Annotated in this window: 57 protein-coding genes and 2 pseudogenes (1 of these 59 running past the window's edge); 45 read left to right on the top strand and 14 right to left on the bottom strand. The window is 40.7% G+C overall.

The window, feature by feature from the left end:
- The 31 genes from OCV77_RS05530 to OCV77_RS05380 form a co-directional block, all read left to right on the top strand.
- A protein-coding gene (locus OCV77_RS05530; RefSeq protein WP_262574155.1) for a D-alanyl-D-alanine carboxypeptidase family protein crosses the window boundary here: on the top strand, positions 1-33 show its 3' end. 1,089 nt of this gene lie to the left of the window's left edge; only the last 33 of its 1,122 coding nucleotides appear in the window; its start codon lies off the left edge, out of view; the stop codon is at positions 31-33.
- Between the two features lie 46 nt (positions 34-79).
- Complete coding sequence (locus OCV77_RS05525) at positions 80-937, top strand: metallophosphoesterase (protein WP_262573951.1); 858 nt, start codon at positions 80-82, stop codon at positions 935-937.
- A 71-nt stretch (positions 938-1,008) separates the two neighbouring features.
- Entirely contained in the window at positions 1,009-1,929 is a 921-nt protein-coding gene (locus OCV77_RS05520; RefSeq protein ID WP_118797875.1) for an aldo/keto reductase, read from the top strand.
- A 111-nt stretch (positions 1,930-2,040) separates the two neighbouring features.
- Positions 2,041-2,679, top strand: a complete 639-nt coding sequence (gene deoC / locus OCV77_RS05515; RefSeq protein WP_262573950.1) for a deoxyribose-phosphate aldolase — start codon at positions 2,041-2,043, stop codon at positions 2,677-2,679.
- Positions 2,680-2,690: 11 nt separating this feature from the next.
- The gene (locus tag OCV77_RS05510; RefSeq protein ID WP_118797877.1) at positions 2,691-3,437 is read left to right on the top strand and encodes a segregation and condensation protein A; all 747 of its coding nucleotides are present in this window, start codon (positions 2,691-2,693) and stop codon (positions 3,435-3,437) included.
- 12 nt (positions 3,438-3,449) lie between these two features.
- Positions 3,450-4,031 carry an SMC-Scp complex subunit ScpB gene (gene scpB / locus OCV77_RS05505; RefSeq protein ID WP_118797878.1) on the top strand — a complete coding sequence of 194 codons (582 nt, stop codon included), beginning with the start codon at positions 3,450-3,452 and terminating at the stop codon, positions 4,029-4,031.
- Positions 4,032-4,100: 69 nt separating this feature from the next.
- Positions 4,101-5,354 (top strand): D-alanyl-D-alanine carboxypeptidase family protein, encoded by a 1,254-nt coding sequence (locus OCV77_RS05500; RefSeq protein ID WP_416910351.1) that lies wholly within the window; start codon positions 4,101-4,103, stop codon positions 5,352-5,354.
- 54 nt (positions 5,355-5,408) lie between these two features.
- Positions 5,409-6,404, top strand: coding sequence for an asparaginase (locus tag OCV77_RS05495; RefSeq protein WP_262573948.1), 996 nt, complete (start codon positions 5,409-5,411; stop codon positions 6,402-6,404).
- A 157-nt stretch (positions 6,405-6,561) separates the two neighbouring features.
- Positions 6,562-7,989 carry an acyl-CoA carboxylase subunit beta gene (locus OCV77_RS05490; RefSeq protein WP_262573946.1) on the top strand — a complete coding sequence of 476 codons (1,428 nt, stop codon included), beginning with the start codon at positions 6,562-6,564 and terminating at the stop codon, positions 7,987-7,989.
- 18 nt (positions 7,990-8,007) lie between these two features.
- Positions 8,008-8,727, top strand: coding sequence for an OadG family protein (locus OCV77_RS05485; RefSeq protein ID WP_262573945.1), 720 nt, complete (start codon positions 8,008-8,010; stop codon positions 8,725-8,727).
- A gap of 36 nt (positions 8,728-8,763) precedes the next feature.
- On the top strand, positions 8,764-9,135 hold the full coding sequence (locus tag OCV77_RS05480; protein ID WP_118797883.1) for a biotin/lipoyl-containing protein: 372 nt from the start codon (positions 8,764-8,766) through the stop codon (positions 9,133-9,135).
- 57 nt (positions 9,136-9,192) lie between these two features.
- A complete protein-coding gene (locus OCV77_RS05475; RefSeq protein WP_262573943.1) occupies positions 9,193-10,344 on the top strand; it encodes a sodium ion-translocating decarboxylase subunit beta in 1,152 nt (383 codons plus the stop codon).
- A 21-nt stretch (positions 10,345-10,365) separates the two neighbouring features.
- Entirely contained in the window at positions 10,366-11,799 is a 1,434-nt protein-coding gene (locus tag OCV77_RS05470; protein WP_262573941.1) for a pyruvate carboxylase subunit B, read from the top strand.
- A gap of 219 nt (positions 11,800-12,018) precedes the next feature.
- Positions 12,019-12,834 carry a peptidoglycan recognition protein family protein gene (locus OCV77_RS05465; RefSeq protein WP_262573939.1) on the top strand — a complete coding sequence of 272 codons (816 nt, stop codon included), beginning with the start codon at positions 12,019-12,021 and terminating at the stop codon, positions 12,832-12,834.
- A gap of 59 nt (positions 12,835-12,893) precedes the next feature.
- Positions 12,894-13,439 (top strand): TetR/AcrR family transcriptional regulator, encoded by a 546-nt coding sequence (locus OCV77_RS05460; protein WP_118797887.1) that lies wholly within the window; start codon positions 12,894-12,896, stop codon positions 13,437-13,439.
- 14 nt (positions 13,440-13,453) lie between these two features.
- Positions 13,454-14,395: a MurR/RpiR family transcriptional regulator gene (locus OCV77_RS05455; RefSeq protein ID WP_118797888.1), complete on the top strand. Its 942-nt coding sequence runs from the start codon at positions 13,454-13,456 to the stop codon at positions 14,393-14,395.
- Positions 14,388-15,635, top strand: a complete 1,248-nt coding sequence (locus tag OCV77_RS05450; protein WP_262574153.1) for a BaiN/RdsA family NAD(P)/FAD-dependent oxidoreductase — start codon at positions 14,388-14,390, stop codon at positions 15,633-15,635. The genes OCV77_RS05455 and OCV77_RS05450 overlap by 8 nt, the downstream gene beginning before the upstream one ends.
- A 14-nt stretch (positions 15,636-15,649) precedes the next feature.
- Positions 15,650-16,324, top strand: a complete 675-nt coding sequence (locus OCV77_RS05445; RefSeq protein ID WP_118797889.1) for a hypothetical protein — start codon at positions 15,650-15,652, stop codon at positions 16,322-16,324.
- A 26-nt stretch (positions 16,325-16,350) separates the two neighbouring features.
- Positions 16,351-17,292: a gluconeogenesis factor YvcK family protein gene (locus OCV77_RS05440; RefSeq protein WP_262573936.1), complete on the top strand. Its 942-nt coding sequence runs from the start codon at positions 16,351-16,353 to the stop codon at positions 17,290-17,292.
- Between the two features lie 34 nt (positions 17,293-17,326).
- Positions 17,327-18,397, top strand: coding sequence for a GGDEF domain-containing protein (locus tag OCV77_RS05435; RefSeq protein WP_262573935.1), 1,071 nt, complete (start codon positions 17,327-17,329; stop codon positions 18,395-18,397).
- A gap of 825 nt (positions 18,398-19,222) precedes the next feature.
- Entirely contained in the window at positions 19,223-19,423 is a 201-nt protein-coding gene (locus tag OCV77_RS05430) for a helix-turn-helix domain-containing protein (protein ID WP_262573934.1), read from the top strand.
- 205 nt (positions 19,424-19,628) lie between these two features.
- Complete coding sequence (locus OCV77_RS05425) at positions 19,629-20,381, top strand: hypothetical protein (protein ID WP_262573932.1); 753 nt, start codon at positions 19,629-19,631, stop codon at positions 20,379-20,381.
- Between the two features lie 11 nt (positions 20,382-20,392).
- Complete coding sequence (locus tag OCV77_RS05420; protein WP_262573931.1) at positions 20,393-20,866, top strand: hypothetical protein; 474 nt, start codon at positions 20,393-20,395, stop codon at positions 20,864-20,866.
- 143 nt (positions 20,867-21,009) lie between these two features.
- Positions 21,010-22,038 (top strand): glycoside hydrolase family 172 protein, encoded by a 1,029-nt coding sequence (locus OCV77_RS05415; protein ID WP_262573930.1) that lies wholly within the window; start codon positions 21,010-21,012, stop codon positions 22,036-22,038.
- A gap of 106 nt (positions 22,039-22,144) precedes the next feature.
- Entirely contained in the window at positions 22,145-23,062 is a 918-nt protein-coding gene (locus OCV77_RS05410; RefSeq protein WP_055263063.1) for a serine hydrolase domain-containing protein, read from the top strand.
- Between the two features lie 407 nt (positions 23,063-23,469).
- Entirely contained in the window at positions 23,470-24,420 is a 951-nt protein-coding gene (locus OCV77_RS05405; protein WP_262573928.1) for a helix-turn-helix domain-containing protein, read from the top strand.
- The gene (locus OCV77_RS05400; RefSeq protein WP_262573926.1) at positions 24,417-25,148 is read left to right on the top strand and encodes a metallophosphoesterase; all 732 of its coding nucleotides are present in this window, start codon (positions 24,417-24,419) and stop codon (positions 25,146-25,148) included. Before OCV77_RS05405 ends, OCV77_RS05400 begins: the two co-directional genes overlap by 4 nt.
- Positions 25,149-25,153: 5 nt before the next feature.
- Positions 25,154-28,132, top strand: coding sequence for a TOTE conflict system archaeo-eukaryotic primase domain-containing protein (locus OCV77_RS05395; RefSeq protein WP_262573925.1), 2,979 nt, complete (start codon positions 25,154-25,156; stop codon positions 28,130-28,132).
- 650 nt (positions 28,133-28,782) lie between these two features.
- Positions 28,783-30,036, top strand: coding sequence for an RNA-binding domain-containing protein (locus OCV77_RS05390; RefSeq protein ID WP_262573924.1), 1,254 nt, complete (start codon positions 28,783-28,785; stop codon positions 30,034-30,036).
- A gap of 506 nt (positions 30,037-30,542) precedes the next feature.
- The gene (locus tag OCV77_RS05385) at positions 30,543-32,411 is read left to right on the top strand and encodes an ATP-binding protein (RefSeq protein WP_262573923.1); all 1,869 of its coding nucleotides are present in this window, start codon (positions 30,543-30,545) and stop codon (positions 32,409-32,411) included.
- A 31-nt stretch (positions 32,412-32,442) separates the two neighbouring features.
- Positions 32,443-32,760, top strand: coding sequence for a helix-turn-helix transcriptional regulator (locus OCV77_RS05380; protein ID WP_055274060.1), 318 nt, complete (start codon positions 32,443-32,445; stop codon positions 32,758-32,760).
- Here the strand turns inward: OCV77_RS05380 and OCV77_RS05375 are convergent.
- Positions 32,746-33,627, bottom strand: a complete 882-nt coding sequence (locus tag OCV77_RS05375; RefSeq protein WP_262573921.1) for an IS3 family transposase — start codon at positions 33,625-33,627, stop codon at positions 32,746-32,748. The genes OCV77_RS05380 and OCV77_RS05375 overlap by 15 nt on opposite strands.
- On the opposite strand from OCV77_RS05375, the gene OCV77_RS05370 reads away from it, so the two are divergent.
- Positions 33,570-34,454, top strand: a complete 885-nt coding sequence (locus OCV77_RS05370) for a helix-turn-helix domain-containing protein (RefSeq protein WP_262573920.1) — start codon at positions 33,570-33,572, stop codon at positions 34,452-34,454. The two genes, OCV77_RS05375 and OCV77_RS05370, sit on opposite strands and share 58 nt — an antisense overlap.
- On the opposite strand, the gene OCV77_RS05365 is transcribed toward OCV77_RS05370, so the two are convergent.
- A complete protein-coding gene (locus tag OCV77_RS05365) occupies positions 34,427-35,764 on the bottom strand; it encodes an MATE family efflux transporter (protein WP_262573918.1) in 1,338 nt (445 codons plus the stop codon). The genes OCV77_RS05370 and OCV77_RS05365 overlap by 28 nt on opposite strands.
- A 431-nt stretch (positions 35,765-36,195) precedes the next feature.
- On the opposite strand from OCV77_RS05365, the gene OCV77_RS05360 reads away from it, so the two are divergent.
- A complete protein-coding gene (locus OCV77_RS05360) occupies positions 36,196-36,459 on the top strand; it encodes a hypothetical protein (RefSeq protein WP_262573916.1) in 264 nt (87 codons plus the stop codon).
- A gap of 123 nt (positions 36,460-36,582) precedes the next feature.
- Positions 36,583-36,753: pseudogene (locus OCV77_RS16635) on the top strand (replication initiator protein A); the annotation flags it as partial.
- Positions 36,754-36,824: 71 nt separating this feature from the next.
- Here OCV77_RS16635 and OCV77_RS05350 read toward each other — a convergent pair.
- Positions 36,825-37,571 (bottom strand): ATP-binding protein, encoded by a 747-nt coding sequence (locus tag OCV77_RS05350; protein ID WP_262573914.1) that lies wholly within the window; start codon positions 37,569-37,571, stop codon positions 36,825-36,827.
- Positions 37,571-39,187 (bottom strand): IS21 family transposase, encoded by a 1,617-nt coding sequence (gene istA, locus OCV77_RS05345; RefSeq protein ID WP_262573913.1) that lies wholly within the window; start codon positions 39,185-39,187, stop codon positions 37,571-37,573. Before istA ends, OCV77_RS05350 begins: the two co-directional genes overlap by 1 nt.
- A 213-nt stretch (positions 39,188-39,400) precedes the next feature.
- Here istA and OCV77_RS05340 point away from each other — a divergent pair, with 213 nt between their 5' ends.
- On the top strand, positions 39,401-40,870 hold the full coding sequence (locus OCV77_RS05340) for a hypothetical protein (RefSeq protein ID WP_262573911.1): 1,470 nt from the start codon (positions 39,401-39,403) through the stop codon (positions 40,868-40,870).
- 393 nt (positions 40,871-41,263) lie between these two features.
- Here the strand turns inward: OCV77_RS05340 and OCV77_RS05335 are convergent, their stop codons facing one another.
- From OCV77_RS05335 to OCV77_RS05305, 7 genes are all read right to left on the bottom strand, one after another.
- Positions 41,264-42,085: a DUF3800 domain-containing protein gene (locus OCV77_RS05335; RefSeq protein WP_118489386.1), complete on the bottom strand. Its 822-nt coding sequence runs from the start codon at positions 42,083-42,085 to the stop codon at positions 41,264-41,266.
- Positions 42,086-42,155: 70 nt separating this feature from the next.
- Positions 42,156-43,517: a relaxase/mobilization nuclease domain-containing protein gene (locus OCV77_RS05330; protein WP_262573909.1), complete on the bottom strand. Its 1,362-nt coding sequence runs from the start codon at positions 43,515-43,517 to the stop codon at positions 42,156-42,158.
- A complete protein-coding gene (locus OCV77_RS05325; protein WP_262573907.1) occupies positions 43,466-43,807 on the bottom strand; it encodes a MobC family plasmid mobilization relaxosome protein in 342 nt (113 codons plus the stop codon). Before OCV77_RS05325 ends, OCV77_RS05330 begins: the two co-directional genes overlap by 52 nt.
- Positions 43,808-44,215: 408 nt before the next feature.
- Entirely contained in the window at positions 44,216-44,764 is a 549-nt protein-coding gene (locus OCV77_RS05320) for a response regulator transcription factor (protein ID WP_330370532.1), read from the bottom strand.
- Positions 44,765-44,798: 34 nt separating this feature from the next.
- A complete protein-coding gene (locus tag OCV77_RS05315) occupies positions 44,799-46,364 on the bottom strand; it encodes a sensor histidine kinase (protein ID WP_262573906.1) in 1,566 nt (521 codons plus the stop codon).
- Between the two features lie 106 nt (positions 46,365-46,470).
- Positions 46,471-48,477, bottom strand: coding sequence for an ABC transporter permease (locus OCV77_RS05310; protein WP_262573905.1), 2,007 nt, complete (start codon positions 48,475-48,477; stop codon positions 46,471-46,473).
- Between the two features lie 13 nt (positions 48,478-48,490).
- Positions 48,491-49,240 carry an ABC transporter ATP-binding protein gene (locus OCV77_RS05305; protein WP_262573904.1) on the bottom strand — a complete coding sequence of 250 codons (750 nt, stop codon included), beginning with the start codon at positions 49,238-49,240 and terminating at the stop codon, positions 48,491-48,493.
- A 203-nt stretch (positions 49,241-49,443) separates the two neighbouring features.
- On the opposite strand from OCV77_RS05305, the gene OCV77_RS16795 reads away from it, so the two are divergent.
- The 3 genes from OCV77_RS16795 (at position 49,444) to OCV77_RS05295 (ending at position 51,288) form a co-directional block, all read left to right on the top strand.
- Entirely contained in the window at positions 49,444-49,827 is a 384-nt protein-coding gene (locus tag OCV77_RS16795) for a GntR family transcriptional regulator (RefSeq protein ID WP_416910349.1), read from the top strand.
- Between the two features lie 22 nt (positions 49,828-49,849).
- A complete protein-coding gene (locus OCV77_RS05300) occupies positions 49,850-50,716 on the top strand; it encodes a metallophosphoesterase (RefSeq protein ID WP_015560856.1) in 867 nt (288 codons plus the stop codon).
- 152 nt (positions 50,717-50,868) lie between these two features.
- Positions 50,869-51,288 carry a winged helix-turn-helix domain-containing protein gene (locus OCV77_RS05295; protein ID WP_331488743.1) on the top strand — a complete coding sequence of 140 codons (420 nt, stop codon included), beginning with the start codon at positions 50,869-50,871 and terminating at the stop codon, positions 51,286-51,288.
- A gap of 21 nt (positions 51,289-51,309) precedes the next feature.
- Here the strand turns inward: OCV77_RS05295 and OCV77_RS05290 are convergent, their stop codons facing one another.
- Positions 51,310-51,567, bottom strand: coding sequence for a helix-turn-helix domain-containing protein (locus OCV77_RS05290; RefSeq protein ID WP_118599374.1), 258 nt, complete (start codon positions 51,565-51,567; stop codon positions 51,310-51,312).
- 171 nt (positions 51,568-51,738) lie between these two features.
- Between OCV77_RS05290 and OCV77_RS05285 the strand changes: the two genes are divergently transcribed.
- On the top strand, positions 51,739-52,074 hold the full coding sequence (locus tag OCV77_RS05285; RefSeq protein WP_118540992.1) for a hypothetical protein: 336 nt from the start codon (positions 51,739-51,741) through the stop codon (positions 52,072-52,074).
- A gap of 98 nt (positions 52,075-52,172) precedes the next feature.
- Here the strand turns inward: OCV77_RS05285 and OCV77_RS05280 are convergent, their stop codons facing one another.
- Positions 52,173-52,520: a helix-turn-helix domain-containing protein gene (locus OCV77_RS05280; RefSeq protein WP_117946806.1), complete on the bottom strand. Its 348-nt coding sequence runs from the start codon at positions 52,518-52,520 to the stop codon at positions 52,173-52,175.
- A gap of 529 nt (positions 52,521-53,049) precedes the next feature.
- On the opposite strand from OCV77_RS05280, the gene OCV77_RS05275 reads away from it, so the two are divergent.
- The 6 genes from OCV77_RS05275 to OCV77_RS05250 all read left to right on the top strand — a co-directional run bounded on the left by OCV77_RS05275 (position 53,050) and on the right by OCV77_RS05250 (position 57,197).
- On the top strand, positions 53,050-53,490 hold the full coding sequence (locus OCV77_RS05275) for an RNA polymerase sigma factor (RefSeq protein ID WP_262573901.1): 441 nt from the start codon (positions 53,050-53,052) through the stop codon (positions 53,488-53,490).
- Complete coding sequence (locus tag OCV77_RS05270; RefSeq protein ID WP_117946804.1) at positions 53,474-53,713, top strand: helix-turn-helix domain-containing protein; 240 nt, start codon at positions 53,474-53,476, stop codon at positions 53,711-53,713. Before OCV77_RS05275 ends, OCV77_RS05270 begins: the two co-directional genes overlap by 17 nt.
- 430 nt (positions 53,714-54,143) lie before the next feature.
- Positions 54,144-54,380 carry an excisionase gene (locus OCV77_RS05265; protein ID WP_262573900.1) on the top strand — a complete coding sequence of 79 codons (237 nt, stop codon included), beginning with the start codon at positions 54,144-54,146 and terminating at the stop codon, positions 54,378-54,380.
- A 107-nt stretch (positions 54,381-54,487) separates the two neighbouring features.
- Positions 54,488-55,702: a site-specific integrase gene (locus OCV77_RS05260; RefSeq protein ID WP_262573899.1), complete on the top strand. Its 1,215-nt coding sequence runs from the start codon at positions 54,488-54,490 to the stop codon at positions 55,700-55,702.
- A 414-nt stretch (positions 55,703-56,116) separates the two neighbouring features.
- The gene (locus tag OCV77_RS05255; RefSeq protein WP_173840541.1) at positions 56,117-56,494 is read left to right on the top strand and encodes a TnpV protein; all 378 of its coding nucleotides are present in this window, start codon (positions 56,117-56,119) and stop codon (positions 56,492-56,494) included.
- A gap of 46 nt (positions 56,495-56,540) precedes the next feature.
- Positions 56,541-57,197: a hypothetical protein gene (locus tag OCV77_RS05250; RefSeq protein WP_262573898.1), complete on the top strand. Its 657-nt coding sequence runs from the start codon at positions 56,541-56,543 to the stop codon at positions 57,195-57,197.
- Positions 57,198-57,292: 95 nt separating this feature from the next.
- On the opposite strand, the pseudogene OCV77_RS05245 reads toward OCV77_RS05250, so the two are convergent.
- Positions 57,293-57,671, bottom strand: a pseudogene (locus OCV77_RS05245) (helix-turn-helix domain-containing protein); the annotation flags it as partial.

The following is a 57,671-nucleotide window of genomic DNA, read 5'->3' as shown; positions in this document are numbered from 1 at the left end:
TTCAAGGTCTGCAAACTGTTTTGTAGTTTGTAAAAGAGAGTGGTAAGATGAAGCTGAATGACTGGAAAGGAATATGGCCGTGAACTGCCTGATAACTATTATCTGCGTGCTTGTACTGTTTTTTGTCATAGTAATGATCATTGACTGCAACCGCTTTGTAAAAAGAGAATATTGCTGTGAATCCGGCAAGCTGAAAAGGGAGGGGACTTTTGTTCTGCTTTCCGATCTTCATAATAAAAGCTTCGGAAAACAGAACGAAAGACTTTTTCGGGCAATAGAGCAGGAAAAACCGGATGCCATCCTGATTGCAGGGGATATGTATACTTCTTCAGCCAGGGAGGATAATCAGGAGATTGCTGCTTTTGTGCAAAGACTGGCAGAACGGTATCCGGTGTACTACGGAAATGGCAACCATGAGCAGAAGACGAGACTGTTTCCGGAGATCTTTGGTGACCGGTATACAGTCTTTGCAGATAGGATCTGCCAGGCAGGTGTGCGGCTTCTTGTGAATGATAAGTGGTATCTTCCCGATTATAATATGGAGATCTATGGATTGGAAGTGGGCAGGGAGTATTACCATAAGCCCACGAAAATGCTGATGAGTGAAGCTTATATGGAGGAGATGCTTGGCAAGGCGGATGAGAACAGATATAACCTGCTGATCGCCCATAATCCGGAGTATTTTGACAATTATGCTGCCTGGGGGGCAGATCTTACGGTTTCCGGACATATCCATGGTGGACTGATGAGACTGCCTGTGCTTGGTGGCGTGATTTCACCAAGGCTGTGCCTGTTCCCACATTATGATGGAGGACGCTTCACAAAGGCAGGCAGGGAGATGATCCTGTCGAGAGGACTTGGAACCCATACACTTCCGATCAGGATCTTTAATCCGGGAGAGCTTGTGGTGATCCATCTGAAACCAAAGAACCGATAACAGGAGCAGGGCAGCTTTCTTTGAAACAGGGAAAGGGATAGACTGTTGGTGTATCAGAAAGCGAGGAAAAAATGAAGTATCTTAAATTTAAAAATAGTCAATTAGAAGCATCTAATATTATTATGGGATGTATGCGTCTGAATTCATTAAGTGTAAAAGAGGCACAAAGGCATATTGAAACTGCTGTGGAGGCAGGAATTAATATGTTTGATCATGCGGATATATACGGAGGCGGAGAGTGTGAGGAGTTATTTGCCCGGGCTGTGGATATGCGGAGCTCCTTCAGAGATAAAATTATTCTGCAGAGCAAGTGCTCTATTCGAAATGGGTACTATGACTTTTCAAAGGAATATATTTTAGAGTCGGTTGATGGTATTTTAAAAAGACTTAATACAGAGTATTTGGATATACTTTTGTTACACAGACCGGATACTTTGATGGAACCGGAAGAAACTGCAGAAGCGATCTCTATATTGAAGAGAACAGGAAAGGTTCGTTATTTTGGTGTGTCTAATCAAAATGCAATGCAGATAGAATTGCTGCAAAAGTATTGTGAGGAGCGGATTATGTTTAATCAGATGCAGCTGAGTCTGGTTCATACACCTCTTATAGACAGTGGAATGACAGTGAATATGCAGGTAGATCAGGGAATTGACCGTGTGCTTGGAACATTAGAGTATTGCAGGCTTCGTGATATTACAATCCAGGCATGGTCGCCGTTTCAGAGAGGATTTTTTGAAGGGGCGTTTCTAGGCGACATGCAGCATTATGAGCGATTAAATCAGATGATTGACCGTTTGGCAGAAAAGTATCAGGTTACACCTGCAGCGATAGCGGTTTCATGGATTACAAGGCATCCGGCTGATATTCAGGTGATTTTAGGAACAACCAAAGACAGAAGGCTTCTAGAAAGTGCAGAGGGATCAGAGATTCCGCTTACCAGGGAAGAATGGTATGGTCTGTATCGTGAAGCCGGGAATATGATTCCATAAATAATGTGTTTTTGAGGCACGGAAGGGCGGGAAGGGAGATCATCCCGTTGACTGAAAATGACGGGCATGATAAAATAAACGCTGATATGCATAGAAAAAACACGGAGTGAAATGATGGATACGAAATTATTTGACCATACCATATTAAAGGCGGATGCTACCAGGGAAATGGTAGAGAGGGTCTGCAGAGAAGCAAGAGAGCATCACTTTATGTCCGTCTGTGTAAACAGCTATTATACTGGATTTGTGGCAGATGAGCTGCAGGGCAGTGACGTGAGAGTCTGTACAGTTGTTGGATTTCCGCTTGGACAGATGAGCACAAAGGCCAAGGCAGCAGAAGCCAGGATCGCAGTAGAGGATGGTGCAGACGAGATCGACATGGTGATCAATGTAGGAGCTTTGAAGGGTGGAGACGATGCTGTTGTCTTTGAGGATATCAGGGCAGTCAGAAAAGCCTGCGAGGGCAAGGTTCTGAAGGTGATCATTGAAACCTGTCTTCTGAATGAGGAAGAAAAGGTGAGGGCCTGCAGGCTTGCCATGGAAGCAAAGGCAGACTTTGTGAAGACCTCTACCGGATTTTCTACAGGAGGTGCAACGAAAGAGGATGTTGCACTGATGAGAAAGACAGTAGGCGATACCATGGGCGTGAAAGCATCCGGCGGGATCCGTGACAAGGAGAAAGCGGTGGAAATGCTTGAGGCTGGAGCGGACAGGCTTGGAACCAGTGCAACGATCGCAATCTGCAGTTAGGAAGGGTTTTTATGGCAATTCCTGTAAAGCTTGAAGTATTTGAAGGTCCTCTGGACCTTCTGCTTCATCTGATAGAAAAGAATAAAATAGATATTTACGATATTCCCATTGTGGAAATCACCGCACAGTATCTGGAATACATCAAAGCCATGCAGACTGAGGATATGAATGTGATGAGTGAATTCCTTGTGATGGCGGCCACTCTTCTTGATATCAAATGTCGGATGCTCCTTCCTAAGGAAGTGAATGAGGAGGGAGAAGAGGAAGACCCGAGAGCAGAGCTGGTACAGAAGCTGTTAGAGTACAAGATGTATAAGTATATCTCCTTTGAATTAAAGGACAGGCAGGTGGATGCAGCCTGTACCATGTACAAGGGGAGGACATTGCCAAAGGAAGTGGAGGAGTACCGCCCACCGGTGAATTACCAGGAGCTTCTTGGAGATGCTACCCTTGGCAGACTACAGGATCTGTTCAAGCTGGTCATGAGGAGGCAGGAAGAAAAGATTGATCCAGTCAGAAGTACCTTTGGAAATATTGAAAAGGATGAAATAGATATGGATGTCAAGACAGTTTATATCGAGGATTACATCCATACCCATAAGACCTTCAGCTTTAGGCAGCTTTTAGAGAAGCAGCATAGCAAGATGGAGGTGATCGTTACCTTTCTTGTGATGCTGGAGCTGATGAAGCTGGGAAAGGTTTCTATTGTTCAGGAGGATACGTTCGAAGATATTATGATAACTTCGAATGTGGCATAGGAGGATTGACAGTTGGAGAGGGAGAAGGCAAAGGCAGTGCTGGAGGCCGTATTGTTTTCCATGGGAGAGTCTGTGGAGCTGGAGCGGCTTGCAGAGGTGATCGAAGAGGATAAGAAGACCACAAAGGCATTGCTTCTTGAGATGAAACAGGCATATGAGGAAAGAGAAGGCGGCATTACACTGACAGAGTTTGAAGGCTCTTTCCAGATGTGTACCAAAAGCGATATGTATGATTATCTGATCAAGATCGTAGGGACACCAAGGAAATATGTTCTTTCAGATACCATTCTGGAAACACTGTCTATTGTCGCCTACAAGCAGCCGATCACCAGGCTGGAGATTGAAAAGATCAGAGGGGTGAGCTGTGATCATGCAGTAAACAGACTGCTTGAGTTTGGCCTGATCATGGAGGTGGGAAGAATGGATGCCCCGGGGCGTCCCCTGCTTTTTGGAACGACAGAGGAATTTTTAAGAAGCTTTGGTGTGAAATCCCTGGAGGAATTGCCGGAGCTGTCCCAGGTGCAGATCGAAGAATTCAAGGAACAGGCTGAAGAGGAGATCAAGCTTGCAACAACGGCTGATGAACAGGCATAGCAGAGCTCAGGGTGACATAGACTGTTAAAAAAGAAAGCGGGATGGAATATGATTTCTTACCTGCGATACATAAAAAGAGCTGTTGTGTTTTTTGTCCTCTTTGTTCTTTTGCTGACGGTGCAGAAGCTGCCGGTATCTGCAGAGGAAGAGGATGAAGGAAAAGACATGCAGTTATACGCCCAGTCGGCTGTTCTGATGGATGCCGGATCCGGGCGTATTTTATTTGAAAAAAATGGCAGACAGGTGCGGCCCATGGCAAGCACGACCAAGATCATGACCTGTATACTGGCTCTGGAAAAAGGGAATCCGGATGATTATGTGACAGTGTCCGCAAAGGCAGCATCCATGCCAAAGGTAAAGCTTTCCATGCTGCCCGGGGAAAGATACAGACTGAAGGATCTGCTGTACTCCCTGATGCTGGAATCCCATAATGATTCGGCAGTTGCCATTGCAGAGCATATCGGCGGCAGTGTGGAAGGCTTTGCAGACATGATGAATGAAAAGGCACAGGAGCTTGGCTGCAGGGATACTTATTTTGTGACACCGAATGGTCTTGACGGTACTGTGACAGAGGAATCCGGAAAAGTAAAAACACATTCCACAACAGCCTGTGATCTGGCAGGAATCATGGCCTATTGCATTACAGAGTCCCCAAGGAGGGAGGAATTTCTGACAATCACCAGAACAGAAAGCTACAGCTTTCCGGCTTATCAGGAAAAGGACGGTGTGATCACAGAAAACGGACGGGTATTTTCCTGTCAGAACCACAATGCCTTTCTGCATATGATGGAGGGAGCTCTTTCCGGGAAAACAGGCTTTACCGGAAATGCAGGATACTGTTATGTGGGAAGCCTCCGTCAGGGAGACCGTACATTTGTGGCAGCACTGCTCGCCTGTGGCTGGCCCTCCCATAAGGAATACAAGTGGAGTGATACAAAAAAGCTGATGCAGTATGGTCTGTCCCATTATGAGATCCATTTTCCGAAGGAAGAAGGGGCAGTGGAGGAACTGCCACAGCTCCCCGTGAAGAATGGGGCAGGAAGGTGGATCGGGGATATCTGCAAGGCAGAGCTTACTATACTTTCACAGGAACCGGCAGATGAAAAGGGTGTCCTGATGAAGGAGGGAGAAGCCTTTACGGTGGAGAAGAAGCTGCCTGATGAGCTGACAGCACCGGTCATGCCGGGGAATGTGGTGGGAGAGATCCGCTATCTTCTGGAAGGGGAAGAATATCTGGTAGAATATATAGGCACAGCAGAGGAAATTCCGGCAGTCACAGTCAGGTGGTGCGTCAGTCAGGTGCTGCAGCTTTACATGGTGTGAGAATAAAGCATAAAAGTACATATAATATAGAAGAAAGAAAAAGAGGAAGAAGCCATGAAAAAAATACTTGTACTGCTTACCGGTGGAACTATTGGAAGCAAAGTGGAAAACGGAGTGATAGATGTGGGAGAAAATTCGGTTTATCTGCTCACCAGTCTGTACGAGGAGAAGTTTGGGAAAGAGGACTTTGAGGTACGGGTACCTCTGCAGATCTTAAGTGAAAATATGACAATGGACAGTCTTCTTGTACTGCTTAAGGCGGTCAGGGATGTGAAGACAGAAGAGTATGCGGGTGTGATCATTGCGCATGGCTCTGACACACTGTCCTTTACTTCAGCTTTTATGGGACTCCTTTTTGACCATTACAAAATTCCCATTGTCCTGGTGGCAAGCAATCTTCCACTGTCAAAGCCGGAAGGAAACGGTCTTGCCAACTTTGCGGCTGCTGTTTCCTTTATCCGGAACAGTGCGCAGAAAGGAGCCTATGTGATCTACCGGGATCACAAAAGCTGCATGAAGGTATACCATGCCCTGACTATCTGCGAGGCAGATCCGGTACTGGACGATTACCATGACTTTAGCGGGGAAGCCTTTGGATATATGGAGGATGGAAGGTTTATTCCCTTCAGAAAAAATGAAAAACAGAAGGGGCAGACGGGACGAAGTGCAGTTTCTGATGGCACGGAAACACATCGTTACATTGTGCCAGACAGCTTTGACAATTCTGTTCTGGTGATCCGTCCTTACCCAGGAATGGATTATTCCTTCTTTAATCTGAAGGGAGAGAAAAAGCCTGTGGCAGTGCTGCATTATCTGTATCATTCCGCAACGGCCTGCGTAGTGGGAGAGCACACCGGCTTCCCGGAGTTTGCAAAAAGATGCCGGGAAAAGGCCATCCCACTATATACGGCTTCTTATAAGCAGACACAAGGGGATCTGTATGCCAGTGCAGACCAGCTCCTTAAGGAAGGAGCCATTCCACTGCTGAACCAGTCGGTAGAAGCAGCGTATGCAAGGCTCATGCTTCACTTTAATGGAGGCGAAATATAAGGAAAAAAAGAAGATGTTAAAATTTTGTGTAAAATCTGAAACTTTTTCTATGCGAATTTAGGCTTTTGTGTTATACTACCATAGACGCGTTTATGGGGATTCTATGCCCCTGCGAATTAAGTTATTATTTTTTTAATATAAAATGGAGGGCTGAAAAATGAGTACTACTTCACAGGCGAGTCAAAGAATTGCAGCTTTACTCGACGAAAACAGTTTCGTTGAAATCGGCGGTCTTGTTACAGCAAGAAGCACAGATTTCAATCTGAAACAGACAGAAACTCCTTCTGACGGTGTTATCACCGGCTATGGAGTGATTGATGGCAACCTTGTGTATGTTTACAGCCAGGACGCTTCCGTATTAAACGGTACTGTCGGCGAGATGCATGCAAAGAAGATTGTCAACCTTTACAATCTTGCACTGAAAATGGGCGCACCGGTAATCGGACTGATCGACTCAGCAGGACTGAGACTTCAGGAGGCTACTGATGCACTGAATGCTTTTGGCGAGATTTATATGAGCCAGGTTAAGGCTTCCGGCGTGATCCCCCAGATCACAGCAGTGTTCGGAACCTGTGGCGGCGGTCTTGCACTGATCCCCACTCTGACAGACTTTACCTTTATGGAAGGCTCCAAGGCAAAGCTGTTTGTTAACGCTCCCAATGCACTGGATGGCAATGTGATCACCAAGTGTGATACCTCTGCTGCTGATTTCCAGAGCAAGGAAGCAGGAATTGTTGATGTTGTTGCTGATGAGGCAGGAATCCTTGCACAGATCCGTGAGCTGGTTTCCCTTCTTCCTGCAAACAATGAGGATGGTTCCTATGAAGAGTGCAGCGATGATCTGAACAGAGCATGTGCAGAGATCGCAAACTGTGTTGGAGATACTTCCATCGCACTTTCCCAGATCGCTGACAACGGTGCAGTATTTGAAGTAAAGCGTGAGTACGCTAAGGATATGGTAACTGCTTTCATCAAGCTGAATGGCGCTACTGTTGGTGCTGTTGCTAACAGAACCGAGGTTTATGGAGAGGATGGAACCGTAACAGAGAAATATGATGCAGTTCTTTCCGCAGCTGGCTGCTACAAGGCTGCAGAATTCATTAACTTCTGTGATGCATTTGAAATCCCTGTACTGTCACTTACTAATGTAAAGGGCTTCAAGGCAGACAAGCAGAACGAGAAGGGCATTGCGAATGCAGCAGCAAAGCTTACATACGCATTTGCAAACGCAACTGTACCCAAGGTAAACGTGATCATCGGACAGGCTTACGGAAGCGCATATGTGACCATGAACTCCAAGGCAATCGGTGCTGATATCACCATGGCATGGCCGGATGCAAAGATCGGTACAATGGATGCAAAGCTTGCAGCCAAGATCATCTGCGACGGACAGGGAGCAGATGCGATTGATGCCTGTGCAAAGGAATATGAAGCACTTCAGACCAGCGCAGCAAGTGCAGCAAAGAGAGGATATGTTGACCAGATCGTTGAACCCGTTGATACACGTAAGTATGTGATCGGCGCATTTGAGATGCTTTTCTCAAAGAGTGAAGACCTTCCGGCCAAGAAGCATGGTACAGTTTAGAAAGGAAGATTACTTAATATGAAAAAATGGTTATTGATATTAGGTATGATTACCTGTATGGCAGGTCTGACAGCGTGCGGTGGGAAAGAAGCAGTTGAAGGCTTTATGACCCCGGAAACAGCAGAAACCTATGCGACAGAGAATATTGCCGCTATGAACCAGGTTGTAATGCAGGGCGCACAGGCTCAGGTTACTGATCCTGTATGGACAGCCGCTTTGGACAGCTGGGAAACAGCTTCTGAAGAAATGGGTAGTTATGTGGAAGTCATCAGTGTTACCAGCAGCTTTGATGACAAAGATGGTACGATCGATGCCGTGATTAAGGGAACTGACAGAAATGCAGTAGTTGAGTTTGTATTTGATAATCAGGCGATCACAGGTATTTCCGTCAATGTAGAATATACATTTGGCGAGAAGATGGAGAAGGCCGCATTAAACACTCTGCTCGGTATGGGAACCGTATTCGTAGTTCTGATCCTGATCAGCCTGCTGATCAGCTGCTTTACCTTCATTCCCAAGATTCAGGCTGCATTCAGCAAGAAGCCGAAGGAAGAAGCAAAGAAAGAGCCTGCAGTGGACAAGGCTATTGCACAGATTGTTGAAAATGAAGAATTATCTGATGATCTGGAGCTGGTTGCCGTTATTTCTGCAGCGATTGCAGCAAGCGAAGGTGCTGCATCCACAGATGGATTTGTAGTAAGAAGTATCAGACGTGCCAGCAAATGGCAGAGAGCATAATTCAGTAAAGGAATCAATTACAGGAGGAAATGAGTAATGAAGAATTATACAATTACCGTAAATGGAAACGTATATGATGTAGTAGTAGAAGAGGGCGCATCTACAGGAGCACCCGTTGCAGCACCTGCAGCACCCAAGGCTGCTCCCAAGGCAGCACCTGCAGCAGCTCCCGCAGCTAAGGCAGCCGGCGCAGGCAGCATCAAGGTAGAAGCCGGTGCAGCTGGTAAGGTATTCAAGATCGAAGCAAGCGTAGGACAGGCTGTAAAGAAGGGTGACGCTGTTGTCGTTGTAGAAGCAATGAAGATGGAAATCCCCGTTGTAGCACCTGAAGACGGAACAGTTGCAAGCATTGATGTAGCTGTTGGCGATGCAGTAGAAGCAGGCGCTGTACTGGCAACTCTGAACTAATTCAGTACAGAAGCATGCAGATGATTGCATGGTGAATGACAACAGGAGGTTAAAAAAATGGATTATATCGTATCTACACTGTCCAATCTGATCCATCAGACAGCCTTTTTCAACCTGACATGGGGCAATTACCTGATGATCCTTGTGGCATGTGTATTTCTCTATCTTGCGATTGCCAAGGGTTTTGAACCCTTACTGCTTTTGCCGATCGCATTTGGTATGCTGCTTGTAAATATCTATCCTGACATTATGCTCAGCATAGAGGATTCCCCAAACGGAACCGGCGGCTTACTGTATTATTTTTATCTCTTAGACGAATGGGCAATCCTCCCGTCCCTGATCTTCATGGGTGTTGGTGCAATGACAGACTTCGGTCCCCTGATTGCCAATCCTAAGAGCTTCCTTCTTGGTGCAGCAGCACAGTTCGGTATCTTCGCAGCTTACTTCGGAGCTATCGCACTTGGCTTCAATGACAAGGCTGCAGCAGCAATCTCCATCATTGGTGGTGCTGATGGTCCTACCTCTATTTTCCTGGCGGGTAAACTTGGACAGACAGCACTCCTTGGACCGATCGCTGTAGCGGCATATTCCTATATGTCACTGGTTCCGATCATCCAGCCGCCTATCATGAAGCTGCTGACAAGTGAAAAGGAAAGAAAGATTAAAATGGGTCAGCTTCGCCCGGTTTCCAAGCTGGAGAAGATCCTGTTCCCTATCATTGTTACTATCGTAGTCAGCCTGATCCTGCCTACCACAGCACCCCTTGTTGGTATGCTGATGCTCGGTAATCTGTTTAAGGAGTCAGGTGTAGTAAGACAGCTGACAGATACTGCAAGTAATGCATTGATGTACATCGTAGTTATCGTACTTGGTACATCCGTAGGAGCAACAACAAGTGCAGAAGCTTTCCTGAATGCAGATACCTTAAAGATCGTAGCACTTGGTCTTATTGCATTCGCATTCGGTACCGCTGCAGGTGTTCTGTTCGGTAAGCTGATGTGTGTTGTTACCAAGGGTGCTGTTAATCCGCTGATCGGTTCTGCCGGAGTATCCGCAGTTCCCATGGCAGCCAGAGTATCACAGAAGGTTGGAGCTGAATCAGATCCTACCAACTTCCTTCTGATGCATGCAATGGGACCTAACGTAGCAGGTGTTATTGGTACAGCAGTAGCAGCCGGAACCTTTATGGCTGTATTTGGAATATTTTAATTCATATAGGAGGATATTAAAATGGCTGAACAGGTTAAGAAACCAATCGGAATTATGGAAACCGTTCTTCGTGATGCACATCAGTCCCTGATTGCAACAAGAATGCCCACCGAGATCATGCTTCCGATCGTAGATAAAATGGATAAGGTTGGATACCATGCAGTAGAGTGCTGGGGTGGAGCAACCTTCGATGCATCCCTTCGTTTCCTGAAAGAGGATCCATGGGACAGACTTCGTAAATTAAGAGATGGATTCAAGAATACCAAGCTGCAGATGCTTTTCAGAGGTCAGAACATCCTCGGATACAGACCTTATGCTGATGACGTTGTATACGCATTCGTTGAGAAGTCTATCGCAAATGGTATTGATGTAATCCGTATTTTCGACTGCTTAAATGACCTTCGTAACCTTCAGGCAGCTGTAGATGCTACCAGGAAGATCAAGAAGCAGGAAGGCAGAGGAGAGGCACAGGTAGCTCTGTCCTATACACTGGGTGATGCTTATACTCTCGAGTACTGGGCAGATATGGCTAAGAAGATCGAAGAGATGGGTGCTGATTCTATCTGTATCAAGGATATGGCAGGTCTGCTTGTTCCTTATAAGGCTGGCGAGCTGATCAAGGCTATGAAGGAGAACACAAAGCTCCCGATCCAGCTGCATACACACTATACTTCAGGTGTAGCTTCCATGACATACCTGAAGGCAGTAGAAGCTGGTGTAGATGTGATCGACTGTGCAATTTCACCTTTCGCACTTGGTACATCACAGCCTGCAACAGAAGTTATGGTTGAGACCTTTAAGGGAACTCCTTATGATACCGGTTACGATCAGAACCTTCTGGCAGAAATTGCTGATTACTTCAGACCTTACCGTGAGGAGTGCCTTGAAAGCGGTCTCATGAGCACAAAGGTTCTTGGTGTTAATATCAAGACTCTGCTTTATCAGGTACCTGGCGGAATGCTTTCCAACATGGTCAGCCAGCTGAAAGAGCAGCATGCAGAAGATAAGTATCAGGCAGTACTGGAAGAGATCCCGAGAGTCCGTAAGGACTGCGGTGAGCCTCCGCTGGTTACTCCTTCTTCCCAGATCGTTGGTACACAGGCTGTATTCAACGTATTAATGGGTGAGAGATACAAGATGGCTACAGGAGAGTTCAAGGATCTGCTTCGTGGTAAGTATGGTCAGACTGTTAAGCCTATGAACCAGGAGGTTATTGACAAGGTTATTCCTGGAGAGCAGAGATTCACATCCCGTTCTGCAGATGCTGCAGGCTTAACAAACGAGATGGACAAGCTCGAATCCGAAATGAAGGAATGGAAGCAGCAGGATGAGGACGTTCTGTCCTATGCACTGTTCCCTCAGGTAGCAACAGACTTCTTCAAGTATCGTCAGGCACAGCAGGAAAAGGTTGATATGAGCCAGGCTGATACCAAGAATGCAGCATATCCTGTATAATCTAGGATTCTGAACAGAAATTAAATCATTAAATGCAAGCCCCTCTGGGTCATGGTATTTCAGATAGTGAAATGCCATGACTTTGGAGGGGTATTTCTGGTTCGCCAGATAGCATATGGAAGGATCTTAAGAAAATCTTCAGTCGGAATTAAGGAAGCCTACAGATAGGATAGAGAAAATACTGCTATAATCATGTTATTACAAAAGAGGGGTGACACGATGAGGCAGGCTTTGGAAAGACAGAGAACGGAAAGACAGGGGGAAGAGCTGGATCTGATCGACATTTCCAGAGCGGGAAAGGGCAGACAGAAAGCTTCACGATCCGGATACAGAAGCAGAACAGCAGAAGAAGTCAGAATCAGAAGAAAGAGAAGGAAAAGACGGAGACAGAAAAAGGTTTTCCATATCCTGCTTTTACTGATACTGACAGGACTGCTGGCTCTGTTTCTTTTTCTTTTGTTACGGAATATTGCAGGAAAAAACAGGATAGAGAGCACATGGAAGCTGCAGGAGATCATAAATGGGAGCAGACCAGAGAAGCCGGAGATCACAGAAGAATTTCTGACACCGAACCCCTATTCAAGACCACAGACAAAGCTGAAAAAGGTTAAAAATATCTTTGTGCACTATACCGCAAATCCGGGAACCAGTGCAGAGCAGAACAGAAGCTATTTTGAAAATCTGGGAGTGACGGGAGAAACATCTGCAAGTGCCCATTTTGTGATCAGCTATGACGGCTCCATTGTGCAGTGCCTGCCGCTTGATGAGATGGGATATGCAGTAAAAACAAGGAACGAGGATTCCGTTTCCATAGAGTGCTGTTATTTGGATGAGGACGGAAAGTTTACTGATGCAACGTATCAGTCACTGCTTAAACTGAGTGCCTGGCTTCTCTCGGAGTATCATCTGAAGCCGGCAGATATGAGACGGCACTACGACGAGGGCGGGAAAAAGTGTCCTCTTTATTACGTGGAGCATGAAGATGCGTGGGAACAGTTCCTGACAGATCTTGAAGACCTTAAGAATTCTTATTGACAGAAAAACGAAAAGATTCTAAAATAATAACAGATGTTATACAAAGGAGGGGAAACAGAATGGCAAGGAAAGAATCCATAACCAAAGATGCTCTTCTGACAGCGGCATTTGCACTTCTGCAGGAAGAGGGAAGTCTGCAGGTAACAGCCAGAAAGCTGGCGGCAAAGGCCGGATGTTCCACGCAGCCTATTTTCCGTATTTACAAGAATATGGATGAGCTTTATGAAGCTCTGTTTGAAAAGGCATGTGATTTTTTCCAAAATTATTATGACAGCTTTTCAAGGCAGACTGTGACACCGTTTGTCCATCTTGGAAATATTTATATCAGATTTGCGGCAGAGCATAAAAATCTGTTTTCCTATATTTTCCTGTCAGAAAACCGGTTTGGGAGAAGTATGTATGATCTGGTCAATGGCAGAAGCGGAAATGTGAGCAGAGAAATCCAGTCAGCAGCTTCCCAGGGGAGCAGAAACGCGCAGGAGCTTTTCATGAAGATGTGGATCTTCATTCACGGGGCAGCCTGTATGTCACTGACCGGTGATTATGACCTTCAGGAGGAAGAAACGATCCAGATGCTGAAGGATTCTTATCAGGCATTCAGATAGGGAAGAGGAACAGTATGGAGCAACAGGAATTTGATATTATAACCAGAATGAATGAAAAATATATCAAGATGAGTAAGGGGCATAAGGCTATTGCTGCTTATATTTCGGATCATTATGACCAGGCAGCCTTTATGACAGCGGCAAAGCTTGGTGAGACAGTAGGGGTCAGCGAATCAACGGTTGTCCGGTTTGCCATGCATCTTGGATATGAGGGTTATCCGGAGTTTCAGAATGCACTGGCAGAGTGGGTGAAGAACAAGCTGAACAGTGTGCAGAAGATGGGAGCCAAGTACGGGAAGAGTACCCAGTCGGAGATCCTGACTTCTGTGCTGAGTGCAGATATCGAGAAGATCCAGGATACGATCGTAAATCTGGATCCGGCAGCCTTTGAGGCGGCAGTTGATATCATTCTGGGAGCGCAGACGATTTATCTGATCGGAGTGAGAAGCTGTGAGCCTCTTGCAGATTTTCTGCATTTTTATCTGAATATGATCCGCGGCAATGTGGTACTTATAAAGACTACAAGTGTATCGGAGATGTTTGAACAGATGATCCGGGTGGGAGAAAAGGATGCCGTGATTGGTATCAGTTTTCCCAGATATTCCATGAGAACCCTGAAGGCTATGGAGTTTGCCAACGACAGAAATGCCAAGGTGATCACCATAACAGACAGCATCCATTCCCCCATGAACCTGTATTCATCCTGCAATCTTCTGGCAAGGAGTGATATGGTTTCCATCGTGGATTCCCTGGTTGCGCCCTTAAGCGTGATCAATGCCCTTGTAGTGGCGCTCTGCCTACGAAGACCGGATGATGTGAAAAGAAACCTTGAGACGCTAGAGGACGTCTGGAACAATTATCAGGTATACTTAAATGATGAGATCAATTTTATCGATGAAGAACCGATTTTGAACTATTCCCTGACGAGACAGGAAGAGGAAGATGGCAATGAATAAGGTAATCGTGATCGGCGGCGGTGCAGCGGGCATGATGGCGGCCATCGCAGCAGCTAGAAGGGGTGCCAGGGTAACACTTCTTGAAAAGAATGAGAAGACCGGAAAGAAGATATATATCACTGGAAAGGGACGCTGCAATCTGACAAATGCCTGTGAGACAGAAGACTTCTTTTCCCATGTAATTACCAATGGAAAATTCCTTTACAGCAGTGTTTACCAGATGGACAGCCATGCCGTTATGACGTTTTTTGAAGAGGCAGGATGCAGTCTGAAGACAGAACGGGGAGAGAGGGTATTTCCTGTTTCAGACCATTCCTCTGATGTGATAAATACCCTGAACCGTCAGATGGAAAAGTACCATGTGAAGGTGCTGCTCCATACGAAGGTGGAACAGATCGAGGTGGGAGAGGATCAGCAGACTCCTGGCGTGACGGGGGTTCTTCTTTCTGACGGGAAGAGACTTCCGGCAGATGCAGTCATTGTGGCTACCGGTGGTATGTCCTATGCTTCTACCGGTTCAACAGGAGACGGCTACCGGTTTGCAAAGAAGCTTTCCCATACTGTGAAGGAGCCGGTGCCGGCACTGGTGCCTCTGACAGTAAAAGAGGAATGGTGCAGGCTTCTTCAGGGACTTTCCCTGAAAAATGTGTCGGTGACGCTTTTTTCAGAAAAAAAGAAAAAGCTATACGAAGGCTTTGGAGAAATGCTGTTTACCCACTTTGGAATCAGTGGTCCACTGATTTTAAGTGCCAGCAGCTATTATGTGAAAAAGGGAAAGAAGGAACCGGTGTCCCTAGTGCTTGATCTGAAGCCGGCACTTTCCATGGAACAGCTTGATAAACGTATCCTCCGGGATTTTGAAGAGAATAAAAACAAACAGTTTAAAAACAGTCTGGATGCGCTCCTGCCTGCAAAACTGGTACCGGTGATCGTAGCGCTGTCCGGCATCGAACCGGAAAAGCAGATTAATGAGGTGACAAGACAGGAGAGGGAAGGACTCTGTTATCTGCTGAAGCAGCTGACCATGACAGTGACGGGAACAAGAGGCTTTAATGAGGCGATCATCACACAGGGCGGTGTGAATGTGAAGGAAGTCAATCCGTCCACCATGGAGTCAAAACTGGTCAGGGGACTGTATTTTGCAGGAGAGGTGCTGGATCTGGATGCAGTGACAGGAGGCTTTAATCTGCAGATTGCATGGTCAACAGGGAATCTGGCCGGGATCAGTGCAGCGGGATGAGGAGAAGAGTGAAAATGAGAAAATGGACTATGAGAATCAGCGCAGTGCTGATGGCAGCGATGATGCTTTCGGGATGTGGAAAGCAGCCAGCTGCAGACGCAACAGATGAGACAGCAGTACAGACAGAAGAAGTGTCCGGTGATGAGGAAATACCAAGTGATATTCCGAACTCTTTTGTAGAGGAACAGGCAGGAAAGACAGAGTTTGATTCCTATGATGAACTAATCAGTAATATGACAGCAGGACAGGCATATGCTTATGTAACACTGACAGGATACGAGGGAGACGTTCTTCTGATCACAGATCAGACATATGATGATAATGGAAGCACAGCGGCCATGATGGCATATGTTTATCTGAAGGAGAATGGAAAGGTGAGATTTGCTACTGTCGTTGGCGGCAGTGACACGGCTTATCCGGTCAGATATGCAGACCATGTGTTATATACAGCAGGAAATCATGAATTCTGCAGCTACTTTGTATCTGAAGAAACCCAGGGTGTTATGGTGAAGGACTCTGTTATGGAATCCTTTGATGAAAATGGCACAGCAACCTACATCGGATTTTTAAGAGAGAAAAACACCTTTGATAATGATGAAGAGATCGATACCGATTCAGATCAGATATTTAAGGAAAAAACGGCGGAATATGGTGCCGCTGCAGTAGTTGACTTTACGGTAGTGGAATAACAATAAAAGGGGGCAACGGTATTGCTATGAAAAGGGTTGTTATTTTCGGGGGAGGTACAGGGCTGTCCTGCATCCTGTCCGGCTTAAAGCTTTTCCCGATCGATGTGACGACAGTGATCGCTGTCAGTGATAATGGGAGCAGTACGGGGAAGCTGAAGGAAGAACTGAATATACCGGCAGTAGGTGATGTGGGAAAGGTTCTTCTTTCCATGGCAAATGTAGATGAGGATTTTATAGATCTCCTGAGCTATCGTTTTCAGAAGGGATCCTTAAATACACATCCTGTCAGAAACATCGTACTGGCAGCATTGATTGATCTTAAGGGGAATCTGACAGAGGCAACCAAATATATGTGTAAGCTCCTTGATATCAAGGGAACGGTACTTCCTCTGACAGGAGAGAAGATAGATCTTGTAGGAGAGAGCACGGGAAAGGAATACTTTGGAGAAGAGGCTGTCAGCCGGAATATCCGGAATATCAGCCGTCTGACCTATGATCACGATATTAAGATTGAGCAGGAGATACAGGAGAAGATCGGAGAGGCAGATCTGATCATTTTCAGTGCCGGAAGCCTGTACACCAGTATCATTCCCCATCTGCTTGCACCGGAAGTCAGAAATGCACTTGAAGAAACAAGGGCTCCGCTTTTATACATATCCAATCTGGTAACCCAGCCGGGAGAAACAGATATCCAGTCTGTCAGCCAGCATGTGGAGGTGCTGAATGAATACCTTGGTTCCAGAAAGATCGATCTTGTAGTTGCCAACAATGGGACCGTGGATGAAGAGGTCAGGGAACGATATTTAAGCTCCGAGAACAAAAGGATTGTCCAGGTTGATCATGATACATTGGAAAAAATGGGTGTCCAGGTCATAGAAGATGATATTTTCTGCATTGAGAATGAAAAAATCAGGCACAATGCATTGAAAACAGCTTTTCTGATTTTTTCCTATCTGATGGAAGGTTAAAAGAGAAAAGCAGGGGATAAGGAAACTATAGAAAATGGGAAAATTTAAAAAAATTCTGTTTCAGGATGTGGAAAACCCAAATGAAAGTGCAGATGGCCCGATCACACTTCGGATCAGTGCACTGGTCATGATGATCTATCTGCTGATCATATCTGTTACATTAGTAATGGTACATCATGTCTGGTGGATGGCCGGTAACCTGCTTTTTGTTGCAATATATGGTTATCTGCTGTATTTAACCTATGAGAATCATACAAGGACAGCACTGATTCTTTATAATATCGTTATGCTGGGAGCAGTCTGCTTTAATGTGATGCTGATCGGATGGGACAGTGGACTTCAGCACTTTCTTTTTACACTGGTACTGCTGGATCTGCTTTTTACTTATTTAAGCAAGTGGAGCCAGGGTGTGGTAGTGATGGGATTGTGTGCGGCAAGGCTCGGTCTGTATTTTTTCTGCCGTGAACACGGAAAAATAGTTCAGATTGATGGAGCCTGCGATATTTTTCTGCAGGTGCTTACAACAGTGGTAGTATTTGTTCTGCTTTATTTAAGTGGACTGATGCTTTCCAAGGACTCCCAGGCAGTTGAGAGAAAACTGATGAAATATAACAATGAGCTCCAGAAGGCAGCCAATACAGACACGCTGACGAAGCTGTGGAACCGGCATTATCTGATGCATTATATGGGAAAAAAGGTGGAGCATCCGGATGATTTTCTGTCCATTGCCATCGGAGATATTGATTTTTTTAAAAAGGTCAATGATACCTACGGACATGAATGTGGAGATGAAGTACTGCGTACACTGGCGAATATCTTCAAAAAGGAGATGGAAGGACATGGTGTGGCAGCAAGATGGGGAGGAGAGGAATTTATCTTCCTGTTTGAAGGGGCAAACGGGGATGAAGCAAAGATTCTGCTTGCACATCTCCAAAATGCGGTACGCAAGGCTACAATCACCTATGGAGAGGTGCAGCTTAGGGTAACCATGACCTTCGGACTTGTGGAGTACGATACCAAGCTTCGCCTGGATGAAAATATTAGCATAGCAGATGAGCGCTTATATATTGGAAAAGAAAATGGCCGGGACCGGATCATTTATTAACACAGAAAATCCTGGGGATAAGAATGAAAATTAAACTTGAATTCGGCAAGTACCGAATTATGGCATAGTTGCTCAACCGGATTTGATTTCATCAATAGAGGTTTCGCGGTACAACGCTTGTTATAGTCATTGAAAATCTCTGCTGTTGCTGTCTTTTGTGTTATACTCATTACAGAATCCTCCTTTGGTGAAGTGATGTTTGGTGATACTTACATTATACTTTACCATAATGTAGGATTCTATTTATTTTAGCAGATACCGCATCAAATTATCACAGCAAAACGTAGAAAGTGGCGTAAAATCAAGGAAAATCAGTATTTTCAAGGAGTTTTAAGGCATGATAAAATATTATTTGTGTGCCACGGCAAGCGAGTCGGTGTTGGCGCATAATGCGGAATATAACCGCTGAACTGGCGCAAATCGCGGTAAATGAAATAAACGATTTATACCGTTAATATATGTTTCAGAAAACTAAAAGATGCATATGTACAATCAAAAGAAAGCGCACAAAATCGCAATAATATGGAGTAATACACAAATTAACGATTTGAACTTTCTAACGTTAAATTTCGTTAAAAGGCATCAAGCGTTCACTTATTCCAAATCTACCTATACTATAGAGGCAGCATAATAATTCAAATTTTGAGTGGATTTACCACGTCGAGTATACGTTTGCTGATACATAAAGTGCTATTATACGTGTATATGGAAGGAAATATAAGCAGTGGACCAGTGGTTTGCTGCTTTAACTATAATTGATTTTGTTCGTGGTTTGGCATATAATAATGTTAAATTGTATTGTGTGCTTTTTTGAGAGAGGACATTATGGAATATTTATCAATTAAGCAAACCTCTGAAAAATGGGGAATTTCCGTCAGGAGAATTCAGGTCTTATGTTCAGAAAATAGAATTCCAGGTGCAACAAAGATTGGTTCCTATTGGGCTATTCCGGCTGATGCAGAAAAACCTAATGATGAACGTATTAAAAGTGGCCGTTATATAAAAACGCAGAAAAGAGAGGAATAATTCAATGAATATATACACAGCCAAAGATATGTCGCTGGATCAGATTCGGAGTGAATATCGTAAATATTTACAGCAAAAAGGACTTAGCAAGAATACCATTAACACTTCAGTAAATGATGCTTTTTATCTTTGGAAGAATGCAGGTGTAGATGTTTTCTGGAACAATATCCTTTCTGAAAATTTTAAAGCGGATTATAAGGCAGCTATGCTGTCAGCGCTGAGGGCACATTCCAAAGGTGATCCAAACAAGTTGGTAGGCGGATACATGTCTCATGGACGCAGGTTTAGAGAATTTTTGTTTGGTGACAGTTCTGCGATAGGTATAGCTGTTGAACCGATGAAGTATATTACAAAGAAGAAGGGCTCAGTTCAGGTTTCACAGCCTACTGTTGATGAAGTGGGTAAATATCTTAAGCGGTGGAATGCACTGGAAAACTATCATCTCCAGGAGGACGCGTTGGATAAGCTGTTTTTTAGCTTATGCCCGAACAATACAGATATTTCAGATATCCTGATAAAGGTATCAACGTTGAATGATTTTTATAGCACAAATATCTTTTCGGTGTATCCGGTGGCAAAACATATATTGTCTATGGATGTTGATGCAAGACTGAAAGCTGGAGATGTTACTTTAATCAGCGATATCCAGAAAGTTACTATCAATGGAGTGGAAAAGAATTTTTATTCATTTGCTACGAAATATTGCAGCCATCACAATCCGTTGGAATTCCCTATCTACGATAGCTATGTAGAGAAGGTTCTGAAGTACTTCAGGGATAAGGATGGATTTTCTGTATTCACAAATGTTGATTTGAAAGACTATATTCGATTTAAAGGTGTCTTAATAGATTTTAGAAAGTTCTATAATCTTGAACAGTACAACCTGAAGGAAATTGATAAATACATATGGCAGCTTGGAAAAGAGTATTTTCCTAATAACTACGGAAAGAGCAAGTGAGGTGATAGGTCATGAAGATACATTATTTTCAGAGATATCATGAGAAGGAGAATGTGGCTACAGCTAATACGATGCTTTTACTTTCGCGCCTTTATTCTTACTCATCAGATAAATTTTTCAGATTTCTGAAATCAGAATACTTTTCTGATTCCTTTAATCCAGAGATTATTTTTACATTGCAAGAGAAGAGCGTTGATAGCATTCCGGATGCAACAATTACGCAGGAGAGTTTTAAGATAGTAGTAGAAACAAAAATGTCAGATTGGTTCTATGAGGACCAGCTGCTTCGTCACCTAAATGCCTTCGGTGATGAGAAGTATAAGGTTATGATAACTTTGGCTCCAGAATTAATGGAAGAAAATAAGAAGGCTACTTTTGAGAAGAGGATCAAAGAGTATAATGAAAAGCAACATCATCCGGTAATCCACATAAATACCACGTTTGAAGCAATGGCTAATGCTATTAGTGATCCGGGAAGAAAATGAGAAGGCGCAGACGGAATGATTCTGTAATTCCGTCACTTCATGGGAGATAAATGTTATAGTGAATTTATAGTGAATAGAGAAACGCGATAGCGTAGTAAGCAATAATTTCAGATGATCCAGGTTTGATCAGAGAGGAGAAGAATATGAACAACTATTGTATGATCCAGAACTCCAAAACGTTTGCATTTTCCGCAGAGAATCCAACTGGTGTACGCGCAGGTGGTTCCCAGGGCGGTGACTGCACCAAGCTTCGTCCGACCGTGACGATTCCTGCAGGGGAAACCGTAACTCTGGTAGATGCTGCAGGACCGGGTGTGATCCAGCATATGTGGTTTACCGGATATGTCGGGCACCATTTTATCATCCGTATGTATTGGGATGATCAGGAATATCCGTCTGTGGAAGCTCCGCTCTCTGCATTCTTCGGATGTGCCTATGATGAAAATTTCGTGGACCGGGATGGCAAATATCCGGTGTTGAATTCTGCCATGATGCTGGTAGCTCCTGGTCGCGGCTATAACAGCTATTTTGAGATGCCGTTCCATAAGAGAGCTCGGATCACGATGGAAAACCGTGGTGACAAGGATGAAAATCTCTATTATATTATCACCGGAGCTTATCAGGAGATTCCGGCGGAGGCTGGTTATTTCCATGCTACCTATCGCCAAGAGCACCCGGTTAAGAAGGGTCGTACCTATACAATCGTTGACGGAATCGAAGGCAGGGGACAATTTGTCGGTGTGACTCTGGCAACTGGTATGAATGGCAACAATACCTGTTGGGTAGAAGGCGAAGCCCGCATGTATCTGGACGATGATCCGTATCCGTCTATCCACTATACCGGAACTGAAGACTACTTCGGCGGTTCCTATGGATTTGGAAATGACATCATCATCAAGAGCTATCAGACCTTCAGCGGCTTATATACCGGCATGTATGCAATCTATGGAGACAACCGGGAATTCTATAACGGACAGCAGAGATTCCTGCTGTATCATTTCCATATTGCAGACCCGATCCGTTTTGAGAATAAGTTTCGTATGACACTCGACAACATGGGCTGGACCGGACCGCGTTACGATGATTACACCAGTGTTGCTTATTGGTATCAGACCCTGCCGTCCGCACCGCTGATGCCACTGCCGACAGATGCAGAGATGTGTATGAGATAATAGAACCAGATTGGAGATGTCAGATAGATTGGTTTTAACCTTGCGACACGTCGCATCGGTTATATCGGACTGACATCAGAGATTTGCCGGAAAGGATAGAGGTATTATGTTACTGGAAGAGAAGTTTTTGGAATTTCATCGTTATGCCAGCAGCCACAATCTGCCGCTGGAAGCTATCAGTGTCGGAGATGAGAACAAGGTACTCTGTGAGATGCACTACGCAGCAAATGCACCGAGAAATATTTATTCACATACCAAGAGTTTTACGGTAACAGCAGTTGGACTCGCAATGGAAGAGGGAAAACTAAGCCTGGAAGATCATGTGGCGGAAGTGTTTAAAGATAAACTTCCTTCAAATCCGGATCCAAATCTGGAGAAGATTCAGTTGAAACATCTGCTCTGCATGTCCAGTGGCTTTGGTAAGGCACTTCTGATGAATGCGGACAGACGTCCGGGCGTCGGCGCACCGGATTATGAGAAATATATGATGGCACAGCCGGTTCCTGTGGAGCCAGGCAGTGCATTCTGCTATTCCTCTGCCGACAGTATTCTGGCTGCTCATATGGTAGAACGGGCCGTTGGCAAGCGGATGGGAGAGTATCTATATGAGAAGGTATTCCAGCCCCTTGATATGGGATGGCCGCTCTGGGAGCATGATCCACAGGGACATCCGAATGGCGGCGGAGGTATGTATCTGACTTGTACCGAGATGATGAAACTTGGACAGCTCTATCTGGCTGAGGGTAACTGGAAGGGCGAGCAGATTGTCAGCAGGGACTGGGTGCAGGAGGTGTCCACCCCGAAATTTACCTTCGAGCCATCTGCAGATCTCTGGCATGTAGGATATGGCTATCAGTTCTGGATCAGTCCATATCCAGGATCCTATCGTGCTGATGGCGCATTCGGACAGATTACAACGATTCTCCCAGAGAAGGGATTGGTTGTTTCCATCCAATGTCCGGAGCGAGGTAATTTCGATCAGGTGAAACGTGCGCTGCATGAACATTTTCTGATGGAATTGTAAGAATAGACTTGCAACAATATGCTATAATTTGCCCAGAAACCGTACTTTTGGCTGAAAAGTCTTAAAATCAAGGCTTTTAGGGAATGTGGATGGGATTTGTACCCCCATTGTACTCCTATTTTGTAAAACAGTAGGATCATCAACCGGACTTCCCTCGATAAAAAAGAATATGATTTGTGGTGAAAGGAGTTCCTATGGGGGACTTCTTTTCGTTTACATAAAAATGTCGGTTTGTTTATGATGTTTGACTGCAATACATACTATGTGGTTGTACTATTAATAATAATTGTATACCTTACCTAAACATGCATAAAAACCAAGCTGATCACAATAAAATAACATAAATGATTGGAAAGTAACAAATAATATGTTATCATATATAAAAACATGTTACAAGGAGACGTCATATGCAAAAGCAATTAGAGCAGTATTTCGGCTGCAAAGTAAAAATAGCAGAATACAAGAATAAATTACCATTGCCGATTTTTATGACTATGCGTGAGATTACGATGGTTGAAATATATGGTGTTAACTTTGCCATAATAGATGTTATGAAGGAAACGGAGCTAAGTGTTGCTGCAATGAAAAAGCAGAAAGCAAAGTATGAGGAAGCATTGCAGTGCCCGGTAGCATATGAAGTAGCGTTAAACAGCGTATCCATGAGAAATGCGCTGGTGAAAAGCGGAGTTCCGTTTGTGGATTTGCCGGGAAATGTATTTTTGCCATTTATGGGAATTGTATTGCAGGATGTGTATCTCAAGCAGCTTGTCAAGGCAGATAAGATGATGCCTGCAACACAGATGGTGTTCCTTGAATTGTTATATATGGAAGATGAGGAATCTGTGCTAAAAAGTGAGGTTGCGAACAAGCTGAATCTTACCAAAACGTCCATTACAAGAGCAACAGCCCAATTAGAGGGAATGGGACTTATCCGCCAGATGAAATCCGGAACAGAGATTGCTATTAAGAGAAATTACACACGCAAAGAGTATTATGAAAATGCAAAAGCATATTTGATTAATCCGGTCCAGAAAGAGATTACAATTATGCGATGTGAAGCAACCTTTGAATCATTTAGCGCAGGAGAAACCGCTCTTAGTCAGGAGTCAGAATTGAATCCGCCTAGAATTGAGGAACGGGCAATCTACAAGGGCGAGGAAGTTGTTGACCAGTTGGAAATTGTGGATGCCAGATCTGAAGACCCGGACGACTGCTTGAAGGTACAATTATGGAAATACAATCCTTCTTATTTTGCAAGAGAAGGATGTGTTGATCCTGTTTCGCTTGCATGTACATTCAAAGGTAACGAAGACGAAAGAATAAAAATGAGTGTTGAGAAACTGCTGGAGGAATTATGAAAGTACTTGTAATACCGGATATTCATCTAAAACCGTGGATATTTGACAGGGCAGAGAAAATCATAAAAGACGGTAAGGCGGATCGGGCTGTGTGCCTGATGGATATGCCGGATGACTGGAATATGGAATTTCAGATAGAACGATATAAAGAAACATTTGATCGGGCAATCGCATTTGCTGAGGACTATCCGGATACTCTCTGGTGTTACGGTAATCATGATGTCAGCTACTCGTGGGGAAGACTTGAGACCGGATATTCTCCCTATGCCGAGAGGACGGTAATGTCAAAGCTTGAAGAACTTGAGAACCGCCTTAAGAGTCCGGTACAGATAAACATAATGCATCGGATTGACAATGTGCTTTTCTCACATGGAGGGCTTACAGCTGATTTCCTAAGATGGCTTAACAAGGATCTGCTGGATGCTGATATAGAGGAAGTTATTGCAGCGGTAAACGATGCTCCACATGATTATCTCTGGAATGATGAATCACCCTTATGGTTCAGACCACAGTATGAGACCAGAGAGATATTCAGAGCAGATATATACAAACAGGTGGTAGGGCATACTCCGGTGGAGAGGATATTTGAAAAAGACGGCATCATATCGACAGATGTGTTCTCTACCTATAGAGACGGAAGACAGATTGGAGAGTCTGCGATGATGGTTATTGATTCGGAAACCGGAAAATACGAGAAGATAGGGGTTATGGGGAAACTGGGAGTGTGATAAGGATGAAGGAACCTACGCAACAATATTCAGATACAATCAAATCATTACAATCCAGGATACAGGCATTGGAGGATGAAAACCGACTTCTGAAAGAGCGTTTGGAAGAAGCCGGTGTTTCGTATGCGGATATTGTGTCAGGCGACGCTGGAGGAGTTGTGGAATTGTATGATCCTGATCAGGGTGCTCGTATTAAGAAATTTGATGTTACGGATAAGATTGCAAGTGACTTCTTTATGATGTTCTGCCGCGGAAGGAAGAATGTGTATGATCTTCGTTATACGAATCCAAAAACGGGGAAGAACGGGTATTATACGCAGTGCTTTAACCGCTGGGATCGTGGCTGCCATATACAGAAAAAGGATGGAGTTCGTTGTAAGGATTGCGAATTAAGGGCATACAAGCCGGTTACCCTGCCTTTGATAAAGGCGCATATGAATGGGACAGATCCAAATGGCAATGATGTCGTGGCGATATATCCGATGCTTGAAAATAACCTTTGTCAGTTACTTGTATTTGATTTTGATAACCATGCAAAAGGAGCGGAGCAGGAAGATTATGCGAATATTGATGATGGCTGGAAAGAAGAAATAAATGCTTTGCGGCGCATTTGTAAGAATCTGGATGTGGACGCGGTGGTGGAACGGTCAAGGTCGGGACGCGGTGCGCATCTTTGGATATTCTTCAAGGAAATGGTTCCTGCCAGATTGGCGAGAAGATTTGGCTTTGCGTTGCTAGAGAAAGGAGCTGAATCCGTCAATCTTAAGTCCTTCAAATATTATGATCGCATGATACCGACGCAGGATGTGCTTCCTGAGGGCGGACTTGGAAATGTTATTGCACTTCCTTTACAAGGAATGGCCTTGAAGTCCGGAAACAGTGCTTTTATTGATGAAAATTGGAACGCATATGAAGATCAGTTAAATGTTCTTGCCGGGACAAGGCGACTGACCAGACAGGGGATAGAGGACTATCTTTCTTTATGGTACAGTACGGGATTCACCAGCGAAGACAACGGTACTGATGCGCCATGGGATAAGAATTCTGAGATTGAAGCAGGCAGTGTTAAGGGCGTGGTGCGTATCGTGCTGGCTGACCGCATTTACATAGACTCAACAGGAATGTCCAATAAGACAAAAAGACAGCTTCGCCGTATGGCAACATTTTCAAACAAGCAGTATTTCCAGAATCAGGCTATGGATATGCCAAATTACGATGAATCCAGATTCATTTACCTTGGAAGTGACGAAGGAAAATATATTGTATTGCCTCGCGGACTTCGGGAAGAAATTCTAAAGAAGTTTGATAATGCGGGGATCAGTTATAAGATTGAAGACAAGAGAACCAAAGGGCAGGAACTCAATATTTCGTTTAGGGGAGAATTGCGTGAATCACAGATTCCGGCTGTGGAAACTATGCTTGGAAATGAAACCGGGATACTGCACGCCGCAACAGCGTTTGGTAAGACTGTAGTCTGCTGTGATATGATCGCAAGAAGAGGCATAAGTACCTTAATACTTGTAGACAGGGCAGATCTGATGAACCAGTGGATTAAGCGTCTGGAGGAGTTTTTGGATATTGATGAAGAACTACCTGAATATCAGACAAAGACCGGGCGTACACGAAAAAGAAAATCATTGATTGGAAATCTTCAAGGAGCGCATGATACACTGACCGGAATAGTGGATGTGGCCATGATACGTTCTCTTAAGAAAAAAGATGGATTTCATCCGAAGCTGAAAGAATATGCTCAAGTATATTTTGACGAATGCCATCACGCAGCATCGGATAGCGCGATAGAAGTGCTGCAGGAGATAAATGCAAAGTATGTGTATGGCGTGACGGCAACACCGAAACGTGGTGATGGAAAGGAAAAGATAAACGAATTTCTGCTCGGCCCTATCAGGTATAGGTTTACAGCAAAAGACAGAGCCGAGGAGCAGAATATTAATCATCTGGTATATCCCCGATTTACCCGGACAGTAAAGCCGCATCATTTGTCAAAAACACCATATGGTAATGATGCCTATGAACTGATAAGGAATAATGATGTTCGTGACGAACAGATTATCAGGGATGTGGCGGACTGTGTGCAAGCTGGAAGAACTCCGGTAGTACTGACGAAATATGTTGATCATGCCAAGAAGCTGTCTGAAAGGCTTAAGACATATGCTGACCGATTGATCTTGCTAACGGGGGCAAATGGAACGAAAGCGCGCAGGGCACAGGTGGAAGAACTGAATAAAGTTGATGATTCGGACAGTCTTATTCTTGTGGGAACGGGCTCTTTACTTGGAGAGGGCTTCGATTTTCCGCGACTTGATACTCTGTTCATGGCGACTCCCGTTTCAGGAGAAAATGTTGTGGAGCAGTATGTCGGGCGACTTAACAGGGATTATGATGGTAAAGAAAATGTCATCGTCTATGATTATGTGGACAGTCATATTCCAAAGTTCGATAAAATGTATTCAGCAAGGCTGAAGGCATATAAAAAGATCGGATATGAACTTTGCGTTAATTTGGACGGCGAAAAGCAGAAGGCAAATGCAATCTATGATATTGAAAACTATGCAGAAACTTATTGGAAGGATCTTGAGGAGGCTAATTCCGCGGTCGTTGTATCAAGTCCGAGGTTAAATAATCAAAAAGTGGATCGCATTATAAACATGCTTGGAAAGCGGCGGGAGTTGGGAGTTAAGGTAACAATTGTTACATGGCATCCGGATGCCTATAAATATGGCAAAGATGATGTCCGGATGGAGCTTATGGAGAGACTTCGAAAAGCCGGTTTTGAAATCAGGCTTGTAGAAGAGACTTGTGAGCATTATGCCGTAATCGATAATGAGATTGTCTGGTATGGAAGTGTGAATCTGCTGTCAAAGGAAGATGCCGAGGACAATCTGATGCGGGTATGCAGTAAAGATATCGCAGCAGAGCTTCTTGAGATGACATTTGGCTCTGAAGCAGAACTGCAGGAATGGTAAGTATGTGCGCAAAAGAAATTAAATATTGGATATTAGCTAGCAGGGTATCTTATGGGACATGCTGATATCGGTGTTACGTTAAATACCTATACGCATCTGGGAGCAGAGGATGCCAGGGAAGAACTTGGCAAATTTGCAAAAATGGCTTAAAAAATATACATACAACTAAAAGAAAACCTAAGTGAAAAAGTCTTTAGTAAAATCAAAAAATCCAGACATTTTACTAAGATTTTTACTAAATTTGGATGACAAAATATGCGAACTTATGCCACAATATGCAACAAAAGTGCATAAAACACTCTATCGTGACAAATCTTAGAAAGTGGCGTAAAATCAAGGAAAATCAGTGTTTTCAAGGAGTTTTTAAGGAATGATAAAAGTACTTTTCATCTGCCACGGCAACATTTAAAGTATGGCGAGAAAGACTAGATTTTGTAGGATTTTCTAGATAGAAACAAATAATTTACACCTTATTTATACCTTTGGAAGACCGAATCGGAATAATTAAAAAAGTTGTCATAATTCAGTTGGTCAAAAAATAATACTACACTCAAAATCAATTAAAAAATCAATCGTAAAAAAATACGATTGATTTTTTGCACATTTTTGCATATAATATAATCATTATGGTTGGAAAGGGAACGATTACTATGCGTGAAACAAGAATATTAGAATTCAAGGAAACGATTACGAATACTTTTTTGAAAACAGTTAGTGCCTTTTCGAATTACAATGGTGGAACAATTCTTTTTGGGGTTGATGATAATGGAAATGTGAAAGGATTGCTAGATGTAAAACAGGCCTGTCTGGATATCGAAAATAAAATCAATGACAGTATATCACCTCAACCAAACTATACACTTGAAATACAGAATAATGACCAGACGATAAAACTTACTGTAAAAAGTGGTCTTCAAAAACCGTATTTATATAAATCAAAAGCATACAAACGAAATGATACAGCAACGATAGAGGTAGATACATTGGAATTTTCAAGGCTTGTATTAGATGGAAAAAATATTAGCTTCGAAGAATTACCTTGTAAAGATCAGGAGCTATCTTTTAAAATTTTACAGTGTAAACTGAAAGAAAATATTCACATTGAAACTTTCAATCAAGATACTTTAAAGACATTGAACCTGTATGACAATATAAATGGTTATAATAATGTAGCGGGACTTTTGGCAGATAAAAATCATTTTTCAGGAATTGATATTGTTAAGTTCGGTGAGAATATCAGTATTATTCAAAAAAGAGTAACGTTTGAACATATATCGGTTTTAGAAATATATGAAAAAGCACTTGCTGTATTTAGAGATTATTACCAATATGAAGTAATACAGGGGGCTGACAGAAAGATGGTAGAGAAAATACCGGAAGTAGCTTTCAGAGAAGCAATTGCAAATGCTTTGATTCATAGGGTATGGGATATTAATTCACACACCAGAGTTTCTATGTTTGATGATAGAATAGAAGTAGTGTCTCCTGGTGGATTGCCGGCTGGAATAACGGCAGAAGAATATTTATCAGGTAAACTATCTATTTTAAGAAATAGAAATCTTGCAAATGTATTTTACAGACTGGGATTAGTAGAGATATTTGGAACAGGAATTACACGAATCAAACAACTGTATGCAGAGAGTTTGATAAAACCAGAATTTGAAGTGTCAGAAAATGCTATAAAAATTGTACTACCGATATTTGAAACGAATGTCAATTTAACCGAAGACGAAAAAGTGATTTACAAATTTTTAAGTAAGACGATGCTGAAACCAATAAGTGAAATTGCACCATATGTCCCATTTGGCAAATCAAAAACAACACAATTACTGAAAGCTATAGAGAAAAAGGGTGTGATTGCAGTTGAAGGAAAAGGCAGAGGAACAAAATATATCATTAAGTGATTGAGAACATAGAGGGTTCAAATTACACAATCTTTCAATAACACAAGGAGAAAATCATATGATAAGAATTTTATTTATCTGCCACGGCAGATTATGTCGTTTCTTCTAGAAAGCCAGTAATAGCAAGGGCTTGCGGGTATGCGAGGTTAAAAAATAACACAAAAATAACACTCTTGCGGGGATGGGAGAGGCTTATTAGAAGCTAAAACTGTAGGGGTGGACATGGAACTTGAAGACAAGGAAAATGGGGATGTGATAGAGGGAGAGGATCAGCTGGGCTGGTCCTTTTTCAGTGGAGTTAAACTTGTCTGAGTAATATGCTACAAACAAGTTTGTGGGCTGAAAAAACCAAAATAAAAGTGCCGAAAAATACAAGACGCAAAACATTAAGCAAACGCAATAATTAAACGCAAAATATCGAATTGATTTGACTTTTTGTGTTTTACTGAGGTATAATTTGCGTAAGATGAGGAATAATATTGCGAATGACAGGAGCTGATATATATATGAAAACTTGTAAAGAAAAGGCTTTAGAGTGGAATGTTTCTCCACGTTCCGTAAATGACATGTGCAAAAAAGGAAGAATACAGGGTGCAATAAAAGAAAAAGGATCTTGGTTAATTCCAGACGACTCTCCAAAGCCAATGGATGGAAGAGTGTCTAATGGAAAATACATCAAGAAAAATATGGTTGCGAAAGCAGAAGTTAAATCATTACCAATCGGCATCTCTGACTATGTTCGTGCGCAGGAAGAATATTACTATGTCGACAAGACGTTATTAATCAAAGAATTCTTGGATCAAAAGCCATTGGTATCTTTGTTTACGAGACCAAGGAGATTCGGAAAGACCTTGAATATGGATATGCTCAGAGTGTTCTTTGAAATATCAGATAAGAATACTAGTAAGTATTTTGTCGATAAAAATATTTGGCAATGTGGAGAAGAGTATCGTTCACATCAAGGAAAATATCCAGTCATATTCTTAACTTTTAAGGATGTTAAATTTGATACTTGGGACGCAACAATAGATAAAATAAGGGGACTACTTCAAGAAGAGTATGGAAGACATCAAGAGCTACTAAATAGTGATAAGCTCTCACAATATGAGAAGGAGTATTTTACAAAGATTATTAGCGCTACAGCTAATGAAGTGGAGCTTACTTCTTCGCTAGAAAGACTATCTAAAATGCTTGCTTCACATTATGATAAGGCTCCAGTAATCATTATTGATGAATATGATACTCTGATTCAAGAGGGATACTCTAAGGATTTCTACGATGAAATTATTGGATTCATGAGAAATTTCTTTTCAGGAGCATTTAAGGATAATAAGAATTTATCCTATGGTTTCCTAACAGGAATTTTGCGTATTGCTCAGGAAAGTATCTTTAGTGGTCTAAATAATTTAACAGTGAACTCCGTAATGGATGAAGAATACGATAGCTTTTTTGGATTTACAGAATCTGAAGTGAAAGCAATGCTCAGTTACTATGGAGTATCAGATAAAGAGGAGGAACTTAAAGACTGGTACGATGGATATTTGTTTGGTAGCGAAGAAATATATAATCCATGGTCTGTAATCAACTATATTTCCAAGGGATGCCTTCCTCAAGCATATTGGGTAAATACAGGAAAAAATGAAATCCTTGATGATGTACTAAGAGTGGCTACAGATGATATTACAGAAAGATTATATGACCTTTTGCAAGGAGAAAGAGTAGTTGCAAGAATTGATCAAAATGTGGTGTATAGATCGCTTGCGGAGGATCCAGCAAATATTTATAGCTTATTGTTGGTTACTGGCTATTTGAAAACTCCTAAAAAGGAACTGCAAGCAGATGGTTCATATTTATGTGAAGTATCAATTCCAAATAGAGAGATTGCAGCTGTATATAAGAGTGAAATCTTGTCACATTTCTTGCAAACTGGAGCAATTACAAGGACTACAGCAAATAAGATTGCAGAAAGTCTTTATGCCAATGATTACAAGAAGTTGCAGAGCGCTATTGGGGAATATATGGATAAATCAATTAGCTTCTTCGATGGTGGAGCTGAAGGATTTTATCATGGTTTGATGCTAGGATTAATAGCATTAATGGATAATCAGTATAAGATTAAATCGAACCGAGAATCTGGAGATGGCAGATTTGATGTTTCTTTAATTCCAAGAGAAAAAAGGTATCCTGGTATTATTTTGGAATTAAAGTGGAAAGAAAAATTAAGCGATGTTGAGCTTGAAAAATGGTCTAATGAAGCATTAAAGCAAATTGGTGAGTTGCGATACGATTCTGAAATGAAAGAGGATGGAATTACGGAAATCTTGAAGTTTGGAATTGCTTTTTCGGGGAAGAAAGTATGTGTAAGAACTGAGTAGAACAAGAATTTAGTGCAAAGGAGGCGATAGTATGTTTCCAACAATTAATAAAAAAGAAACAGGTGTTAATCTTCGAAGAATTATGGATATGAGAGGAGTAAAACCAAAAGATATTCAAGAATATTTAGGGTTTGGATGTGTGCAGAGTGTTTATCGATGGTTGGATGGCGTTAGTATGCCAACAGTCGATAATCTGTATGCAATTAGCAAAATGCTTCAAGTTCCTATGGATTCAATTGTTTGCGGAAATGCTGGAAGAACAAAAAGTCAAATGGATGCATGTCTTACGGATCAGGAGAGAAGAGTTTATACCTACTATAAGAAAATGAGAGAATTAAATGCAGCATAATTTTTGAACTACAAGTTCAATGACATTATTATAAAAGGTTTCAATATACTCAAATACAAGCCTATAGGCATGTTTGTAGTTAATGATATGAAATCTGTTAAGCCATTCTCTTTTGATTAAGGAATGGAAAGATTCGATGCAAGCATTATCGTAAGGATAACCACTATGAGAATAGCTTCGTTGCATCTTTTCTGTGGATTTACGCCACGCATTTGAAACATACTGGCTACCACGATCTGAATGGATAATAAGTGGTAAATCAGTATTACGACAGGCTTTTGCCTTGTTGATTGTTTCGATAACTGTAGATACTTCCATAGTGTCTGCAAGAGTCCAGGCAATGATTTTTCTGGCATACAAGTCCATAACGCAGTTAAGGTATGCAAAACCATCCTGCGTCCAGATATAAGTGATATCTGTGCACCAGACAGCGTTAGGACGTTCTGGATTGAACTGTTCATTGAGAATGTTGTGGAGTTCCATGCTAAAATCAGAATCTCTGGTGGTAGTAGTCCACGGTTTGGTCCACTGGGCACGAATGCCCATTTCACGCATGTATTTACCTACGGTGCGCTGACTGATGGTTTCACCAGATTTACGTAGTTCCTGAGCAATTTTAGGGGCACCGTAATTCTGTTTTGAATAATCATATATTTTCTGGATTTCCTTTTTAACAGCATCTTTTCGCTGACGGGAAGGAGATACCTTTCGATGAAGAAAGGATCTGTATTCAGAGCGGGACACGCCTAAAAATTTCAGCATTCCGGAGATAGAGATGCGGCGTCCGGTTACTTTGGCAGCCTCTACCTTTGCAGAATCTTTATGCGATAAAAGAAAAGTGCCAGCACGGATCCATTCAGGTTCCATACAGTTACTATGACTGCGGTATACCGGATTATTTTACGAGTGTACCGCTGCACTGGCACAGTGAAATGGAATTAAATTACATAAAATCTGGAAATGGTTTTTTCAAATACGAGGATCAGACCATCTCTGCCAAACCGGGAGACATCTTTCTGATCCAGCCCAACGTCCTTCATGCTATCATGTCGGATGAGCACAGCTCTTTTTTTTATGATACCATTGTTTTTCATCAGAATATGCTGGTGGGAAGTTACGATGACCGTTGTTATACAGATATTCTGCTGCCGATCTTTTCTTCCAGACGAAGAGTTCTGGTCCCTGTATCTCAGGAACCCCCGGGGTATCATGAACTCCATGATTCGGTCCGGACTATTATGCAGTGTGCGCACAAAAATCTTGCAACGTCTGATCTGTTACTGAAAAGCGAACTGCTTCGCTTATTTTATCTGCTGGCATCGACACCGGGACTCTGCACCGAACACACGGTTTCGACAGAATCCCGGATGACCGAAACACTTCAGCCTGTTCTCACTTATATACAGAAACATCATTCTGAATCTGTCACCATAGAGCAGCTGGCAAAGATCACTCATATGAGCAGCAGTTACTTTATGAGCTGTTTCAAACAGAATTTCGGTCTCGGAGCCATTGAATATCTGAATCAGGTACGTATCCGATCAGCATGCGACCTTCTGCGCAATACGGATCGCAGTATCTCCGACATTGCTTTCGATACCGGATTTCATAACCTTTCAAATTTCAATCGACAGTTTCGCACCAAGGTAGGATGTTCTCATCAGACTTACCGAAAAGAATCCGTTCTTTCCTGATAGATCCAGTAAGTGATCATCAACATGATCCAGGCGCCGATCCAGGCAGATACTTCTGCCAGAGCAACACCACGAAAAGCCAGATATGGAGTCAGCAGCTTTACCATGACCACTCGAAGAGACACTTCCAGGACTCCTGAAAGCATCGGAACAAACGTATGTCCCATGCCCTGACACCCGTTGCGGAACACAAACAGCCATCCCAGAGGAAACAGACAGATGCCTGTAACCGCCAGAAAATCTCTTGTGTAAGAAATAATCGACGCATCATTCAACATGAAAGAAGTCAGAAACTCAGGAATACACAGCAACATCAAAGCCAGTGGAATATTTATCAGGATCGTCAGGATAACTCCTTCCCGGATACCGGTACGTATCCGCTCCTTTTTTCCGGCACCATAATTCTGTCCCACAAAAGTAAGAAGTGCCAGGCCCACTGTATTTGCCGGCTGTTCAAAAAGACTGAGGATCTTGGTGCATGCCGCATAGGCAGCCACATAGCTTGTTCCCATATTGTTGACAAATGTCTGCAATACTATTCCACCCACTGCAGTGACAGAATTCATAACGGCAACAGGTAGACCTTTCAATGTCAGTCTTTTGATGATCACACTCTGTGGTTTCCAGTCCGTTTTTTTCGGGATCAGATTTTTTTCCCTTCCTATGTAGTAACAGCAGTAAAGCGCAGACAGAACCTGTGCCAGAACAGTGGCTAACGCTGCGCCCAAAACACCCATATGCAGCGGAAAAACGAATAACAGATCCATCAGAACATTAGCAATGGCGGAAATTATCATTGCAACCAGAGGCACCCGGCTGTTTCCGACGGAACGCAGAAGTGTCATGGCAAAATTATTAAAAATTGTAATGGTGGTTCCCGCAAGAATTGTTCCGAAATATTGCAGTGTTTCCGTCATCAGATCTTCCGGTGTATGGAGAAATGTAAATAATTGCCGCATGAAGGCCAGACTTACCACTGTGATCACAATCCCAATAGCCAGACAGATCCAGACAGACATTGCCAGCTCCTTACGAAGTTTTTCATAATTGCCACTTCCAAAAGACTGAGAAATACAGATTCCCAATCCTCCTGTCAGCCCAATTGCGAAACCAATGATCAGAAAATGTACGGAACTGGTATTTCCGACTGCTGCAAGTGCCGTATCGCCAATTCCTTTTCCCACCACCATAGAGTCTGCAAAGCTGTATAACTGCTGAAACAGATTTCCTGCCAGGATCGGCAGAAAAAACTGTACCAGTAAACGCATGCAGTTTCCCTGCGTCATATCATTTGTCGTGTTCTTACCCATTATGTTACCTCCTGATGTCTAAACGGTACTCTCCAAATACTGTCTGCTTTTAGCCAGTATTTTACTACTGAAATGATACTTTTTCTATGACATTACTATGCTGAAATATTAGCAGAAAGTTTCTTGTTTAAATTTTTTATGATGTTTTCAGAGTTATCTTTTGAATAATATCTCATTTTTGCTGCCGATAAATAGTCCATAATAATACCTCCTCTTCAAAATTAATTCTATCATGAAATGACATATAAATCTAATAAAAATATGCTTAAAAGATAAGAGTTCATAATGATTAGTGAACATCATAATATTTTTAGAGTAGCATCCAAATATCACAAACCGATTTGATGAGGAGAAAATACCAGAGCAAGATCCACCCGTGTATTACAGTATTGTCATTTTGACAATTTTGTATTACTTACGAGTAGCAGACCTTGATTGGGATTACGTCCCCATACCCACGTGAAAATATAATTGCAGGCAATTATATTTTAGCAGATATGCAGGCATATCTGGATAAGCGTCACAGACAACAAAATAAGGAAATTTTGATAAGGCATTCACCTGGAATAGGTGAGTGTTTTTTTGCTTTTAAGTATTCAATTAACCGAAAAAATAAAAAAATTTCCTCAGGGGGCTGTAAAAATGCCTCTCAGCGTTTCGTATTAATGAAAGGGTATTTTTTGCAGGAAAAATAAAAAATTTTCATCAAGAGCCTGTATTTATGCCCTTCATCTTTTGAATATGTGTAAGGACATTTTTTGAGCCGGCATAAAAATGATTTTTACAACAGTTAGAAACAGAAACGAGGCGAGAAAAGAATGAAATATGAATACATGAAGGAGTCTGAGCAGATGATTCAGTACTTCCAGTTTCCGAAGTTTTTGCTAAAACTGCGAATTTCTCAAACTGCAAAATATCTTTATATGATTTTGTATGACCGAGCACGGATATCGAGAATGAATAGTTGGATAGACAAGTATGGAAATGTTGCAATTTGCGCCGACCGCCGGTCGGTGATGCGTTGACCAGCGGTCGCTCGGCGCTATAAACGGTCGACTGTTTATTTATTATTTGGGGTGTTAATCACCACTGTATAGTGCTTGGTTGCACGCTTCGTGATAGCATTTGCAGAAACTTCATCATTCAGAATCATGGATGCCCAACTCTTAGGTTCCCTTTGCGAACACACAATGGTACTTTTCTGAGCTTCACAACGTTTTTCCAGAATCATGAACAGGACTTTTACCTCCCGTTCATCTGTAATTGTATGGAGTAAAAAATCATCCAGTATCATCAAATCAAGACGTTCAAGAAGCTTTAGTTTTCTTTCGTATTTCTCATAGCTGACATTTTTAAGTGCAACCATATCCTCTAAAAAAGATTCACAATGATGATACTCTACTTTATGCTCCTTACAGGCTGCAATGCCGATTGCCTTTGCAAGATGTGTCTTGCCGCTATCAGACGGGCCAAGAATACAGATATTTAATCCATCCCGCACAAATGCCAGCGAAGACAGAACCGATGTAATTCCGCATGGTAAATACTCTCTGCTCCCGGAATCAATACAATCATCAAGGCTTTGCGGGCATCCAATCAATTTGGCATGCCTGAGCCGGTTATTCACACGTTTACTGACCTTATCCTGATATTCCGGTTCAATCAGTTCCGCAATTAGCGAAAGATGGTCAAGTTTTAAGAATCTTTCTGAACGGTAGAGTGCATCCAGGGTGGCTGCCATGTTGGGGAGCCCAAGATCATTGAGTTTATCTACTAGCGCATTGGTAAGTGCTTCTCCTGTGAGCATTATACATCAGCCTCCTTTCCAGGTGCCTGAGCCAGTTTCAGACTCTTAGAAAGAAGATTTGACACATCCATTGCATCAGAGCCTATAACAAAGCCACCTCGATTACGTTCTTCGTTTATTCTGGAACGCTCCTGCGGGGTGCAGATGTCTTCTGCAATGGCAGGAATGGAGTTTTTGATGTATGTGTAGCTTATTTTATTAGCAGCAATTGCCTGCCGGCAACATTCCTCCAAAACATGATTTCCGTATTTTTTGGAATAATTCAAGATACCGAGACACATCCGGTATGTCTGCACCTCAAGCTTCCGGCTTGAAAGAATGCTTTTGATAACAGAGACTGTACTGTTTCCAACAGTCATAGCCCTGCGGATGAAGTACTCTGCATTCCATTCACGGTAATCATTATAATCTTTAGGAAGATGTTCTGTGTTGGTACACCACTGCCCCTTACGTGTAGCGCGTTGATGTTCACCAATTAAAATGCCTTTCTGGGAATAAATTTTTACAACAGCAGTTGATGCTTTGATAGAAACTTTCTGATGCTTATAAGCCTTATCTACGCTATAATAAGCATTGTCAAAGCGTACGTGGAAGTCGCTTGATACCTTTGCCTCTTTCCTCTCCATGTACTCGTAAGGTACAGAGGGAAGAGGCATTAATTCGGCTTTCTCTTCTTCCCAGTAATAGCATCTGCTGTGTCCCTTATGTTTGAAGTTTTCATGGTTAAGTTCGTCCAGTTTTTCCCATAAATCAGAGTTAAACTGTTCAAGGCTAAAGTACTGACGTTCTTCGAGATCATGAAAAAATCCTTTCTCCAGAATTCCCACGGAATTCTCAACAGAACTTTTATATTTGGGCTTACGAACCTTGGCCGGTACGATAGCCGTATGATTATGTTCCGCCCACTCAGCGTAATCCTTGTTGAGTTCCGGCTGGATCCAGTCCTCGTTGGCAATCACTGCCTGCTTGCAGTTATCGCATACTACTAAAGCAGGAACGCCTCCATAAAAGGCCAGAGCATTGTTATTGACCTGTATCCACTGGGGTTCTTTCGTAGAAATCATTCCTTCAGCATAAATCATCTGGGAATAGGGAAGTACTGCAACAAACACAACAATGACAGACACTTCACCTGTCAGCCGGTCTGTCATTTCAAAGGTCTTTCCTGCAAAATCCACCTCCATTGTCTGAGCGATGATTGGGGTAAAATGGGCTGTTTCCTCATTTTCTTCACACCACATGCTGTACCGCTCACAAAACTGTCGATAAGAATAATGTTTCAGGGCATCGGCTTCACACTTTTTCTTGTAGCGGTTCCACTGATAAATCAGTGTCATGTTCTTTCTTGTGGTAAGTTGGGAATGAACTACTGAATAATCAGGGAGTTCAAAACTCTCATCACGATTTCCGGATAAGGGGGCTTTGCCATAAATCAACTCAGCAATACCATAGTTTGTGATTCCCTCCGGAAGAGGAAAACTTAAAGTCTCGCATTTTTTAAATGCGTTAAGGAAGTCATTGACTCCCGATTTGCTACAGCCCAACTGTCTTGCAATCTCTGCACCGGACATGTTCAGGGCATAGCTTTTGATAATGATGTCTTTGTAATCAAGCATTCAAAAATGTAGTGATGACGAAATAGAGCGTTTGGATTACATAATTGAAACTTTAAATGATTCGCAAGGGAACATAGAGCAGTTACTAGATAAGGTATTAGAAGATTGGGGCTTTGTTGATTTGGAGGAAGAGAATGAATAGTACGATAGTTATCAATAAAATTTTCTTAGATAATTACAAGTTATTTGAAAATTTTACGCTTACGGAATGATTTGAAAAATAGTAAGTATAATGTATTGTTAAATAATGCTATGTTGGAAACTCAATTAAAAGCATATATTATTATACGATATATACGAGATGATATTGAAAAGTATATTGAAAGAAAGAAGAAACTTTTGTTTCTAAAAAAAGAAAGTAAAAAAGTAAAGGATTTAGATTACATAAATATTGAATATCAACAAATGGGAAAATATCTTGATAAAGCAGATGTTTGTGAGCAATTAGTTCAAAAGGTTTTAGAGTATCGGCAGCTTGAAAAGAATGTTCAAGAGACACAACAATCTATAAACGAGTTGATTAGAATTCGTGAGCAGTTAATGAGAGCTTCAGAAGAGGGGAGTATATTTGAGGATGGAAAATGTCCATATTGTGGTTATGATTGGAAGGAAAAAGAACAGTTATTAAATAATATTGAAAAAACAACTAATGATGTAAATTCTCTTCTTGGAACGGCAGGAAAGCAAATGAAGGAGATAGTAGATACTATTAGTGGAGTTTTTCTGCAAAATGTGTGGGTTGACGCCGAAGTTTTAATTTCCGATTTAGAGAGTAATGTGTTGCTTAGTGCTTTTATGGAATTCGATGAAAGTGATATTGTAGAGAAATACAAATACATAGATAAATTCCTAAAGGACAATATGTTTGAGATTTCTTTAACGGATGAGTTTTCTGTAAATAATATGGAAAAGGATATTCAGCAGATTCAGAATGTTATAAAGAATGCAATATGTGTATTGCCAGAAGAATATTATCAAAAAAAGAGTGAGTACCAATTTGATAGTCTTCTAAAGGAATATTTTTTGTCAATAGAAGATGTTGCAGAAATGAAGGAAGGGGATATATTACAGAAAGCAGAGTATTTAAAATATAAATTTATTCTACAGGAAAGAGAAAAAAGTAAAAAAATAGAGAATCTAAAGCGGAAAAAAGCATGTATTGAAGGTGAAATTAGTAAAAAACTTAATCAATACATGAAAGATTGGAAAGCTAGTATTGATAAATATCAAGGGAACATTATTTCGCAGATTGAGATACCTTTTTATATTTATAGTGCAAGAATTTTACAATCGTATCAAGGCGGACAGGGCATATTAATTCGAGATAAGGATGGTAAAGAAGAATTAAATTCTATCAGATTTACAACACCTAACGAGGAACATGATATTTTATACACTATGAGTTCAGGACAATTATCTGGTATTTTGCTTGCATTTTCGTTAGCACTACATAAGATATTTGTAAATGATGGATTAAATATAATGCTAATTGATGATCCGGTTCAGTGTATGGATGATTTGAATATAGTTTCGTTTGTGGAATTAATGAGAACAGAGTTTCCAAATATTCAACTCTTAATTTCTACACACGAAAATAGTTTTGCTGGATACATTGGATATAAATATAAGAAATATAGTTTGCCAGTGCAAAGATGTAATTTAAAGGAAATAAGTACATTGTGATATGAATAATTATTGAATCTATTTATAGCGATATGGGCAGGAAGGAGAAAGGATTATATTGCAGAAATGGAAACGAATTAGAGCAGTAATATTAGGTGAGTTATAAAGATATAGTGTCAGTTAGAAGGCAGTCAAGATTGGCTGCCTTTTGTCATGTAAAAAAAGAGGTTTCAAGAATGGAAACAAAAGAAGAAAATGTGAAGGATTAAAGCAAAGCAGAACGGCAGAAGAAAGAAGAAAAAAAGGACTGGAAAAACCAAAGAAAAATCGCACTTGCTAAACTGCAAGTGCGACACTTTTGTTAATATTACGAGTCCTACGCAGCTCCAGGACGGAACAACATATGACTCTAATAATATTATACACCATATTTGTATGAAGTCAAACAAAAAATTATTCAGATAAATCATTAGAAATATCTTCACCTAAAAGGTTTTCATCATTATCGGAAGTAGTAAATTTTTCACTTACAGGATAGGAGAAGTTTTTACCCATTTTCTGAAATCCATACTCCAAATAATGTGATTTAGGGATGAAGTTATTTTCTGTAAGATTATGTAATTTGGTAAAAAGCTCTACAAGCCATTCCTGAAATTCTGTTTCCGGTTCTTTTTGGTCAAGTTCATTTTCATAATAATGTCTCACGATACCAGCAAATATATCAGCGAACTGTACTGCAGGAGTTACAGCGGAGCTGACAAACAAGGGCATTTCTAATATGTGATGGAAAGAACGCCCAAATTTAGTTTTGAATAAAAAACCAGTAATTGCTTCGGCAATTTTCCGATCAGCGTCTTCGTGTACCTCGTCAAATATCATCATTGCCTTGCCATAGTGATGATGGTTACAGTAAAACTCAACCTTTTTTAAAAGAAGGTAATACTGCTTCGGAAGATGATGTTCCGGAACAATAATTGGTTCATCTGGCTTGTCCATAATTACAGCGAAAATAGCAGCGTCATAAGAGGTAATGATGTCTACCATGCCCTCAACATATGCTTTATTATTTGTACGATTCTTGGTAATTGTCGCTTCACGAATAAGTTTTGTAGACTTTATTTCGTCCTGTTTTCCATAAATAGAATCTTTTAATTTGTATATCTGATTTGTGATTGGTTTAATATCATTCTCATGGATACAGACACCAAGCAGGATAGGATTCTTGGTTGAATCTGTAGGGCGAGGATATCCACTTTCATCTATGAATGTAAGCATGTAAATAGATTGCTCCTTTGTTAAGTAGTGAATTGATTATACTATAAAATGGGTTGACATACTATCAAATTTATAAAGATTTTTGTTTGCTTTTTATGTCTTGAGTAGTGGGCATATCTTTTCCGAGATACTGATTGAGATTTTCCAACTTTCGGTTCAGCTCATGCACTTCCTTTTCACAATCCTTATAGGTGGAAGTCAGCTCACTTTTCTGCTTCATCAGTTCCTGATATTCAGCTTTCAGCTTATCAACATTCAAGCTCTTTATGTTTATGCCCGCCTGTTCAAGCATCCGTCTGGCACCGCCATAAAGAATGATCTGGCTTTCGTATCTGTGGAAATATGCGTCAGGGTTCTTGGCTTTTTTGTAGCCGATATGATAGGAGCGGTTGTCTTTGTACTGCTGTGCATATTTGATGATTTCCGCAAGGTCTTTGATACGGTGTTCCAGTTCCACCACGCTCTGCTTTGCAGACTTTCCGGCTTCGGTTTTTACCGCAATTTTGTGTTCCAGTTCTGCAAGCGAACCAACCTCATTATAGCTCTGTGCGGCGATCTTTAAATTCTCAATGGCAGCCCACCTTTGTAGTCCCGGACTGTTCTGAAATTTCTCGTCAGAGGTGTCAATAAGTCTGCGGGCAGAGTAGTCTTTTTTGGGGATAATTGCCTTTCGTTCCCGTTTTCTTTCAATGCGTTCCCTGATCCGTTCCTTTGTGTATTCCTTTCCTAAAGACTTCGCACTGCCACGCACAAAACGCTCTTTATCCAGAGGGCGGAATGAGATGTATTTGGCAGCTCCTTCTTCAAAAGTTTCCCCTTTGATTTCATAACCTTTGGCTCTCATCAGAAGCAGAAATTCTTCGTAAGTGGAAGTCGACTTGATGCAGAAATTGATGTCCTTTCTGATCTGCGTTTTCCATGCAGAACCGTTCTGCTCGGACTGCCATTCTTTGTATTTTCTGCCACGCTGCGCACCCGGAATGATTACGGAAAGATTGTGTTCCTTGCACAGTTCATTACTCAGTTTCCGGATGTGGTAATAGGACTGTTTGCAGTCGTGATATTTGTTGTGTTCGATGTTGTCAGCAGCGCAAAAAATTATGTGATTATGAACGTGTCCTTTGTCAATATGGGTGGTAACAACATACGAAAATTTCCCCTCTAATAGTTTATCGGCAAGCTCCTTTCCAATGCGGTGCGCTTCCTCAAAACCAACCTCTCCAGGAGCAAAAGCTTGTATCAGATGATAGGCTTTGTTGGGACTGTTTTCCCGGCAGTGGTCGAGAGTATATTTGAAGTCATAAGCTGCGGTTTCTGGAGAACAGGCATAAGAGGAAACAAACATTTTTTCATCGGTCTTTTCGGGGTTGCAGATGTAGTCTATCGCTTTATCAACGGTTGCTTTGATAGCATGGATTTTTGTGTACGCCATACTTTATTCATCAACTCCTTTACTTCGTTTATATCCTCTTGATAAATGTTTCCGGTGCTGTTTACCCTCTTTGCGATCTGGTTTAAATTGGAGCTGATACGTCCAAGCTCTGTATTATAATTTCTTAAATAACTGTAATCCACGTCATAGACATAGCCATACAAAATGAGCTTGCGTAAGAAAGCAGACTTGCTTTTCATTCCCGATAATCGGAACTTCTCGTCCAGGATATACTGCTCGTCATCATCGAGATAAAATTGCACAGGATTGGTGCGTTTTCTGTTTGCCATTTCTTTACCTCCTTCCCATTTTGGGTACAAAAAAACTGCTGTAAAATGTTCGATGTTTTACAACAGTTTGTTTCAAAGTGTATTCGATTTTTGGATATAATTATCCAAGAAAAATTGTAGCAAAATTGCAGAAGAAGGTCAATGATTTTTTGTGAAAAGTGGCTCAAAAAATATAAGAGGGTTAGGGATACTTCCCTATGGAAATTTACGGGATATGCCTGTGGCATAAAAGTAAGTTTCAGCCCATGTGTCATGACAGGGGCAGTGCTTGCTATTAAAGAAAATTCCTTTTATTACAGTACAGGAGGAAAAGTTAGAATAATATATATGGTTTGTGTGTGACAATCATCAAAGAAGACGAAGAGCCGATGCACTTGTAAAATGTTTCACAAGATCATCGGCTCTTAATTAACATATTGGCGGGATGTATCCGAGTTGAATCGCTTTTGTCACGGCTTCAACCGCTGATGTAACATCAAGTTTTTCAAATATATGCTGCAAATGATTTGATAAGGTACGTTCACTAATATAAAGTGTGCTTGCTATGTCTTTTCGCTTTTGTCCCTCTGCTATAAGCTGTATAATTTGTTTTTCACTATCGGTCAATCCTTCTATGAATGGAATTTCCCTGTCAAAATAAAGTATCCCCTGCATTATTTTAGAAAGAATAGATATGAGCTTTTCAGGTTCAATATTTTTATTAACAAATCCTTTTGCTCCTATTTTTCTTCCTTCACTTCGATATACGGGCAAATCATAACCAGACAGAATTACAACCCTTTGTTCTGGATAACAACTTAGTATTTGTTTTGCTAATTCCAGACCATCCTCAGAAGATATATTCTTCAAGTTTATATCCATAAGGATGATGTCTGGTTTCTTAGATACAATATAATTGTCTAATTGAGAAACATCATTGATACTATCAAAGGTTTCAATTTCTGAATAATCTGACAATGCAATCTCCAAACTTTTAGAAAATAAAGCATGGTCATCTACTAACAAAATGTTGATAAGAAACATCTCCTTTCATCGGCAATATTGTTTGTACGCAAATCCCATGTGGATGGTTATTAGATATAGTTACTGAGCCATCGATGTCATTCACTCGTTCCGTAATCATTGCAAGTCCTCGATGTTTTAACCTGTCAGCAGATGAGAGAACATCTGCATCAACAGTTCCATTGTCACTCACACTCAGTATTATAATCCCATTATCCTGCGTAAGGGTTATCCATGCTTTTTCCCCTGTCGAATGTTTGTAAACATTCGTGACAAGTTCCTTTAGCAGGCGGTACACAAAGATATTGTATGGCTCAACCAGAAATAAGGAGTCTGAACAATCAAAGGAGACACAGATATTACGATTCGGAAAAGATTGCGAAATATCATCAAGCAAGTTTTGGTAGTTTTCCTTTATAGTAAGTTTTGGAAGCAACGTAGGATGGTAATCCTGCATTTGCTCACGAATATAAGTATTCATATTATCGAGAGTTTCCGTGATAATTTTCTGTACTTCAGGGCGGTCTGCTTTTTTCATCATATTTTTTACAGAAAGCAGGTCTTGAAGAATATCATCGTGGAGAAAGTTTGCAAATTCAAGATTTAATTGTTCTTCCCGTTGTAATTGTTGTAGTGCGACATGGTATTTGCTTTCCTTGATTATCTTATTATGTCCTTTCTTGAAATTGAAATCCAAAGCAATATTGCAAACATATAAAAACGCAAACAGGGCATCCAGCATAATAAAAAGCAAAGAATATCCACCATTTAAGATTATTGCTATCAAGCTAAAAATAATTATTCCAGAAAATATAAGTAATGTTAATTGGCGATTACTGAATACGGCAGATAATGGAAGGCTGTTTTGTTCTTTCAGTATGATACCGTGGATGCTTACCCAAAACAATAGTATAGGAATATATACACCAAAATTTGAAAGATGTTCAGGAACTCTCATTGTTGAAAAATAATAAGTAAGGAATAAAACTATAACTGCTATAAGGGAGAAAATAATATGCCTCCATTCTGACTTAAAAACAAAAGCAACTCTTTTTCTATGATATATCACTGTAAAAATAAAACACAGCCAGCTTGCCATAAATTGTATGAAATAGAGAAGGAAAAATATTTTACTTGACACCAATACGCCAATAAGAGCAAAAATACAAGTTCCCGTCAGGCAGAGATTAATTAATTTCTGATATTTGTATCCGCTGTTTTGGAACAAAAACATTAGTATGAATTTAATGGAAACACACCATATTACCGGGCTTAAAGCGAAAAAAATAGTGTTTGTGATGGAGTTGCCCGAAGCAGCTAAGAGTATATACCAACTTTCTAATGCTAATAAACCACAAAATAGGGAAATAGTTTTATTTTCCCTAATGTTGCAGGAACTTACATAAGTAACATCTATTAGCAGCAAAGACGATAAAAATAAGGGAATGACACCTCTGGTGTTTAAATGAAAATCTGCATGAGCGGCCAGCCCCATATATGCAATGAGTAAAATAGAATTTATAAAAAGCAGTAGCTTTAAAATTGTTTGCTTCATGTTTTGCCTCCTTCCTATTTTCTCATTAAATTATACTATCTCTCTGTGAACAAATAAAGTGTACGAAATCGCCGAGCTATAAAACTCGATGATTTCATATAGCTTTTTATTTCTTTAGAACTGTTTTACAGCAAGTATGGACAGTCATACAGTAATATATCATATAAATTATAAATGTAAGCAGAATAGCGATAAACGTAGGAATATACAGAATAAGGCTTTCTTTCAGAATGTTCTGCATAAGGGCTGTCCTGTATACTAATGTTGCAAAGACACAGTCTACCAACCCGAATAAAAACGGAATACTAAAAAAAGATATCGTCTGCTTCTTTATTATTTTTTTCACCGTTCTGTCTGTGTATCCCATTTTTCTTAAGATTTCATAATCAGCCTTCGAATCGCTTATGGCAGAAAGATTATTAAAATATAATATGCTTCCAGTTGCGATAAAAAACAAGATTACAAGAAATCCAAGCAGTAAGAAGGTTGAACTGCTTAGGGAAAATATCTCATGTATCCTATGCGAGTTTCCCTGTAAATAAGGACTATCATTTAAATATTCGGATAAATCAAGAAACAGAGCTTCATTATCTTTGATTGACTGCCCATTTATACTTAGGACTTCCGTTTCGGGGTTAATTTTTTCTGCTATTGCATCATATAAGTCGTCACTTACAATCAAAGTACCAATGCTATTTGCAAATGAAATGGGATTATCTAAAGTAGTTGCGATGACTGTTACAGATATTTCTTCATTACCTATAAGCAAAGGATAAACATTACCCGTTTCGTCATTGTCTGAAGCTGGCTGGTATTTTACTAAAATACACTCACTATCGTGTAGCTCGCCAATTTGTTCCAAAGCCCCTTTTTTTCCTTGCGCTTCTAAGAGAGCTATATAGTTTGAATAAGAGATACATTCAAACCCTGCATTTCGCAGAATTTTTTCGTTATCTGAATCACCTTTAGAGCTTCCTGCACTATATTCCAAAGGAACTTGTTCGGAAGTAGATGTAACTTTATAAATATTCGTTTGCAGGAATGAAACATCATTTTTGGACGAATGCTCATTTACAATTTGTTTGATTGCATCTATTTCGCTTTCATTTTCAATTCTACATTCAATTTCTGATGGTGCCATACGTGACACAGCAGCTATTGGATAGTATAGAGATAAAGCCATAACGCTGGAGACGGTAAGCGTCGCTGCCGATAACAGTGTAAGCATGATTAAAGTCTTAGAGTTTGAACGCATACGGTATATGAAATTTGGGGAAGTAATTATTTTTGTTTCTGTATAAAACTTCCGTTTGTTGTTTTTGCTTATGTGTACTATAAAAGGAAGAAAGGATGAAATAAAAAGTATTGTTCCCACAACTACGAGTACAAGTGTCAGCATGGCAATGGGGGTATAACCAATCGCAAACCAAACAGATTTATCTCCTCTGAGGATATCCAATGCAAGAACATACCCCAAAATAATGCAGCAAAAGCCAACGATGGCAGGAACATCATGAAATTTCATTTTTCGTTCAGCACTTTTTTCAAATCTAACTAATCCCATAAGCGATGTCTTGAAAAGAAACCTGCTGTTAGATAGCATCAATACAATCACGATAGCAAAAATAAAGCAAGCTGTTTTTGCAATGGCATTGACATTGAAAAAGGGTATTTTTGAATTATTGATAGATAAATCCAGTAACTTGGTTATGCCAAAAACAATGCCTTTATGAAAAAAACTACCGAGAAGTATTCCTACTATAAACGCTCCAAAACAAACCAGTAAATTCTCTGTTGTCAGCAATGACAACACTGTGGTTTTTCTATATCCTAATAATGCGTAAACACCAAGTTCTTTTGTTCGACGACGTAAAAAGAAACGGTTGGAATATGACATATAAAAAACAACAAAAGCCATTAGGAATACAGAAATTACGTTACACATCATTTCAACCCGCCCGTTACCAGATATCTTTTCAAGCATAACTGTATTCATTGAGAATGAAGTAAATGCAAAAAAGACAGTAATTACAAATGATACAGAAAGCAGGTAAAGGGCGTAAAATGAAAAATTTTTTTTAAGATTTTTAAGTGCCATTGATAAATTATTCATAAATTTTGCCCCCTTATCTTTCCGTATCTAATTTGGCTACTTCCTGTGCAATGGTTTCATAGAATGTTCGTCTATCGGCATCCTGTTTAAGAAGTTCGCATATAATGCTTCCGTCTTTGAAAATCAGAATACGGTTAGCAAAACTTGCAGCGTATGCATCATGTGTGACCATTAGTATAGTGGTATGCAATTCTTCATTTGCTTCTTTCAAAGTTTTTAATAACTCGGTAGCAGAGTTTGAGTCCAATGCTCCTGTCGGTTCATCAGCAAATAAAATACTTGGCTGTTTTACAATGGCTCTTGCCGCCGATGCTCGTTGTCTCTGCCCGCCAGACAGCTCGTTTGGATATTTGTCTAACTGAGAGGCAATGCCAAAGCGTTCTGCTAAATTCCGCACCATTTTTTCGATTTTTTTATGCGGAAGCTTTTGTAAAGTGAGTGGGACAGAGATGTTTTCTCGGATGGTAAGGCTGTCAAGTAAAAAGTATTCCTGAAATATAAATCCAAGATTATCCCTGCGGAAATCCGCGGAACCTGTGTCGCTCAGTTGTTTTAAATTAACACCATTGATTACAATGCTGCCACTTGTAGGGGTATCAATAGTGGAAAGAACATTAAGCAATGTAGTCTTTCCAGAGCCAGAAGCACCCATAATAGCGATAAATTCACTTTCTGCTACATTGAAAGATACTTTATTTAGGCTTGGACGTTGCCCTTTAGCATAGATTTTTGTTACTTCATTTGCTTCTAATAATATTGCCATATTTTAATCTCCTTTTCGTTTGATAGTTTCATTGTACTTTTTCTGCTTAAAAAGCGAATGAGTAAATCAGGCAATTTTTTTGCGTGATTTACCCATTCAAAATTAAGGGAATTGTGGTAAGGTAATAACTATTGGAACGCAATTTTTTTAATCGTATTGTCTGTTGGTGTGATAAAGGAGATAAAATCTATGATTTATGATGAATTGGTGTTTCACGATGTGGAACATATTTATTTGCAACTTATAAAAAAATAAGGTGTGCGATTTATAGTGGACAACTTTCAGCAGGCGAAAAAATCCCATCTGTTCGAGAAATGGCAAAGATACTGCATATCAATCCGAATACTGTTATGAGGGCTTATAAGATTGTGAGTAATGATAAATCGATTGTGTCATACCGAAACGGTCAATATTCTGTAACCACAGATGAACAGTACATAGCAAAGAAGCGAGAGGATACTGCAAAGGTACTTTGTTTTTCTTACTTCGATAATATGTTTGCATTAGGATTTTCCAAAGATGAAGCAATAAGATTTATCCAAGACTATTCTGAGAGATTGAAGATACAGACTAATTTAGGGCAGTAGAATGAAAAGGAGAAAAGGCATCATGAAAAAAAGATTATCTAAAAAAGCTTTGATTTCTGTATGTACACTGATTGCTGTTTTGCTTGTTTTGATTATTTGGACTATCTGGGGTAATACAGCTTTGATGGTGAGTACGGTGACTGTTTCAAGTAATCGCATCCCCGCTGCATTTAATGGTTTTCGAATAGCTCAAGTATCCGACTTGCACAATGCGGTATTTGGAGAAAATAATGCAGAACTGTTACAAATACTGTCAGAATGTAAGCCAAACATCATAGTAGTAACGGGTGATTTAGTTGATGCTGAACACACGGACATTGATGTTGCCCTTGATTTTGCAAAAGAAGCTGCTCAAATTGCAGGCACATATTATGTAACAGGTAATCACGAAGGCAGTCTGTCACAGTATGACGAGCTAAAAACAGGACTGGAATCAATGGGGGTAGTTGTGCTTGAAGATGCATCAATGCAGTTAGAATATAATGGAGAGAAAGTTACGCTTATCGGACTTTCCGACCCAAGTTTTACGCTTAAAGGGAATATGCTTGGAGAAGTTCCTGCTATGGTTGATACGAAATTACGGGGACTAATCGGAGATAAAGACGATTACACTATTTTGCTTTCACACCGCCCAGAATTGTTTGAAACCTATGTAAATTGTGGTGTTGATTTAGTTTTAAGCGGTCACGCACATGGTGGTCAGTTTCGTTTACCATTTATTGGTGGTTTGGTTGCTCCAAATCAAGGCTTGTTTCCCAAATATGATGCAGGCTTATACACGAAAGGTGACACAAATATGATTGTTTGCAGAGGACTTGGCAATAGTATTATCCCTATTCGATTTAATAACCGTCCAGAAATCGTGTTATTGGAGCTTATCGCAGAATGATAGTAAGTAAATGTATTTAATAGTGAAAGGTAGGTTGTAACTTGAAGCAGACAGAAGGTGCCATGAAAATTGGTTTAATAGTGTTGATTTCGTTGAAAAGACTATACGAAAGACATAATATTTGATAAAGTGGGTGATTGTATGGGAAAATAGTGATACTGGCATTTGAAGAAAATGAGGAGAATATTCTCAATCGTATTTTATCGTGCATTAGCAAAGAAACAGATGTTTTGAAACACGAAGTTATCCAAAAAGGGGAACTTAGTTTTAAGGGACTTTATATTGACCAGTATAAGCGGATTGTAGTTCGTGAGGATAATGAGATTGAATTGACATATACGGAATTTGAAATTCTATTGTTGTTAGCTCAAAATGCCGGAGTAGTATTTAGCAAAGAGCAGATATATGATATTGTATGGAAAGAACCATATTTCGGTGATTATAACATCGTCATGAGCCATATACGCAACATACGAGAAAAGATAGAGGATAACCCAAGCAAGCCTGTTTACATACAGACAATATGGGGTGTAGGCTATCGTTTCAACAAAAATTTAAGCAGCGGTCTGTAATGAAGAAATACAGATCACTGCTTATTTTTCGGTTTTAACACCTAAGAGATATTCACAAGATACATGGAAAAATTCAGCAAGGGCAACCACTTCATAATCCGGTACAAAGCGTGTCCCTTGTTCTATTCGTAATACGGTCAAATCGCTAAATTCATATCCGGCAAGCTGGAGCTGTTCTGCCAGTGCTTTTTGCGACAGCTGCCTTTCGGTTCGCAATTCCTTTACTCTCTGACCTATCAGATTTTTGGAATTGCTTTCTTTATTCCAGTAAATTTTCATATTATCACCAACTTTCTAAAGATGAAGTGCCACATGATTGATTTTACGGAATAATCTTGATAATATACTTCTAAAGATGAAGTGCGGAAAAAATATTGTTGTAAGAAATTTAAGGATTGATAATACTGCCTGTAAAATGCAATACTTATTTAGAGAAAGGTGGATACAAAAATGAATGAAGTATTTGAAAAGCTATCTGATGTTTTTGAGGAGCTTCGCAGTGAAGCAGACGAACGGGAGTATTCCATACAGACAGAGGAAACAAAGAAAGCAGATAAGGAGCTGAAAAAAGCAAACCGGGAATATGAAAAACTCTTATCTGAGCTTTCGGCAGAGCAGAGAAATTTTTTAGAAAACTATATGGATATTGTAGATCATGCGCACTTTCAGGAGCAACAGAGAGCCTATTATCAGGGTATCGTAGATGCAGTACAGATACTTGCCGGATTGGGGATTGTTAAAGAGAGTGTTAAGGTGAAAGAGTTACTGAATACAATAATGAAATAAGTAAGCAGGGTGGAGCGTCCAATCATGGAACTTCCACCCTGTTCTTCTCCAGAATAATTCAGAAACAATCAAGTTAATATCAAAATCTTTCTGCTATTCTAATTTGTGGGTTTGTTATATGTCCGAAGATAGGCTTCCACAATGGCAAGAATCGTTGTTATCTGTTCTTCCGTACATTGTGAGAGATAGACCAGCAGCCTTTGATAATCCAAATTGTCGGTTGGAGCTGCCGGATAAAAGAAAGGATCAGCGGAGATATGTAATGCACGAATCAGTTGCCCCAATTTCTCAAGGCTCGGAATATTGCCATGATTTTCAATTTCCTTGATATACCTTGAGGAAACACCGGACATTTCTGATAACTCATCGTATGTCAACTTTTGATCCAGTCTAGCCTTTTTAAGACGAAACCCCATGTCTTTATCAATTTTCTTAGATCTAGCCATATATGCACCATATATAGTGTATAGTGCACGTTTTGGTTTGGAAATGCACTAATAATACACTAATAATACACTTTAACAGAGGGATATAATGCACTAAATAAATATAGGAACTTTGGATATTGCATATAAAAAAACGCAGTATTCAAAGGTTTTTTCACGTTGTTTTGTCCTTTGAATATGTTTGGGAGAGTTATGTGTTCTGAACAGTTTAGAGGATATTTTTATGTTATTAGGAACCTGTCCGGCATTTTGCGTGGAAAGGTAATTTTATAGGTCGCATCTTCGCAGATGCGGCAAAGTATATCATGGAAAGTGCACTATGCGCACTTGTATTGTGTGGTAAAAATTTAATATCAGATATAGGAAACGTCCTGTGGGTATGTACCTGCAAGGGCGTTTTTTATATACATAAAATTTTTTTCAAAAAGTTGTCGATTTTTCGACGTTGTTCATATTTCCATTCGTGCTACGGAGTGAAAGGGAGATATTTCACTCTGTTCCAAATGGGTGCGGAAGGAGGTGAACTCTTATGGAGCAATCTTCTTCCGAAAAGCAGTTAAGAATAAGGAAACAGTTTGACAGCTTTTGTAAAACCCTGTTAAAGAATGAAATGATTGACTATGAACGGGCAAGAAGCTATCGGCAAAAGCATGAAGTTTCTTTCTCGGAACTAACGCAGGAGGAGTTGAGTCGGTTGAATACTGAGGATGATTACATAGCAGAATCAGAGGTATTTCGTGTCCTTGATTATGATATTGAGGTAAAGGACAAGCTGATCAGTGAAGCATTGAAGTATCTGCCGGAAAAGAAGCGGAATGTTATTTTGCTGTCTTTTTTTCTGGATATGACAGATACGGAAATCGCAAAGCACATGAATCTTGTCAGAAGTACCATTCATCATCACCGGGTAAGCTCACTCCAGGCATTAAAAAAGATTATGGAGGGAATCAGGAATGGAGAAATCAAGTAAATGTTCAAAGTTGCTGCCTTACCATATCATTGCGGCAGCAGCTTCTGGCGATGTGGAAGCAATCAATGAGGTTTTGAAACATTACGAGGGGTATATTGCAGCTCTGTCTACAAGAAAGCTCTATGATGAGTGCGGGAATCCGCATTACTGTGTTGATGAAACTTTACGTCGCAGATTAGAAACAAAGTTGATTACGAAAATATTGGCTTTTGAAGTTGCATAGCAGGCGGTCAGCGGTGTCCCTTTCCATTCACTGATCGGTGCGTATGCACCCTGTACCTTGACAACTGAATATTGATTGCATACAGGACGTGAGGATATGCGGAGCCACTAGGCAGGTTCGCCAAGAGATACCTGCTCTTTTTGAGTGAACGTGAGGGAATGTTGAAATACTACATTGAAGCAAAGGTATGGAGCGAGAAGAATTTGGCAAAATGTGTAGCAGTTGCACAGGGCGATGAAGCATATCTGTGATAATGATACTTCCGGAGAGATCCGGTCAATTTGAATGACGGTGCAAGACCGATGTGGGCAGAGTAATGACCTGCCACCTGTATGGATTTTTTGTTGTCTGCTGATGAGAGATAGGAGCATGGGTTCCTGTTTGTCATGGGCAGATAAAGTGTTGCCTATTATGAGAAAGATGGGAGGTGTTGAAAATAGATAATACAGAGGCAAAAGTGAAAGGAAAGATGGTTCCAATATGGAAGAAATATATGCTAACAGTTGACGAGGCTGTTCTGTATTTTGGAATTGGAGAAAAGAAGATAAGGATGTTAATTTCTGAGAACGTTGATTCTGATTATTGCTTTACTGTTCAGGTGGGGAATAAATCGTTGATTAATCGGCATAAATTTGAAGAATTTCTTAATCAAACCACTTCCTTGTAGAAATGAAAAATACGAAACTTTATCACTTTAAAGTGGTAAATGCCGCCCTGGTATGATATAATATGGTTGTCGTGCTAGGGCTTCTTCGTAGAAAGGAGCAAAGACGTTTGAGTGAAAGAAATCGCAATCAGAAAAGACGTGATAAAAAAGGACGTATTTTACGAAACGGAGAAAGCCAGCGAGCGGATGGAAGATATGCATTTGTTTATACAGACTGCTTTGGAAAACAGAAATTTCTTTACAGTTGGAAGTTGGAATCGACAGATCCTCTTCCGGTAGGAAGAAAACCTTGCCAGTCACTTAGAGAAAAGGAAAAAGTCATATTAAGGGATATAAATGATGGTATTACTCCTTATGGTGATAATTTGACAGTTCTTGAGTTGGTAAAAAAGTATATTGCTCAGAAGACTGGGGTTCGCCATAATACAGCTTCGAATTATAATTTTGTTATCAACATTATTAAGAAAGAGGAATTTGGTGCCAAAAGGATTGATAAGGTAAAACTATCAGATGCAAAAGCATGGTTGATTAAGCTTCAGGCAGATGGTAGGGGATATAGCACCATTCATTCAGTACGGGGAGTGGTAAGACCTGCTTTTCAAATGGCTGTAGATGATGATTTGATTCGTAAAAATCCGTTCGAGTTTCAACTATGTACAGTAGTTGTAAACGATAGTGTAACAAGAGAAGCCATAACCAGAAAACAAGAAAGAAAGTTCTTGGAATTTATTAAGAATGATGAGCATTATAAACGATACTATGATGGTATGTTTATCCTCTTTAAAATCGGACTTCGTATTTCAGAGTTCTGCGGATTGACACTTTCCGATATTGATTTTGAAGAAAAGCAAATCAGTGTAAATCATCAGCTTCAAAGAACCAGTGATATGAAGTATGTTATTGAAGATACCAAAACGTCAAGTGGAACCAGAATCATTCCTATGACTGAGGAAGTGTATGAATGTTTTAAGCGTATTGTTGAAAATCGTAAAAAGCCCAAGAAAGAACCTGTGATTGATGGATATAAGGGATTTCTGTTTTTAGATAAGAAGGATATGCCGGAAGTTGCTTTACATTGGGAAAAGCATTTTGAGTGGGCATTGGCTAAGCATAATCGAATCTATAAAGAGCAGTTACCAAAAATCACGCCGCATGTTTGCAGGCATACCTACTGCAGCAATATGGCAAAAAGCGGGATGAATCCTAAAACGCTTCAGTATCTTATGGGACATTCGGACATTGGGGTAACATTGAATACATATACGCATCTGGGAGCAGAGGATGCCAAGGAAGAACTTGGCAAATATGCTAAGATGGCTTAAAAGATTAAGAAAATTGATACAACTAAAAGATAACCTAAGTGGAAAAAGTCTTTAGTAAAATGAGAAAATTAAGCTGTTTTACTAAGATTTTTACTAAATTTGGATGACAAGATATACGAATTTATGCCATGATATGCGACGAAAACGAAGAAAACAATCTATCACAGCAAATCGTAGAAAGTGGTGTAAAATCAAGGAAAATCAGTATTTTCAAGGAGTTTTTAAGGCATGATAAAAATATTATTTGTTTGCCACGGCAGGATTTACCGGGCATGATGAAACGTCTCAAATCGTCTCATAACCCTCGATTTTAAGCGTTTTTTGTGTTTCGATCTCAAATTTACCAAAGATTTACCAATATTTCTGGAGAGTCAGACTTGCAAAAAAATGGGTCAGAATGAGGAGATTAAAAATATGAGCGAATTGAAACCAAGAATAACGGAAAACGGAATTGATTATATCCTTGTCGGAGATTACTACATCCCAGACTTGAAGCTGCCGGAAGAACACCGCCCCATCGGAAAGTATGGACGGATGCACCGGGAATATTTAAGAGAAGTCCACCCAGCCAGATTGAACACATTGATACTGACCGGAGAGCTATGGACATATCTTGCAGACCTGAACGAACAGGCACAGGAACGGTTAGACACTATCATGGAACAGATGAAAGCTGCCGAGGGCGTGACAGAGGAATTAAAGCGCACTTCTCAAATGGAATGGGTGCAGCGTTGCAATAACATTCACAACCGGGCAGAAGAAATTGTTTTGCATGAGATGATTTATTCATAACGGTATGATAGAATGATTATGACAAATTTTAGTTTGGGAGATGCCTATGAAGAAGTTTTTGAATGATATAAGGAGTGCGGAAAATCCTATATCTGGTAATAGAAAAATTATAAATACCATAGCTATATTGTTACTTGGAATAGCTTTGGGGACTTTTTCAAAATTTTTGGATTTTCGTCAAGCTGAACTGCCAAGTGTGCTTATGGCAATTGATGGAGCATTAGATGTTCATAATTTCCTTGGGCGTTTTGCAATTTGGGTATTGATTGCACTGTGTATTTCTATTTATAGTAATTCTGCAATAAGAGCAAGTGTTAATGTTTTTGTGTTTTTTGCTGGCATGGTTGTAAGTTACTATTTGTATTCAAACTATGTCGCAGGCTTTTTCCCAAGAAGCTACGCTATGATTTGGGTTGGCTTTACCATGATTTCTCCGTTCTTGGCATTTGTCTGTTGGTATGCGAAAGGAAAGAGCAGACCTGCATTTGTGCTATCAGTATTGATTTTAGCAGTATTGTCTAACATGACTTTCGTATATGGATGGGGATATTTCAAAGCACGCTCTGTTTTAGAATTGATAGTCTTTATTATCGGACTTACTGTTTTGAGGAGGGACACATTGAAAAGTTCTGTGCTAATGGGAACCATTAGTATAGTTTTTGCATTTTTACTTGATATGGTTATTCCATTTCATTTTGGATAAACAACTTCCAGTGTCGTTCTGATTTTCAACTAAATAACCACAGCACAAACCGCTGCTACATGGAAGCCAACAAACCATGCAACAGCGGTTTTTCTTTATCGTTTTTTCCTCTGGCTGATGGGCGTTCCCATTTTCTTTGACTTTTTGAGAATCCGAATCAGCCAGCGAAATTCTTCATCTGACAGATTTTTATAGTTGATACCAAGCTGCTTACAGTAAAGGACAACCAGCTTTTCATCACGGCTGCCCTTGAAATTTTCAACCGCTTCCAGATTTTCTTTCAGTTCATCGGCAACGGTGGTCTGGGGTGCACTCTCGCTGTCCTTTTTGTGGGCTTCTCGAATATCCCGGATAATGAGGTTGAGGTCATCCAGAACCATGTGGCTGAAATATTCATCATCACTGATATGGGCAGCTTGCAGCACCTTCAAATGCGGGTCATCTTCGCCGGGGCGATACCGTTCAATGATTTCA

The organism is Suilimivivens aceti (assembly GCF_025567405.1).
GTDB classification, from domain to species: domain Bacteria; phylum Bacillota; class Clostridia; order Lachnospirales; family Lachnospiraceae; genus Suilimivivens; species Suilimivivens aceti.
This window is presented reverse-complemented; position numbering and strand designations above follow the sequence as displayed.

Coding starts and splice junctions, on each gene's coding strand:
- OCV77_RS05520 (WP_118797875.1), top strand. CDS start 1,009: ATGAAGTATCTTAAATTTAAAAATAGTCAATTAGAAGCATCTAATATT.
- deoC (WP_262573950.1), top strand. CDS start 2,041: ATGATGGATACGAAATTATTTGACCATACCATATTAAAGGCGGATGCT.
- OCV77_RS05510 (WP_118797877.1), top strand. CDS start 2,691: ATGGCAATTCCTGTAAAGCTTGAAGTATTTGAAGGTCCTCTGGACCTT.
- OCV77_RS05495 (WP_262573948.1), top strand. CDS start 5,409: ATGAAAAAAATACTTGTACTGCTTACCGGTGGAACTATTGGAAGCAAA.
- OCV77_RS05490 (WP_262573946.1), top strand. CDS start 6,562: ATGAGTACTACTTCACAGGCGAGTCAAAGAATTGCAGCTTTACTCGAC.
- OCV77_RS05485 (WP_262573945.1), top strand. CDS start 8,008: ATGAAAAAATGGTTATTGATATTAGGTATGATTACCTGTATGGCAGGT.
- OCV77_RS05480 (WP_118797883.1), top strand. CDS start 8,764: ATGAAGAATTATACAATTACCGTAAATGGAAACGTATATGATGTAGTA.
- OCV77_RS05475 (WP_262573943.1), top strand. CDS start 9,193: ATGGATTATATCGTATCTACACTGTCCAATCTGATCCATCAGACAGCC.
- OCV77_RS05470 (WP_262573941.1), top strand. CDS start 10,366: ATGGCTGAACAGGTTAAGAAACCAATCGGAATTATGGAAACCGTTCTT.
- OCV77_RS05465 (WP_262573939.1), top strand. CDS start 12,019: ATGAGGCAGGCTTTGGAAAGACAGAGAACGGAAAGACAGGGGGAAGAG.
- OCV77_RS05460 (WP_118797887.1), top strand. CDS start 12,894: ATGGCAAGGAAAGAATCCATAACCAAAGATGCTCTTCTGACAGCGGCA.
- OCV77_RS05455 (WP_118797888.1), top strand. CDS start 13,454: ATGGAGCAACAGGAATTTGATATTATAACCAGAATGAATGAAAAATAT.
- OCV77_RS05450 (WP_262574153.1), top strand. CDS start 14,388: ATGAATAAGGTAATCGTGATCGGCGGCGGTGCAGCGGGCATGATGGCG.
- OCV77_RS05445 (WP_118797889.1), top strand. CDS start 15,650: ATGAGAAAATGGACTATGAGAATCAGCGCAGTGCTGATGGCAGCGATG.
- OCV77_RS05440 (WP_262573936.1), top strand. CDS start 16,351: ATGAAAAGGGTTGTTATTTTCGGGGGAGGTACAGGGCTGTCCTGCATC.
- OCV77_RS05435 (WP_262573935.1), top strand. CDS start 17,327: ATGGGAAAATTTAAAAAAATTCTGTTTCAGGATGTGGAAAACCCAAAT.
- OCV77_RS05430 (WP_262573934.1), top strand. CDS start 19,223: ATGGAATATTTATCAATTAAGCAAACCTCTGAAAAATGGGGAATTTCC.
- OCV77_RS05425 (WP_262573932.1), top strand. CDS start 19,629: ATGCTGTCAGCGCTGAGGGCACATTCCAAAGGTGATCCAAACAAGTTG.
- OCV77_RS05420 (WP_262573931.1), top strand. CDS start 20,393: ATGAAGATACATTATTTTCAGAGATATCATGAGAAGGAGAATGTGGCT.
- OCV77_RS05415 (WP_262573930.1), top strand. CDS start 21,010: ATGAACAACTATTGTATGATCCAGAACTCCAAAACGTTTGCATTTTCC.
- OCV77_RS05410 (WP_055263063.1), top strand. CDS start 22,145: ATGTTACTGGAAGAGAAGTTTTTGGAATTTCATCGTTATGCCAGCAGC.
- OCV77_RS05405 (WP_262573928.1), top strand. CDS start 23,470: ATGCAAAAGCAATTAGAGCAGTATTTCGGCTGCAAAGTAAAAATAGCA.
- OCV77_RS05400 (WP_262573926.1), top strand. CDS start 24,417: ATGAAAGTACTTGTAATACCGGATATTCATCTAAAACCGTGGATATTT.
- OCV77_RS05395 (WP_262573925.1), top strand. CDS start 25,154: ATGAAGGAACCTACGCAACAATATTCAGATACAATCAAATCATTACAA.
- OCV77_RS05390 (WP_262573924.1), top strand. CDS start 28,783: ATGCGTGAAACAAGAATATTAGAATTCAAGGAAACGATTACGAATACT.
- OCV77_RS05385 (WP_262573923.1), top strand. CDS start 30,543: ATGAAAACTTGTAAAGAAAAGGCTTTAGAGTGGAATGTTTCTCCACGT.
- OCV77_RS05380 (WP_055274060.1), top strand. CDS start 32,443: ATGTTTCCAACAATTAATAAAAAAGAAACAGGTGTTAATCTTCGAAGA.
- OCV77_RS05375 (WP_262573921.1), bottom strand. CDS start 33,627: ATGGAACCTGAATGGATCCGTGCTGGCACTTTTCTTTTATCGCATAAA.
- OCV77_RS05365 (WP_262573918.1), bottom strand. CDS start 35,764: ATGGGTAAGAACACGACAAATGATATGACGCAGGGAAACTGCATGCGT.
- OCV77_RS05350 (WP_262573914.1), bottom strand. CDS start 37,571: ATGCTCACAGGAGAAGCACTTACCAATGCGCTAGTAGATAAACTCAAT.
- istA (WP_262573913.1), bottom strand. CDS start 39,187: ATGCTTGATTACAAAGACATCATTATCAAAAGCTATGCCCTGAACATG.
- OCV77_RS05335 (WP_118489386.1), bottom strand. CDS start 42,085: ATGCTTACATTCATAGATGAAAGTGGATATCCTCGCCCTACAGATTCA.
- OCV77_RS05330 (WP_262573909.1), bottom strand. CDS start 43,517: ATGGCGTACACAAAAATCCATGCTATCAAAGCAACCGTTGATAAAGCG.
- OCV77_RS05325 (WP_262573907.1), bottom strand. CDS start 43,807: ATGGCAAACAGAAAACGCACCAATCCTGTGCAATTTTATCTCGATGAT.
- OCV77_RS05315 (WP_262573906.1), bottom strand. CDS start 46,364: ATGAAGCAAACAATTTTAAAGCTACTGCTTTTTATAAATTCTATTTTA.
- OCV77_RS05310 (WP_262573905.1), bottom strand. CDS start 48,477: ATGAATAATTTATCAATGGCACTTAAAAATCTTAAAAAAAATTTTTCA.
- OCV77_RS05305 (WP_262573904.1), bottom strand. CDS start 49,240: ATGGCAATATTATTAGAAGCAAATGAAGTAACAAAAATCTATGCTAAA.
- OCV77_RS05300 (WP_015560856.1), top strand. CDS start 49,850: ATGAAAAAAAGATTATCTAAAAAAGCTTTGATTTCTGTATGTACACTG.
- OCV77_RS05290 (WP_118599374.1), bottom strand. CDS start 51,567: ATGAAAATTTACTGGAATAAAGAAAGCAATTCCAAAAATCTGATAGGT.
- OCV77_RS05285 (WP_118540992.1), top strand. CDS start 51,739: ATGAATGAAGTATTTGAAAAGCTATCTGATGTTTTTGAGGAGCTTCGC.
- OCV77_RS05280 (WP_117946806.1), bottom strand. CDS start 52,520: ATGGCTAGATCTAAGAAAATTGATAAAGACATGGGGTTTCGTCTTAAA.
- OCV77_RS05275 (WP_262573901.1), top strand. CDS start 53,050: ATGGAGCAATCTTCTTCCGAAAAGCAGTTAAGAATAAGGAAACAGTTT.
- OCV77_RS05270 (WP_117946804.1), top strand. CDS start 53,474: ATGGAGAAATCAAGTAAATGTTCAAAGTTGCTGCCTTACCATATCATT.
- OCV77_RS05255 (WP_173840541.1), top strand. CDS start 56,117: ATGAGCGAATTGAAACCAAGAATAACGGAAAACGGAATTGATTATATC.
- OCV77_RS05250 (WP_262573898.1), top strand. CDS start 56,541: ATGAAGAAGTTTTTGAATGATATAAGGAGTGCGGAAAATCCTATATCT.